The sequence below is a fragment of the Flavobacterium tiangeerense genome (genome assembly GCF_007830355.1).
GTDB lineage: Bacteria > Bacteroidota > Bacteroidia > Flavobacteriales > Flavobacteriaceae > Flavobacterium > Flavobacterium tiangeerense.
This window is the reverse complement of the sequence record NZ_VLKO01000016.1, coordinates 1-40,605: the sequence shown is the minus strand read 5'-3', so window position 1 is coordinate 40,605 and position 40,605 is coordinate 1. Positions and strand designations below refer to the sequence as shown.

The following is a 40,605-nucleotide window of genomic DNA, read 5'->3' as shown; positions in this document are numbered from 1 at the left end:
TCTGCTTCCGAAGAAGCATACCCCTCGACTTGCATGTGTTAAGCCTGCCGCTAGCGTTCATCCTGAGCCAGGATCAAACTCTTCATCGTATATTGTTTGCTTGATAAATCAAGCTATTGTTATTCGACTAAATTCTAGTGGTTTTTTCAAATCTTCCGATTCTATTACTCTTATTCTTTATGTTCTGTTCTTGCGAACAAAACGGCTGTCAATTCAATATGTCTAGGAACGTGTCTTACTGTTTTTTTGCCTTTCGTTTGTTTCTCAAAGCGGGTGCAAAAGTAGTTATTCTTTTTTTAACCGGCAAGAAAAATTTGAAGTTTTTTTGAAATAAATTTTATCTCGTTTGCTTCTCTTTCTCTTATCAATCTCTCAAGGAACTTCCGTTGTTTTGCGGGGTGCAAAGATAACAATCGTTTTTAAATCTCACAAGCTTTTTTTAAAGTTTTTTCTAAAGAGTAAATCTCTACTAACTTTGTTTTTCTTGTCAGTATTTTAAAGAACGTCTGCGTCATTGCGGGTGCAAAAATACAACCTTTATTCGCTTTTACAAGCTTTTTATTCGCCTTTTTTTAATCTTTTCTTGATACAGGTCATAAGTCATTGAATATGTTTTATTTAAAAACACACCCTCTTTTCCTTTATTTTAAAAAATAGGAATTACCGATATCAAAAACATACATCTTGTCATGTTTTAACGTTCTTAATAACATTCTTACCCTAGAAAACCGCTATATAGTGCTTCGGACATTCTACTCTTAGTAAACTAAACGATACATCTATTGCATTCAATAGGCTATACCTTATATATCAGTATCAAATATCTGATAGCCCTATCAACGCTTACTCCCCTAGCCCTGATAGTAGTGAAAATCCTATCCCACCGTACCGCAACAAGCGGGACCGTGGGGTAGATTGAAACGGATAGCAGGAAAAAGCTCCTAGGAAATAAACTATAGGATCAAGCTGGATGGATAAACTTTAATATATAGGTATAACCTTTTCTCTGTACTAACTTAATCTGCATCCGGACACTCTACCTAAACTATTCCTGCAGCTCAAACCAACGCGAAGCCACAACAGACATCTTTGCAGTTTGCAGTTTGCAGCTATTCTTGCACTGCCCAACCAACAAAATAATAAACCACCCAATAAGCAACGACAACCTAAATAAAGCACCTCCCGTTTATTGCACCAAGCCTTTATATCCAATACGTCCCTGCTATAGCAACTCCTATTGTAAAATTTAACTTTAGTTTATAAATTCATTCTCTTTTGACATGCTCCTTTTAAAAACTCTTTTATTTATATTTGCAGCATGTTTACATTTTTTAAATCGAAGCCTCTATTACGAGAGCTCATTCCGCAAAACCACATCGACATCCATTCGCATTTGCTTCCAGGTATTGACGATGGTGCCCAAACGTTCAAAGACACGCTTGCTCTAACCACTGCATTACAAAACATGGGGGTTACCGAGTTTATCACAACCCCTCACATTATTCAACATGTTTGGGAAAACACACACGAACAAATCGTCAAAAAACAAAAGGAAACGGTATCCTTATTACATGAGAACGGCATCACGCAACCCTTTAAGGCTGCAGCGGAGTACCTGATGGACGACCAGTTTGTCACACTCTTTAAAGAAAAGTCTTTACTAACCTTGAAAGACAATTACGTGCTGGTGGAGATGTCTTACATCAATGCCCCTATTCAACTGTATAGTATTTTATTTGATTTGCAGGTTGCTGGATACATTCCCGTTTTGGCACATCCTGAACGATATCTTTTCTATCACAATAACATGAAGGAATACGACAAACTTATTAAAGCGGGCTGTTTGTTTCAGCTTAATTTATTATCCGTTGTAGGCTATTACGGCACAGGTATTGCTCAAATTGCCGAACAATTACTTCAAAAAGGAATGTATACATATGTGGGTACCGATGCGCATCACGCCAAACACATTGCCTCTTTTGATCAAAAAATCTTAATTAAAGACAGCGCACCTTTAAAAGAAGCAATTGCCAACAATCAATTTTTTAAACAATAAAATTAATCCCTAAAGGTTATTCTTTGTTACTTACTTAGCCTAAATAAAAAAAGCTTACTGAGCATGATACTCAGTAAGCTTTTTTTATTTAAGATATATATTTTGACTACTTCATATTTAACAGCCTTTTATACCATGCTTTTTGTTCCACTTGCATACCGTAGCCATAGCCGTAACCATAACCTTTAGAAGAATCGGTATCATTTAACAACAAACACATGTTAGGTAATTTATGTTCTTTATATAAAGTATTTGGAATGTTCAACATTCTTTTTTCTAAGACATTCGCACGTGCTACATAAATAAAACAATCTGCATTATTAGCAATTAACAACGTATCAGTAACCAAAGCTACAGGAGCCGTATCTACAATGATATAATCATATTTCTTTTTAAGATTCTCAAACATCGTTTCTACCTTTTGACTCATCAATAGTTCAGCTGGATTAGGTGGAACAATACCTGCAGGAAGAATATCAAAATGTTGAAATCCATCATACTTTACAATAAAATCTTCTACTTTTAAATCTTTAGACGATAAATAGTTTGTTACTCCGTCATCTGGAATCGTTAAATAATCGTCCAAACGCGGGCTTCTGATATCCATTCCTATCAACAGCACTTTTTTACCAGAAAGTGCAAAAGTAGCTGCCAAATTTACGGATACAAACGTTTTTCCTTCTGATGGAAAAGTCGAGGTTAAAAATATGGTTTTGGCTTGCCCATCAGGAACACGACTCAGCATAAATTCTAAGTTAGTTCTAATAATTCGTAAGGCTTCTGCACTGCTCGTTCTACTTTCGGAACGAATCAACTCGTTTGGAGAATCAGAGGAAGGAACGTCACCAATAAAAGGGATAAGTGTTTTGCCTTCCAAATCCAAACGGCTTTTAATTTTAGTATCTAACAAATCGTTAACATATATCACTCCAAAAGGAACTAAGAGTCCTAGCAACAAAGCCGCCAAATAAATGATGCTCTTTTTAGGCGATACAGGAACTTCAGATCCTTTGGCCTCATCCACCACTCGTGCAATAGCCTCTGTGGCCGCCATTGCAATAGCAGTTTCTTCTCGCTTTTGCAACAAGTACAAATACAGTTCTTCCTTCACTTTTTGCTGTCTTGCTATTACGCGAAACTGACGTTCTTGAACCGGAATTTTACCAATTTTACTATTCAACAATCCTTCTTGTCCGTTCAAATCTCTTTTCTGGATTTGTAAATTGGACTTCATTCGAGTCAAACTAGCCGATACATTAGACTTTAAAGACTCAATTTGCGCATCAAGTTTAACCACAGAAGGATTTGACTCTGTAGCCGATTTCAAAATTCTATTGCGATCTAACACTAATTTGTTGTATTCGCCAATCAACTCCGTAGCTTCACCACTGATAATATTGTTGGGCAACAAATCTGCCTTTTTGCTTTTTTTCATGAAATCAATCATAGAACCGATCATATTCAACTGTATATCGGCTTCTACTCCTTTTTTATCGTACTCGCTAGATCCCTCTATAAAAAGCTTGGCTTCAGTTTCAATATCCGTCAACCTATTGGAATTTTTGAAGTCTTGAACATTTTGCTCTACTCCATCTAATTCTTCCGTAATCAAAGCCAAACGATTGGCAATAAAACGAGAGGTGTTCTCTGAGATGAAATTTTTATCTGCTGCAGCGTCTTGGTTGTAATTTTTAACCAAATTATTTAAGAAATCTTCTGCTTTTTCCACCACTGGATCTACAATAGAAAGTTCTACCACACTACTTGTCTTGCTTAACGGATTTACAGTCAACCTAGACCTGTAGCTGTTTACCACTTTTTCTAGAGGCGTAATGACAATCTGGATCGTAGCAGCCGATTCTCCATGAGATAAAGGATTTACTAATGATTTATTAATCACAAAAGTCCCTAATTTGGAGGGAATCGATTCTCCATAACGGTACGTCTTTTTGGATGTAAGCAACATTTTATTCTCTGCTTCCTCTTGTAATTCAAACGAATTGGGTGCAGTCGCCTTAAATTCAAAGGCTGCGGTCCTATCTTCAAAATCTTGCTTTTTATTTAAAAAAGTAACGATGATAGGGGCATTTTTATACAAATCACTACTTATGATTTTTCCTTGCGACACTAAGGTAACCGAAAGATTCATCTTCCTTAGGGTGCTTTCTACGAGTGTGCGTGATTTTAGAATCTCAATTTCATTATCTAAATTGTTTTTTACCCCACCAATACCCATATCTGCAAAAGCTGACAATTCTGAGGATAGTCCGCCTTTTTTTTCATCTTTAACTAATATGGTAGTGGCAGCTTTATATTGGGGTGTCGTATACCTTAAATACACATATGCAATTGATAAACTGATCATAATACCCAACAAAAACCACCTCCAATGTGCCGCATATTGGTCTACAATGGCTCTAATATTAAAATCTTGTTCTGTATGATCAGTTTGAATACTATTTTCCATTCGGGTTTAATTTGAACTTGAAACGATAAGCGTTATTAAAGTGATTAGTAAAGAAGAAATGGAGATGATTACTCCTGTATTAGGTCCTACTGCAGCTGCATTTATGCGGCTTTTATTAGGCTCTACATAGACCACATCATTTTGTGCTAAATAATAAAAAGAAGAATTCAAAAAGGCAGCATTGGTAATATCCACACGATTGAATGACTTCACTCCATTCGTCTCTCTAATGATTAGAATGTTGTTTCTCTTTCCATAAATGGTTAAATCTCCAGCCAAAGCAAGTGCCTCGATCAGCGTGATACGCTCGGAGTTTACGGGAAAAGAGCCAGGATTCATTACTTCACCTTGTATGGATACTTTAAAATTAGCAATACGTAAGTTGATGATTGGATTCTTTATGTAAGTAGCAATTTTAGCATGCAATACTTGCATCACTTCGGTCCGTGTCAGCCCACTTACTTTTAACTTTCCAATAATAGGAAAATCAATGTTACCATTAATATCGACTAAATACAATTGCATGGTCATTTGTCCTCCGGCGATTTTAAGGTCTGAAGTCTGTTGTGTTACAACCGAACTCAAGTTAAAGGGCGCTGCAATTTCAGGATCCTCTGCTGACACAATAATGGACAACAAATCATCTTGTTGAATCTTGATCTCATAAGAGCTGCTGTTGGATTGGGGGGTCATGGCATCAATATCTTGATAGTAGACCACGTCTTTTCTTTGAGCACAAGAAAACAACAAGCCCATAATTAGGAAAGGTATGGCCCGTTGGAGTACATAATAATATTTCATTTTCAATGATTTGGGTTTTAACGGTGCAAATATAAGAAAACACTACTTAAATCGCCCTTTTAATGCTACTAATTTAAAATCTTCTACAAACCATTGCCATGGCGTCACAAACACTTATACGCTGAAGCTTTACCTTAGATTACCATCAAAAACGCAAAAAAGGGTATAAAATTGCCTTCCTGTTTTCGCAATTCAAATAATACTGGAGTTTATCTAACATAGTTGTTAACACCTTTTATTATTTCGCTGTAATAATATCTTTACCTCTTCCCTTTAGCAATTTAATGCTGTAAAGAATCCATTAAAGAAGCATCACAGAACGTATTCCATAAAAAAACACTCGAATTGACTATTTCTTTTATCGAAATGGACTGCTCGAGTGTTTGTTATGCTTTATAAACCGCATCTCTATTAAGAATGCAATTCCACAGCATCTAGCGTTTCAAAAGTAGAGTTCATACTTTTAAACTCAGGTACAATTTTTTTCATCTGCGCCACCATGGCATCATTGGTATACCCTTCTGCAATATGAATCAAATCACTCACATCTTGATGTAAGGTCTCGTATTCCTCTTGCAATTCTTGTGCTATCATAATTTTAGAATGATAGGTAGGCAAGGACTTCGAGGTGTCATTTAACAATTCTTCGTAAAGTTTTTCACCTGGCCTCAATCCCACAACCTGTATTTTAATATCGCGTTCTGGTATAAAACCAGCCAACTTGATCATTTTTCGAGCCAAATCTATAATTTTCACAGGCTTACCCATATCAAATATATAAATTTCGCCGCCCTTGCCCATAGCTCCCGCTTCTAATACGAGTTGGCATGCCTCAGGGATCGTCATGAAATACCGAATAATATCCTTGTGGGTTATGGTCACAGGGCCACCCGCAGCAATTTGTTTTGTAAAAAGTGGCACTACAGAACCATTGGAACCCAATACATTTCCAAAACGAGTGGTAATAAATTTGGTAGCCTGCTCCCCTTTTTCTTGTTGGTTTTTCAAATGCAAGGACTGTACGTATTTCTCTGCAATGCGTTTGCTAGCCCCCATTACATTACTTGGGTTTACCGCTTTGTCTGTGGAGACCATTACAAATTTTTTGACGTTATAAGCGCACGCTAAATCCGCTAAATTTTTTGTTCCTTTGACATTGGTAAAAATAGCTTGACACGGATTATCCTCCATCAACGGAACGTGTTTGTAGGCAGCAGCATGAAAAACAACATGCGGCTTATAGGTTTTAAAAACCACATCCATCGCTTCCCGGTTTCTAATATCTGCAATTACGGTTCTAATTTTAGCGTCGGTACTAATTGCATCCGTTTCCAATTGCAAATGGTGCAAAGGAGTTTCGGCTTGATCCAGGATAATGACTTTTTTAGGATGAAAAGTAAGCACTTGCCTCACAATTTCACTACCAATAGAGCCAGCAGCACCACTAATCAAAACCACCTTGTCTTTCAATTGTTTGGAAATAGATTTGTTGTCCAAAACTATTGGTTTCCGTTCTAGCAAATCTTCAATTTGAATGGTTTTAACCTTTTGAGAAATCTCACGTTGGTTCTCCCAATCCGAAATCAAAGGCACGGTAAACACTTTTAAATTGTACTCCAAACACTGATCTACTATAACAATTTGCTCCTCTCTCGTCAATGCTTTGTCCGCCAAAATCACACTGGTTGCTCCCACAGAACGCATCATAGCAGGTAATTTCTTTTTCTGAACCAAAATGGGTAAATCCAACATCCTTTTGGAAGCGTTTTGATTGTTTTTGTCAATGAAACCTACAATTTTAAAACGCGTTGGCGTTTCAAATTTTAACGCATTCGCTACCGATATTGCATTGGCATCTGTACCGTAAATGACGGTTCGAATCAGGTTGGTGTTTTTCTTTTCAGAAAAATAGAGTTCAAAAGTTTGTTTTACAATCACACGATATAAAAACAATCCACAAAAAGACAGTACTATATTGATGAATAAGGCCGTATTCAAAAAAACTTTTTCACCTTGAGCAAATTCAAAAAAGAAATTAACAATCAAGAAGATGACTAAAACGGATATTTGGGAAAACAATAATTTTACTGCATCAATATTGGAGGAATGCCGAATGATACCAGAATACGTTCGGAAAAGCCAAAAGAAAAAGATATTGCACAACAATAGTGAAGCAAAGTACCATCCGGAATGACTGGTTATCACATAATCCAAACCGGTACCTTTAAAAATCAGGTAGGTAAAAAAGAACGATAAAACAAGAACTACCAAATCAATGGATACAATAATCCATCGCGGTAAGTATCCCAAGTTGTGAATATTCAAACGCAAATTCAAATTGGAATAATATTCCGTAAACAATGCGGCAATTTTTTTTGTTAATGGACGACTCAAATTCGTAGGTTTTAAAATGGCATTATTATAATTCGTATTCTGAAATCAAAGATAAGGAAAATATTGTTCTTACAAGTTTCCTTCAAAAATGTGTTTTCGGTTTTTAGTTTACAGTAGTCAGTTTACAGTGATCAGTTTACAGTATACATTTAACATTTTACATTTTACATTTTTCAGGCTTAAATCGAAGATTCATGAATACCAAAATAAACAATATTAATCCGTGAATAATTTTTGTTTCTTTTGAAATGACAATTCACGAACACCCATAATTAATAACTCGTGAGTAATCAAGACAAAAGAAAAGAATATTCATAAAAAAACTTAAGCGCCTGCAAAAATGAAAACTATGTAGAGATGCTTCGTACCTCAGCATGACAAAATAAAAAGTCGAGGGTACTAAGGAACTGAGGTTCTGAGTCAAATTTCTATATAGTTCGCCATTAGTAATTAGCTTTCAGTTTTAAAAAACACTCCTCCGAAAATCAATTCGGAAAAACCGCCCTTAAATTAAAAACGTAAAAAAACAACGAAAAAACGCAGTGGCAGCAGTCCTCGAGTTGAGGGAGGAAAGTGTGCTGTATTCAGTACTCAGTCATCAGTAATTAGTCCTTAGTGAAGAAAGCTTAGTTTCAAGTTTCAGGTTAAAGAATAAAGTCTACTGAAAGCAATTCGGAAAAACCGCCCTTAAATTAAAAACGTAAAAAAACAACGAAAAAACGCAGTGGCAGCAGTCCGCAAGTTGAGGCTGAAAGCCGAACGGCTCGGGCTGCGGAACGCAGTTTTGAGATAGTTTTTAAGTTTTGAATTTTCAGGCTTGATCTTTTGTTTCTTTTGCATCAAGGCAAAAGAAAAGAATTAAATTGACAACAAAATCGTTTGTTAAAATGATTCATATACAGAGATGCTTCATTCCTCAGCATGACAAATTACAAAGACAAAAGTCTAAGATCGAACGTTATTAATCTTCAGTAAAAAAGCTACTCAAAAAAACCAATGCGATAAAACACTCCTACATATAGTCGCCTAATACTATTTATAAACAACTCCTACTACTAACCCGCTATCGCTTATAAAAAGGTTCTAAAATTGCAGTCAATACCTTAGCAATACGTTCTCGATCTCCATCGGATAAATTAGATCCTGACGGCATACACAACCCAGTATCAAACAAGCTTTCAGAAACAGTACCTCCATAATACGGATACTTTTCAAAAATAGGTTGCAAATGCATCGGTTTCCATAATGGTCTAGATTCTATATTTTCAGCTTCTAATGCCAAACGCAAGGTCTCACGTGTTAACCCATTTGCTAAAACAGGATCTACGATAATTGCACTCAACCAATAATTTGCAAAATAATCATCATTAGGTACTGTAAAAACCGAAATCCCTTTATAATTCTGAAAGATATCATCATAAAAATCATGCATCGCTCTGCGTTTGGCCACGTGTGCATCCAGCACTTCCATTTGCCCTCTTCCAATTCCGGCACAAATATTACTCATGCGGTAGTTGTACCCAATGGCACTGTGCTGGTAATGAGGTGCATCATCTCTAGATTGAGTCGCATAGAAAACAGCTTTTTTCTTTAGGGCTGCGGTAGGAGTTACAATAGCACCACCGCCAGAAGTAGTGATGATTTTATTACCGTTAAAAGACAACACTCCAATATCTCCAAAAGTACCGCATTTTTGTCCTTTGTAAGCACTGCCTAGTGCCTCCGCACTGTCCTCCAAAATTGGGATTTGGTAGGCATCAGCAACTGCGCGCACCGCTTCAATTTGATACGGAACCCCATACAAGTGTACTGCAATGATGGCTTTTGGTTTTTTGCCTTTGGCAATTTCACTTACAATGGCTTGTTCTAGAGCAATGGGACAAAGGTTCCATGTTTGTGATTCACTATCAATAAAAACAGGAATAGCCCCTTGATACAAAATAGGATTTGCTGATGCTGAAAACGTCATACTTTGACACAAAACCACATCTCCTGCTTGAACCCCTAATAAAATTAAACCCAAATGGATGGCAGCTGTACCCGAACTAAGTGCTCCAACAGCAGCATCTTTCCCCAAATAGGATTCCAAATCCTGTTCTAAACCATTTACATTAGGACCCAAGGGTGCAACCCAGTTGGTATCAAAAGCCTCGTTTACATAGTTTTGCTCATTTCCTCCCATGTGTGGTGAAGAAAGCCATATTTTTTGATTGTTCATTGTATGTATCTCAATAATGTTTTGTAAATAATTTTTATGTCTCCTAGTATTGAATGGTTGTAATAATAGTGTAAATTTAGTTTTACTTTATCTGGAAAAATAACAGTGTCATTGTATTCCTTTGGGTTTTCCTGTTGTTGTAAAAGAACTTCCTCATCAAAATATTTTAGCGATGCCTCACTCGTCAAGCCTGGCTTTAGTTGTAAAATCAGTCGCTCTTCCCCTTGCAAGCTGTTGTAGTATCCTACTATATCTGGCCGTGGCCCCACAAAACTCATGTGACCAACAAGTATATTGACTAATTGAGGTAGTTCATCCAGCTTGCTTTTTCTTAAAAGTAAACCTACTCTGGGTATCGAAATAGTACCATCAGTATAAGTGCAAAGAGTACGAAGCTTTATGATTGTGAAAGTAACGCCATAACGACCTATACGTTTTTGAAAAAATAAGCCATTACTATTAGTAGCAACTGCTGCGACAACTAAAGAAAAGACTACAATCCAGCCAAAAAGCAATATAGCTGATATAGAAAATAAAATATCAAAAAGTCGTTTGAGCATTGATTATAAGACTTACTATTATTTAATACCTTTTTAATTTTATTAAAATCAGTCAAGTTTATTATATAAAGGAAAAAAAGTATTATCCTCAATTTCTAAAGTAGGCAAACCATTAGAAAATCTAACTTTATTTAATTTATTAACTAGTTCTTCATAAACTTTATTGTTTATAATTTTTCTACCTGTGTAATATGGCACTACATCATCAGGAAAAAAAGATTTTTTATATTTAAAAATTCCGTCTTCAAAACCATATCCACCCCCAAGTACGTAGTATTTTTTATCTATTGATCGAGCCCAATTTAGTACTTCAACTTTAAGGAAATCATTGGGTCTTTTATCAAAATAAAGCTCATTTGTTCCACCAAGGAAAGAAAAAATTGTATCTTTTGAAACTAATAGAAGTTCGGAAGAAACAGGTATATTCTCAAAATAAACAGTACAGATTGCTGCATGTTGCTTATTGTTATTTAGAAATATCTGAAATTGTTCTATAGTATATAAAAAGTTTTCATTTGCATTAGTTCTATTCATCGTTTGAATGTAAATTTCATAAAACTCTTTAACTTTTTCTTTAGGAATATTTATGTAGAAAACTTTACTAGAAAGATTTTCTCTTTCAGCCCTTTTTACATTCTTACGAACTTTAGCATCAAATTCTTTCCATTGATTTTCTTTATCTATAATTTTTCCTTTGACGTTTAACATTGTAGGAAAAATTTTTCCTGAATAATTTGTTTGATTTCCAGAAAGATTAAATCTTATAAATTCTGAAACAACATCGTTTTCTGCATACCATTTATCGACTTGATCCCAAAAAAAATTAATATCAGAATCTCTAGTATTTTCTGAAAAAAAAGGACCCGAATAACCATAAGGTGTTATAAAATCGAAGTAATGTGTTGTTTCATTTCCAATTACAATCGGTTTTAAATATCCTGGCATTAAAATAACCGAATTACTTTCTTCAGAAACTAATGAAAAACACATCAAATTTTTTAGACTGTTACTGAAAATATTTATATAGTCAATTAGATAATAAGGATTGTTTTCACAAAAGGAAGACAACATAAATTTATATTTATCAATTCCCTCTTCTGTACTTAAATTATAAATAGTATGCATTCATATCATTTTAAATTATTAATAACATCTTTTAACTTACCTTTCATTCGAGCCGAAATTTCTAAAACTGCAAAGTTATAATCGTTTGTGGTAACAATCGTAAAATCTTGATTGGTAACTATACAATATTCTGTGTTTAGAATTTTTTCAAGAATTATTAAATCGTGCACCAAAATAGTTTTTTTGTTTACAAATGTACCCACTTTATTTTTTTTGTAAAAAATACTTTTGAAACCATTGTTATCATTTAAAAAATCGATTCCTGGTGACTTTTTATCTACATTTTTTTGACTTTCCTGCAATATCTCAACCCAAGTTGATTTTTTTTGAATTTCTAATCCAAGATTTAAATACCAATTTAATGCTTTACTATTAGAAAGGAATACATCCAATTCAAAATTCTCTCGAGTCTCATCAATAACTAAATTTAAACTTTCTTTTAAAAAATATTTCCCCATTCCATTGCCTTGAGCAGAAATATTCAAACATATATTATTTAAAAAAATGGTGTTTTCAAATAATTTAAAATGAATAAAACCGCTTAAAACTTTGTTTATCTTCAATACTGTAATAAAATCAAAAGTTTTATTATATATCACTTTTTTAAAAAAAAGAGGGAAGTTATCATCAAAATAAATTAAATGCTCCTCTAAATTTGTTCCTTTTGAAATTAATTTATGTAAATCAATAATTGAATCAAAATCCTTATCAACTTTTTCGTATCTACTAATCTCTATTTCTTCTCTCATCATTAAGATCTTTCATTAAAATACTTGGATCCACACTCAGTCCTTTTGAAAACAAAACAACATTGATAGAATTAATGATTATTAAAACATCATTTCTAAATGAAATATTTTTCACATATTCTACATCATAACGAAGTCGATCATCCCATTTTACCGTGTTTCTTCCGTTGACTTGAGCTAAGCCAGTAATCCCTGGTAGGACGGTATGACGTAGTCTTTCTTCATTGGTATAATAAGGAAGATATGATACCAATAATGGTCGTGGTCCAATCAAACTCATGTCACCGAGAATTACATTTATCAACTGTGGAATCTCGTCTAATGACGCTTTACGAACAAAACTACCAATTGTAGTTAAACGCTTAGTATCGGAAAGTAAATTTCCCTTATCATCCATTTTGTCATTCATTGTTTTAAACTTAATAATCTTAAATATTTTTTCCTCTTTTCCTGGACGCAATTGAAAGAAAAAAGGTTTTCCATTATTGGCAAAAAACAATCCAATTGTAACGAATAGAAATATTGGACTTAATACTAAAAGTCCCAAAAAAGCTACAATAAAATCAATAAAGCGCTTAATGAAGTTTTTATACATGCTTAAGTCTTTTTTTTATAAGTTCATAAGAAAAATCTACATGAAATTCCGTTAACAATAGTTTCCATGCGTTCTCTTTCATTTGAAGATAATTTTCTTCGTTATCACAAAATTTATTAATGGAATCTTGCATTGCTTTTTGGTCTCCAGACAATATCCAATAGCCACATTCTGCGTTTTCAATTACTAAACCTACGTCTGTGTTAGGATCTGTAGCTGCAAGAACCGGAAGCTTAATATCTAAATAAGACAATAATCTTGAAGGAAAATTGGGTATTGTAAAATCCTTATGTAAAAAAAGCATTCCTACATCACAAGCTCTCAAGAGAAATTCATAATCGTCTTTAGGCAAACCTTTCATCATCATAGCGTTTTTGGGTTGCTCTATGTCAAACCATTTTTTTACACGATTGTATTCCGTACCAGAACCAATTACAAGAAAAAAAACATCTTCTCTTTTAGTTGCTGCAATGGTTTCCATTACGAAGTCAACGCCTTGAGGTTTTCCTAAATTTCCACCATAAACAAATACTTTTTTATCTATTGGAAGTCCATATTTCTTCTTGATTGTATTTTTTTCCTCTTCAGTTTGAAATAATTCTAAAGGCGAAATGGAATTGGGATTAACCTCAACTTTTTCTGAATTAAGTGAAGGATTATGAATTAAAACAAATTTTTTATTTGCTTCAGACATACAGCCAATACTGTCGGATACTTTGTAAAGCTTTTGTTCTTTTTTTAAAAAAAACTTATGCAATAAACTTCCTTCTTTTAGCATTTTCATATCGATTGCATTTTGAGGAAAGATATCTTTTAGTAATAAATAAGAATAGGCATTATCTCTTTTTTTGACGAAGCTTATTACTTTAGAAAAAGTTATTGGTGGTGTTGAGTATATGATTAAATCAAAGCTTACATCCGAAAAATATTTTTTTATACCTCTAAGAAATTGGTATTCAATAGCAAGTGTTCCAATTCCTTTTTCTATAATATTTGTTTTTTGAATATTTAAGGTTTGAATATTTAAAATTACTCCGCCTTTTTCTTTTACAAGTGTAGTTTTTTTATTTTCTCTTCGTTCCATTGGAGTAACAACAAAAACGTTATGACCTTCATCATGAAACTTTCTCAAAAGATCGGTGTAAACTCCTCTATCTTCAAGAGAGCCAATTCTAGCCATTGTTAAAAAAAGAACATTCATAGTTTTTAATTTATTTCACTCCAAACGGTTCTTTTAATATAATCGGTATAACTCAAAATGATGCGCACCATTTTATCAGAAACATTTGGCATCGAATAATCAGAAACCGGTCTGAAATTTCGCTCCTTACCTATTTTCTGATATTGCAATTGCAATAATCCTTGCATAATTCGTTCTGGATTTAAGCCCACCATCATTACCGATGCTTCTTCCATTGCTTCTGGACGCTCATGCGCATCACGTATATTTAAGGCTCTAAAATTTAAGGTTGATGACTCTTCTGAAATGGTACCCGAATCCGACAATACTGCATACGAGCGCATTTGCAACGCATTGTAATCGTTAAAACCTAATGGTTTTAAAAATTGTACATTTTTATGCATTTCAATATTCTTTTTATCAAGCATATTACGCGTCCTTGGGTGCGTACTCACGATAATAGGATAATTATATTTCTCAGCAATTAAATTCAAACTATCCATTAAACCCTGAAAGTTTTTTTCGCTATTGATATTTTCTTCTCTGTGAGATGAGACCACAAAAAACTTGCCTTCTTCTAAGCCCAGTCGCTTTAGCACATCAGAAGATTCAATTGATGGTAAGTAATGATTCAAAACTTCAAACATCGGCGAACCTGTTTTGATTATGCGATCCGCTGGCAAACCTTCACGTAATAAATATTCTCTAGCAATATCACTATACGTTAAATTAATGTCAGAAACATGATCTACAATTTTACGGTTGGTTTCCTCCGGCACACGCTGGTCAAAACATCGATTTCCTGCTTCCATGTGAAAAATAGGAATATGACGTTTTTTGGCTGGTATGGCACAAAGGCAACTGTTAGTATCTCCAAGAACTAAAAACGCATCTGGTTTTTCAGTTTCGAGTAAAGGATCAATTTTTATCAATATTTGGCCAACAGTTTCTGTAGCAGTAGCTCCAGCAGCATTCAAGAAAAAATCAGGTTTGCGAATTCCTAAATCATCAAAAAAGATTTGATTTAGTTCATAGTCATAATTTTGACCTGTATGTACGATAATGTGCTCTATTGCTTCGGAATGGTCTAAAGCAGCCATAACTCGCGATAATCGTATTATTTCCGGACGGGTTCCTACTACCGTCATTACTTTTAATTGTGCTTTCATTTAAACATTGTATTTGAACGCGGAGCACACTGATTATACAGATTTCCGCTGATTTTTTTAATTTGTAAATATTTTTCTCCTGAATTGTGGTTTCTTACCAAAATTCAACAACAAGCCAATCTCTAATTCTGTAGCTTTTAAATAATTAATAAGCTGAAATTCATGTGCTTCACATAAACTTTCAGCAGCTTTAAGTTCAACGATTACCTTTCCATCTACGATTATATCAGCAAAGTATTCTCCAACCAATTGCTTCTCATAAAATACTTTAATCGGTACCTGTCGCTGAACATTCATACCCAACTTTCGCAATTCTATCATCATTGCATTCTCATATACCTTTTCCAAAAAACCATATCCCAAAGAATTATAAACATTATAAAATGCTTTCAATATCTTCTCGGATATTTCATTGTGGAGTATCATACTATTTTTTCAAAAAAAATTTAACAAATCCGTGATTATTACTTAAATCGGTTTAATCTGTGTTCTATAATAATGGTAGTCTTTACACATTTTCAAAATACGTATCAGGATCATTAGCATCATAAAACTCATTGATCCAGAAAATAGTATACAACTCCTCTTCACCCACATTTTTTATGTTGTGCGTATACCAAACTGGCATGTCTACGTACGCCGGTTCGTCCCCATTCAAATAAAAATCATGAGTGTCTTGAGTCCCTATTTGTCTTAGCTGGATTAATGCTTTTCCTTTAATCACTGCAAAACGTTCAATTTTTCTAGTATGAAAATGGTTCCCTCGCGTAATTCCTGGAACAGTTGTAGAGAAAGAAACTTGTCCGCCTACATTCAATCGAATCACTTCCACAAACGCACCTCTTGGATCGGTATGCTGTGTAAATTTTACTGGAAAATGATGGGCAATATCCATATAGCAACGAAACGTATTGAATAGATTTACCTCAAACTTACTATTCAATGTGGGAATAATTCCACTATCTTGATATTCAGTTTTGTATTTTTCTAAAAAAGCAAGAATTTGTGAAACCTTAGCTTCAGAAGTATGAGGTACCACTACTTCATCTTTACTCTTTACTGAACGAATTTCTTTCAAAATTTCGTTTACTAATTCCCCAACGTAAATTAATTTTAAATCACCGTCAACATCAATTGTAGGTTTTTCGTTTCTGGCAATTTTATGGCTAAAAGTAGCTATAACCGAATTGTAATTGGGATGCCCAAAAGGTCCAAAAACATTTGGTATGATCAACCCTGTGAAATTACCTTGCGATTTATTTGCCCAATTAGCCAATACTAATCTGGCTTCTTTTTTAGACTTGCCGTACAAATTATCACGCTCCTCTTGAGTTGATGATGAAAAAAGTACATGGGCTTTACTGTCAGTAGCTTCAAGTGCGTTCACTAATTTAGTTGCTAAACCTACATTAGTATCATAAATCACTTGTGGGTCATTATGACGGTTCATGGCTGCCAAATGGACAACCACATCACATTGTGCGACAAAATCATTTAATTTTGCTGCATCCTCAAAATATTCTTTTTGAAAATCAACTCTTTCAAACTCCTCGGGAAACAGCGCCAAGGTATTGTACAAATGTTTGCCTACAAATCCGGCTTGTCCTGTAATTCCTATTTTTAGCATACTCTAATTCTTGTAAAAGGAAAATCCTTTTTATGTTGTAAAATAATTGATATCAAAACGGTATTCATCCTCAATTTCCCCCAATGCATAATCTGACATCAGTAACAATTTTGAAGAGGGTTCTAAAGCTTGAATGCTCGACACATATCCTGCAGGAACATGCAATACATCCATATTTTGGGAATTCAGTATAAAATGATACTGTTCTAAATTTAGCGAAGGCCTTACCCAATCGTCAATAGCAATAAGTTTAATTTGAAATGAACCTAGTACTACCGAAAACCAACGTTGTTCTATTTTATGTCCTTGCCAACCGCGAACAAATTCAGTATCTCTATTTTGAATGGTATAGTGGCGCTTGATCCCAAGAGCATTAAAGTCATTATTGAACAGTAAAGTCCCTCGCTCATCAGTATAACTATTTCCTTTAATTACCTGCGGAAGCATTGTCACCATATTGCATTAAAAAACAATTTGTAAATAAACTATTCGCTGAATACCGTAAACTATTCACCATTCACTTTTCACTATTCACTATTCACTAAATCAACCCGGCATTTGTGCTACATCTTCACCAAAAATTTCTTTTTTGATAAGAGGTAATTGAACTAACAATTTTTTCATTCCTTCCACACCCAATTGCTCGGTATTGTGCGAATGGTAATCTTCGATCTTTGAAATATCTTGTTCCCCTTCTGAAAAGTACTGTGCATAATTTAAGTCTCGATTATCCGCAGGAACTCGGTAGAATTCCCCCATATCTTCGGCTTTAATCATCTCTTCACGTGTACACAAGGTTTCGTATAACTTTTCGCCATGTCGGGTACCAATTACTTTAATTTCGTTAGTAGCATTGCTTAATTCTTTCAAAGCTTGTGCCAAATCCCCAATGGTACCCGCAGGTGCTTTATTGACGAACAAATCGCCTTGATTGCCATGCTCAAATGCAAACAAAACCAATTCTACCGCTTCATCCAATGACATTAAGAAACGAGTCATATTAGGATCCGTTATAGTCAAGGTTTGTCCTGTTTTTATTTGATTTAAAAACAACGGAATCACGGAGCCTCTTGAAGCCATTACATTACCGTAACGCGTGAGGCAAACTGTTGTCGTATTATTCGCAATGGTTCTAGAAGCAGCCACAGCTACTTTTTCCATCATCGCTTTGGATATTCCCATAGCATTTATAGGATATGCCGCTTTATCCGTACTCAAACAAATAATTTTAGATACCTTATTCGCAACGGCTGCATCAATAGCGTTTTGTGTCCCCATGACATTGGTTTTTACCGCTTCCATAGGGAAAAATTCACAAGATGGTACTTGCTTTAATGCGGCTGCATGAAACACATAATCTACTCCACGCATAGCACGTTCGATACTCGCATAATCACGGACATCCCCAATATAAAATTTGATTTTATCGCTTTTTAATTGATTCCGCATGTCATCCTGCTTTTTCTCATCTCGTGAAAAAATTCGTATTTCACTAAAATGATCCGTTTGTAAAAAACGATTTAATACGGCATGACCGAATGACCCTGTACCTCCAGTGATTAAAAGTGTTTTGTTTTTAAAAATTTGCATTTTTTAATTAGTTAAATGAAATTAATTTTATTAGATTTTTATCCATTCATTGAAAAAGAAACACCTGTCAAAAAGTATTTTGTCATTTTGTAATTTTTGATATTGCTTTTTTTCAATTAAGGTATAGACGTTCGGGCAATTAATTTTCAGATAACGTTTTAATTCGGTAAAATCTTCTTCTCTAAAATTCGCAGTTCTCAACTCCTCTATCGGCGGTGTAAAACCTTTTTTAGTTGCAGTAAAATATTTTAAACCAAACAATTTAAAAAAGTCAAGTTTTAAAAATAATTTAGAACTAAAAGGTGTAAATAAAAATACAACAGGAATCTTCTTTACTTTTCTAATGAGATTTTCATCCATAAAAGGTGAACGAACCTCTACAGCTGAAAACATGGATGCTCTGTCAATTTTCACAAGATATTTTTCAGGCCAATTATAGAAATCTCGATCATATGCGATAATCCCTTTTAAGAATGATTTTGATCTTACAATTGAATCATTAAAATTCTTATTTATTATTGAAGCTGCAAAAGGCGTTATAATACCGTGATTTTTTAAATAATTTGATTCAAATTCTTTTTTGCTTCCACCAATTATTGTTTTGACACTCTCAGGTAAGAATCCGATATTACGAAAAAGTTTAAAAATGTTAAAAAACAAAAATAAAACGAATTTTTTATAATAATGAGGATATCCATAAAATAACTCATCACCGCCATCACCAGTCAAAACTACTTTATATTTCTTGGATACTTCCTTGAAAATAGCGATGGATGGAATCCCACTATAATCAGCAAATGGTTCTTCATAAACAGAATAATAATCCTTAAAGGCACTATTTAACTCTTCTACAGGCAAAACAAACCTATTAAGTTTAATACCATTTCTTTTAGCTAAATATTCTGCCCATTTTTTTTCACTAAGCTTTATATCATCAAAATCTACAAAATAAGCTTCAGTATTAGGCTTTAACACATTAATTATAGACGTTACAATTGTACTGTCTATACCTCCACTCATTAGTGTCGTAACTGGAACATCACTCAGTAATCTTTTTTCTACAGCGAAATAAATCAATTCTTTTACTGACAATTTATTCATACTGCTTTTAGGTTTAAATATTGATTTATTAACATTTATCAAATTACAGATCTCATTTTTAATTTCAAAGTGATAGATAGATCCTGGTTCAACTTTTGAAATGTTTTCAATAATCGTATAGTGCTTAGGTATAAAACCTAATGCAAAATATAACTCAATTCCTTCTGAATTCAATTTAGCACGTTCAGAAAGAATGGAAACACTATTTAAACTAGAACCAAAAAAAACAGGCTCACCCGGTAAATGACTAATATATAATGGCTTCTTACCTAGTCGATCTCTACTAATTATCAATTTAGATCCGTCATTGATGCCCACTGCCCACATGCCTTCAAATAAATCAAAACAATCTTCACCATACTCACAGTAGGCTGCACAAAGAACTTCTGTATCTGAATTTGTATGAAATACATACCCCTTTTCAAGTAATTCAATTTTAATGGATAAATAATTATAAATTTCTCCGTTAAATGTTACAAGAATATTTCTATTCTTATGAGTATAACTAAAAGGCTGGTTTGATCGCTGTTCTAAATCCAGTATTGATAAACGAGTGTGTCCAAAATATACAAAATTATTTTTTACTACATCCTGATTGTCAGGACCTCTTTTAAAAATTTCCTTTAAGGCAAGTACCATTTTTTCTCCCGAAATATTCAGGCTAGTTGTTCCCAGAATTCCACACATTATTTATTTAAATTATAAATTTCTAAAAGAAAATCGAAGGTTTTTTCGGAAGTATTAACCCAGCTATATTTTTTAACCTCTTCAAGATTATTAAATGCCATTGAATCATTGTTTGAAACATTCAATATTAATTTTTCTAAAGCTGATTGAATTGAATTTATGTCATATGAATCAAAATAATATCCATTGTTTTTTAAAAACTCAGGCATTGGTTCTTTATTACTGCAGGCTATTGGAGTTCCCGAAGCCATTGATTCAATCAATGTATTAGGCATGTTTTCGCAAGTAGATGCGAAGATAATACCATTTGATTGTCTATAATATTTATCAATTTCATCATATTTTACATGTCCATGATTTTTAATAAATATGTTATTAACATCAACTTCTCTAGTTGCTTTGGCTAATTTCTCTCCAGCTGGTGTAAAAGAAACATTACCGATAAGATGCAATTCCACTGGATAACCCAAACTTCTAATGTTTGCAATTGCTCTCACCACATTCCATTGATGTTTATACATATGAACAGGTGAGACATAAATAAATTTAAATGGATTATCAAATGTAAATTCTGAAATTAATTTATGCATTTTTAATGGTTGAGAAAACCGTTGAGAAACACCGTGATTAATTACTTCAGTTGTTTTTCCTTCAAGATTTAATGTATTATTAATATACTCTTTTGCATACTGAGAAATGAAAATTATTCCATCCGAATTCTTAAAGGATTTTTTTTGTTTTTGATAATTCAACCAAAATCTTATCACTTCTTTAGGCTGTTTTATTTCTAACCAAATTGCTCTTTCATAAAGGAGCATGTTGCGAGAGATTCCAACCAATGGTTTAAATGTACCAACGTAGTCTCCCGTTATAGACAACAACAAATCGCATCTTGAATTAATTTCTTTATCGTACTTTGTAAGTTGAAAAAAAACGCGAGACAGTAGTCCTTTATTGAATTCGGGAAATGTTACTTTCTCCAGTTTATCAAAATTTTTAATTTCATTTAGTACCTTCTGGGATGCAAAAACAATAATTGATGTTATGCAATCTTTATATTTTTCTTCATTAAAATTAAATAAAATTTCTTTAAGATGAGTTATTCCTCCTCCTCCTCCAACATTAGATGCGTCTATACCTATATTCATTTCAATAACTATTACTTTGTCACACAAAAATTCAAATACTCTTGTGCTATTTTTTTTGTACTCAAACTGTTAGAAACTTTACGTGCTTCTAAGCCAATTTTATTCCTTAAAAAATCATCACCCATTAATTTTTGAACAACATCCTTAAATGCTGTTATATCATGAAGTGGTATTAAATAACCATTTATATTATCTTGTAAAACATCTCTTGGTCCTGCATCACAATCAAAACTAACACATGCTAAGCCAGCAACCATTGCTTCAATCAATGCATTAGGAAAACCCTCTGATATTGAAGTAAAAGCAAAAATAGAAGATCTATTTAACCATTCTTCAACATTTTTAACTGAACCCATTAAAAATACATTTTCATTAAGATTTAAATCATCAATTTGTTGCTGCAACACTTCTCTTAACGGTCCATCTCCCAATATTATAAGTTTCCATTGCTCATGCTTTAAATGAGACATTACTTCTATTAAATAATGCTGTCCTTTTTCAGGAACTAATCTTCCAACATTCAATATGATTTTTTCCTTTTTAAAATTTGAAATAGAGCTGAAATTTTTTATCGGATTAGGAATAACTTTTATGTTGCTATTCTTAGTTTTAGAAAACAAAATTTCTTTCGCTAAACTTGTTTGAGCAATTATACCTTTTGCATTTCTGTAAAGGAGTTTCCTTAATATTTCAATTTCTTTTGGGATTATTTCTTTGGGATTATTCCTGTCGGAAACAAATATATTGACATTTAAAAAAAATGATGCAATCAAGGTAAGAACATTGTACTTGTCCATAAAACTTAGGACAAAATCAGGATTATTACATTTAATAAGATTTCTAAGGCGAAGTAAAAGGTTTAAAGAATCAACAAATTTAACAAACTTCTTACCTTCATTGTCAAATGCTAAATCAATTAACTCAACATTGGAATCAAGTTTGTAAAATCGGGTACTTTTCACTAATAGAACTAGTAGTACGTGATGCCCAGTATTAGCCCATTCATTTGCTAATTCAGACATGACACGCTCTGCACCACCTTGAGATAAGGTAGGTAATACTAAAATTATTTTCTTCATTTAATCAATTAATTCCATGAAATTTATGTATTCTTTATCTAAAATTGTTATAAGAAAAAGTGAGTCCGCATTAACAATACTTTTAACAATGTTGTCCTTTGTGTAAATAATATTGATAAATAAATTAATGCTAAATAAAAAACAAAAGAAGTACAATGTTTTCTTTTTATTTTCAACGCTTAGTTCATAGATAAATAAGAATATAAAAAATAAAACGAGGACCAAACCATACCTAAAAAAAATTGTAGGTACTGAATAAAAAACATTCATTGATGCCGCTAAAAGTAAAATTATAGATCTAAAGACGCTATCACTTTTATAAATAACTAAATATGCATAAATAGTAAAAATAACTATTAACGTAAAATAAAAAACAAATAAAGTAAATGTAGACCCTATAGAAAGTGTATTTGATAAAAAATCATCGCCTTCTAGATATGCACTTCCCTTTGTTTGTAAACCATTTTGAAACCCAATACTATCAAAAAATGAAAATATAAAAGATTTAGGAATAATAAAAAACAAAAACGAAACGAAGAAAAATATTTTATATAATTTAGTTTTATTTGGGAAATATTTTAATAAGAAAAATATTGGAATGTAAATTAATGTGCTAAAGTGAATAAAAATAGCTAAAATAAGAAATATATACGAAGCCTTTTTGTTTAATATTATACCTTGATAAAATGCCAGTAAAACAAATGCTACCGCAAACATAAAACGTATTCCAGAAAGCATATCAGTATAGGGTAAAGAAAACAAAAATAACACTAACACTACAAGGCTAAACTTTTTAGGTATATTTTCATATAATTTACTAAAAATAAAAACAAGTATACCCATTGTTATAATTCCAACTATCGCAAAAACGAATTGGGCATTAATACCCATTTTAGATGCAAAAAAAATCATTGATTGAAATATAAAATCCTGATTCTGTGCATAATAGAAATAAAAAAGCTCTAAAAAAGAACTATACTTATACATCTCGTAGATTTCAAAATAACGAGTTTTATCATTCGAATAATTAGGAATGTACAAATAGCTTACTATACCAAATAAGAAAGCCAACAAAGCTAAACTGATTTTTGAACGTTTGACTATTCCATATATAATGCTAGGTATAGACAAGAATGGAGAAACAATAAATAATACTAAATTAAACAAATCAATCCGCTGCTTCATGAAAAAAATTTTAATTTCATTTTCTATTTTTTTATAAATTTATATATCGTAAAAAATTAATTAGTTCTTTTAACCAAAAATTTAAAACCTTAATTCAAAGATAATGATCGTGAATTTTAATTTAAATCTTCTAAATTACTAATATTCTTAACTTGTTTACCTCGAACAATAATTACATCAGTAATACTTTAAGCTGAAACGACTCTTTCAATGATATTATTTCCATGTTACACCTGTCATATTCATTACTCAATTACGCGTGGATAAACTGTCAGTCCTAAAAATTCACAAAAACAATCAAAATCACGGTATCTATTTATTCATTTTAAGCCCTACTATATGCGGCAAAACAAACTTTATTTGTAATCTGAACATAACACCTAATTGCAATTAAATAGGGTAGTGAGCATCAAAATTTCTTGTTGCTATTGAAGAATACATTCTAACTGTGATAATAACATGGATTTAATCTTAATCATCAACCCAAAATATTTTTTAAACTAAAAGATATTTTAACTCAATTTAAATTCTTCATACCACTTAGCAAGAACAAATAATTTCCAAATATTAAATGAATAATCATATTGGCAAGTCATGTGCAGATGCATTTGTTTTTTAAATTTCAAGATATCTAAATTTGGAACTGACTTTAAAAAATCATCATTCAAAGCGTCCTCAATTTGTTCTTTTAGTTCCTTTCTTATCCATTCTCCTAAGGGTATTGAGAATCCTTTTTTGGGCAAATTAAAAACTTCTTCTGGTATGTATTTTGACAATATATCTTTTGTGATTCTCTTTTTCAATCCTTTTTTATATCGATATTCAATAGGAAGTGAACGTGCAAATTCTATAACTCTAAAATCCAAAAAAGGACTTCTAATTTCCATAGCATATGCCATACTGGATCTATCTACTTTAACATTACTATCATTTTCTAACCAAAGCTTTATGTTCAAGTCTGCCATTCTTTGAATGGAATCAGAAGACCAAATTTTATAGCCGTTATAATTTTTAAACCAACTTGTTTCTTTTATTACTTGAAGTGTTTCGAAACCATTAAACGTATTCCAAGCAAAGTCATCATCGTTTTTTGTTTGTAAAACCCCTTTTAGGGTTTCAGGACGTCCACCCAAAATTTTATATAAATCAAAGTTTGCTGCAAAATTTCTTATTCTTTGCGGAATAAAACGAATGTTATTGAATGTTTTTAACTTATCAAAATGCTCATATCCTAAAAAACTTTCATCACCACCATCACCAGACAAAGCTACAGTAACATATTGCTTTGTTACAGAATTTAATAACAAGGAAGGTAGTGCTGAACTATCCGCAAACGGCTCATCGAACACCTCAACCATTTTTTCTAGCATATTTATAGCATCATTTGGTCCACAAATGGTTTCGGTGTGGTTTGATCCTATAATTTGTGAGAACTGTTTTGCTACCTTACTTTCATCATATTTTGGATCTTCAAAACCAATGGTAAAAGTATTAATGGGAGCATCCGAAATTTCCGAAGCTATTGCCGAAACTAATGCTGAATCTACACCACCTGAAAGAAATGATCCTAATGGAACATCGGCCTGCATTCGGATTTTTACAGCGTCAATTAATAATTCATGCAATTCTTTTTTAGCTTCATCATAAGAAATATCTCTTATAATTACTTGTTTTAAATTCCAAAAAGAAGTGATTAATTTTGTTCCTTTGTTTAAATCTATCTCCATAAAATTTCCTGGAGATAATTTGAAGATATTTTCAATAATGGAATAAGGGCTAGGAACATATCCACAATCTAAATAGATGGAAACTGCCTCTCTAGAAACTTTACTTTCTGAATTAATCAATGGACGAAGTTGACTGGAAATCTCAAATTTGCCATCTTTCCAATAGTAGAAAAATGGTTTTACGCCTAATCTATCTCTTGCACAAAAAACAATATCTTTATCAGTATCATATATTGCAAAGGCAAACATACCGTTAAGTTTTGCTAGCAAATCCTTGCCCCATTCTAAATATCCTTTAACAAGAACTTCGGTATCACTGGTGGTTTCAAAATTGTAGTTAAGAGCTAAAAGTTCCTTCTTAATGTCTTCAAAATTGTATATTTCCCCATTAAAAGTAATCCTCAAATGATTGTAACTATAAGGCTGATTGGATCTTGAATCTAAATCTAATATAGAAAGTCGTAGATGCCCCATTGAAACTGTTCCAATTCTTTCATATCCAAGATTATCAGGGCCTCTAAAAGAAATGGATTCCAGTTTATCAATTACTTCCTCCTCTTTAAAAGGAATATTTGTTATATAAATACCACACATAATTTTATCTATTTAAAATTAGTGATTTTAAATTCCTTAATATTCGAAGATTAAAAAAATCAATTTTCATAGCCTTTGAAGTTTGGTTTAAACCTAATTTAGTATTACCTATAATTAAGTTGTAATTTGCTAAAGCAAATAAAATAGATGCATATACTTTAATATTGTATTTTTTTAAATCATCCCCATATTCATCTAGCATTATATTTGATCCTTCTATAGCATTCTCATAAAATTTTAAAGATTTTTCTTTCTGTCTAGTTATACCATCAACATCTAAATTATAAATTCTTACAATTGATTTGCCATAAAACAACTTTTCCTTTTTTGATAACGCTATCCAACTTAAAGATTCGTGTGCCTTAACCCTTTCGTCATAAAAAAATCCCTTTAAAACGATTTCTCTGTTTATTGTTACAACCCATTCTCCACAGTCAGATATTTGCGATAAATACATTTTATAATCAGCAATTGTACTAGCTAATTTCATGTTACTTACGATACTCCCATCAATATATTTAACTGGAAATCTAAAATAATTAATCATCGGATTTGCTTCAACTGTAAGAATCATATTTTGCAGTGCATCAAAAGTGAACTCGTCATCACTATCTAAAAATGTTATCCAATCAGAATCATTGGCAACGTTTTTCAATCCGATATTTCTTGCGACATTAACTCCTGCATTACTAATTGATTTGATCACTCTAATACGTGAATCGTTAGAATATTTTTTTAAAATATCGAGAGTTGAATCTGTGGATCCATCATCAATAATGATCATCTCAAAATTTTGATAACTTTGATTCAATATTGATTCAACAGCTCTTTCTATGGTTAGTGCTCTATTGTATGTTGGAGTAATTATACTAAATTTCATTTTTTACATTTTTGTGATAATTTTCATCATCACAATTACTAATATTTTTGAAAAAATTTTAACAAATAAGTTTTTGCTATTAGTGTAATAATAAACCCTATTTATCATTTTTCTAAAAGTAATTATACTATTAAAACGATATTCTGTATGGGCATTAATATTATTTAAAAAGCACTCCCCTTTATTTCTTAAATTTACATAATCTGGGTTAAAACTAATACTATTCACATTCAATCTGTAAATTGAGAACAAATCTTTATGATATTTTATTTTACCTTCTTTCCCAGTTTTTATTATGACTAAGGATTGATCACCAGCATGAACTTTATGGAGCCACTCTGGAAAATCTTCACTAGAATTCCTAAATACAAAAGATGAAGTTTGTGAAAAAGGATTTTTCAAATAATCTCTTAAAGTGTAGGTTTCACTTTTATTGGGATCTACATGTTCTTTTACTCTTCTAATTTCACCAGTTTTCTCAATAAGCATATCAACCCTACCCATTGAGAACGTATAATCTGGATTTGATTCTAGAAAGTCTACTTGCTTTTGTAACTTTAATGGATCTATCCAATAATCATCTCCTTCGCATATAGCAATATATTTTCCCTTTGCTTGATTTAGGGCAAAATTATTATTAGCAATCATCCCAATATTTTTTTTATGTGCTATATATTTTATCCATGAAGCTTTTTTATGAGTTTTTAACATCTCTACTACAATATTATCAGTATCATCAGGCGAGCAATCATTCGCTATAATTAATTCTATTTCATAGTCACATTCTTGCATCATAACACTATTTATTGCTTCTTCAATAAAATTTTCATGACCGTAGGTTATCATGATTACACTAACATTGGGCTTAATCATTAATTAAAATTTACTTTGCTTCAACATTTAAATTACTTAAATTTTAAACTATTGATAAAATTTGAATAAATACATTTATCCTACTATTTTTCTTTTCTCCAAAATCACTAATTTTAGATATAGTTAATTCAAGACGAGACATTTTTATTCAAAAATTATAATATTAAATTTGATTTTGTACGAATTATTATTTTAATGTTGCTAAAAATTCTTGTTCAAGATCTAATAATTTTCTACTACGTCTCATTAATTTTTTTGCAGGATTTCCTTTGTAAATATAAAATTCATCGCAGTTTTCATAAACTAAACTTAGAGCACCTATAACAGCACCAATATTTATTGTTATACCTGGCAGTAAAACTGCTCCACTTCCAATTAAAACATGTTTTGAAATTAAAACATCTGCATGTGTTACACCAGTAAATTTTGATGGTATTGTCGGATTTGACATATATTCACCAAAATAATCATCATTACTAGAATAAACTGCTACCCTTGACGATATTCCAACAAAATCCTGAAGTGTAATTTTACCATCTCCTTGCAATGATGAAAAAATTGCTAAATGGACGAAATTTCCAATTTCTATACCACCTAAACCAGCTGACAATACGCAAAAGTCGTCAATTCTTACATTGTTACCAATTGAAATTCTAGATATACCATAAAAGCTTGTTTTTCTGCTAATTAATACATTATCCCCAATAAACTTAAATCCCAAATTAGCTAGTTCTTCAATACTGTAAAATGACTCCATAATTAATGTATTTGATTTTTATATTGTTCCATTATCTACATGAATATTTTGCCCCGTAATAGACTTAGCTTTGTTAGAAACCAAAAACAATATAGTTTCAGCAACTGAATTTAAATCGACTGGTTTTTTCAAAGACGTTCTTTGATATATACGGTTTTTCTGGTTATCAGAAAGTGCAGAACTCATTTCTGTTTCCATAAAGCCCGCTACTAAGCAATTAGAACGCACTCCTATTTCACCCCATTCTCTGGCTGTATTTTTTGAAAATGCTTCCAATGCACCTTTTGTAGATGCATACATAGACAATCCTTTGTAACCAGTATGAACACTTATTGATGATAAATGCACGATACTACAACTTTCCTTGTGAATCAACATTTGTCTAATAACAAATTTTGTTAACATCATTGGAGCAAAAACATTTACTCTATACATTTTTTCTAACAAATCTAGATTAAGATTTGTTATGATATCATCATACGCAATTGCAGCATTATTAACTAGTCCATGAATAGGAGTATTCAAACCAATCCAATCTTTAAAAATTATTTGTCTTATTCTTTCAATATCTCCTAAATCATACTGTAACCATTTAAGTTCATTTGGATATTTAAGCATTAATTCGTTTAATTCTTCTGTTTTAGTTCTGCTTATACCATACACTGTACACCCATTTTTCAATAATAATTCAGATGTTTCAAGGCCTAATCCTTTTGATATTCCAGTTATTAATATATTCATAATTAATCTCTTTTTATTTTTCCTGTTCTTGTTGTTGAAAGTTCATTGACAAAACGAATCATTCTAGGAATTTTATACTCTTGTATTTTTAATTGCAATAGGGTTCGGATTGAAGATTCACTTATTTGATTATTATCGCGAACAACATCACAACAAATTATATTCCCCAAAACAGAATTACTTTTGGAATAAACACGTACATCTTTAATTCCGTGCACTGATAAAATAGCTTCTTCTACTTCAAGAGGATTAACCTTGTAACCACCCACATTAATTATGTCACTTTTACGAGTAACAAAACGAAATTTAAGTGGATTTTCTGTAATAATCTCTAACACATCACCTGTATTATACCAATCTTGAGTAATTAGGTCTGAACTTCCCATCAAACTATTATGAATCAATAGCTCTTCATTTACAACTTGAATTAAATGCATCAATTCTGGTTTAATACTGAAAACATCGTTTTCCGATGCAAAAAGAGTACCAGCCTCAGTTGAGGCGTAAACATTAGTGATTCTAGCATTTGGGAAAATTTCTGAAAGCTGGCTTATCGTTTTTTCATTAAATTTTTCCCCACCTGAAGTAATTCTAATAATTGATGGAAATTTATCCTCACTTGGTAACATCATTCTGTAAAATGTTGGAGTAGCCGAAATATGTGTTATCCGATTTTCATCTATATCTTTAAAAATTGAGATAGGCATTAAGCCAAAAAGCCTAACTATTCCGTTTCCATTTAGTAATGCTTGGAAAAAAACCTGAATGCCTGCCATATGGGTAGGGTTGTATGCAAAACCCCAAATATTATCTTTGTTTATTTCGTCCAATTTCACAAATCTAGTAATTGATTTGTAATTATGGCAAACTTTCTTAGGCATACCTGTTGTTCCAGAGGTAAACAATGTTATTTTCCACTCATCACAAGTGTTTTTTATTTTTTGAATAAGATCTGATTTATCTGCCAACAATAAAGCATTTTTTTTCTCAATTAATTGAGTAAACCCATCAAATTCAGCAAAACCAGTAAGATTAATTAATTCATTGTCTGAAAAATCCGAGTCAAGTAGAATGACTTCCTTACCTATTAACAATGATATTATTATACATTTAAATACTTGGTAATAGTTATCAGATTTGCAATATGGATTGTATACTAAAGTGCTATTGATATCATTTACTAAAAAATCCCAGTTGATATTAAGATCTAACTCACTATCTTTTAAAAAAAAATCCATTACTTACGATTTAATTTTTCGAAGATTTCACCTATTGTGTTAACTATTCCTTCTTCAAAAATATCAATATCATATTCAGCTTCAATCCTAACAGTTAATTCTGCTAAATCAAGCGAGTCAAATCCAATATCATATCGAAGATTCATGTCAGGACGAAGAGAAGTCAGTTTCTCATTTGTCCTATTTTCAAGCACTGTGTTAATAATTTCTAAAAGCTTCGTTTCCATTTATTATTTTTTTTATTACTTTTTATATTTATTATTGATAGTGAAATATTGTAAGAATTTAAAATATCTCTTTATTTTAGTTCTAAATTATTATAATTTTTTCGAATTGTTTTGTATAATTTAAAATTTGACATTATGTGTATATAACTTTAAGTTAAATTACTATTTAATCTTAATTATTTTGTATTCTCATTAACAACCTACAAATTAAATCAACTTCTTCCATAGATAAATCTGGATATAGTGGTAAGCACATTACACATTTAGCAATGGCATCTGTAATTTCAAAATTTTTAGGTTCCAAATAAGGAAGTGTATTGGCTAAAGAAGGATAAAAATAACGACGTGTAAAAATTTCATGTGCCTTTAAAAAATCCATTGCTTTTAACATCGCTTCTTCAGATTGAAAAATAATCGGATAATATGCGTAATTATTTTCCGATTGTTTGTGCCAAATTTGTTTTCTACTACGATGATTTAAAAGCTTTTCACTAAACCTTTCGGTAATAGTTTTTCGTTTATTGCGAATTATATCAATATGATTCAAATTTACCAATCCCATAGCCGCATGAAACTCAGAATTTTTACCATTAATTCCTAATTCAATAAAAGCATCAGGACCATTAAATCCAAAATTTCTAATAAATGCAAGCTTCTTTAATAAGTTAGGGTCTTGTGTAAAAACCAAGCCTCCTTCAATACTATGATATAATTTAGTGGCATGAAGACTACAAGTAGCAATATCTCCATACTCAAAAATAGATTTTCCGTTGACTTCAACTCCAAAAGCGTGTGCTCCGTCATAAATTACTTTTAAATTATGCTTTTTAGCAATTGCATCAATTGTAACAACATCGCACGGATTACCATATACATGGGTAGCTATTATGGCAGTAGTATGTGGAGTAATCGCTGCTTCAATTTTACAAGGATCAATATTTAAACTTTCCTTGTCAATATCAACAAAAATAGGATTACAACCTTCCCAAACAATGGAGCTTGTAGTGGCAACAAAGGAAAAAGGTGTAGTAATAACATCGCCTTTTAAGTCTAATGCTTTTATGGCCATTTGCAAAGCAACAGTACCATTTGTAACAAACAACAGATGATTTACATTTAAAAATTCTTTCAATCGCATTTCTAACTCACTAGACAAAGGCCCCATGTTAGTAAGCCAATTGCGTTGCCAAATGCCTGTTAAATATTTTTGATAATCTTCTTGTGGTGGCAAAAATGGTTTTGTTACTGGTATCATTTATATTTTTTTATACTTTAGAAAAAAGATTTTTTATATTGTGTATGCTTTCATATTTAAACAACCATGCTAAAAAAAAGTAAATGGCTGTCCCAAAAAAACTTCCTGTAAATAATCTGGTAAAATTGTTATAATCCTCAATTAAACTATCTGTAAAATAAATAAAAATCCCCATACAAAGCGAAAAAAAGAAAATCGGTAAAATATCTTTCAGTTGACTCCACATTTTATAATTCAGCATTGCACCTGCATAGTGGGTATTAATTAACAATGCAATAATCGAAAAGAGCAACTGTCCCCATAGCAAGGCATAAAACCCAAAGAAAAAAGATATTATTAGTATTATTGACAATAATACTTTCTTAAAAACCTCAAGCTTAAAAAACAAATCACTTCTGCCTTTTACCTGCAGTACTAACAAATTATATAAATGTAAAGGATACAAAATTCCTGTAAAACAAATAATTTGAAAAATAGGAACAATAGGCAACCATTTTTCTGTAAATAAAAAAACTACCAACGGTTTAGCAAGTAATGCCATAATTACAATTACTGGAGTAATTATAAACAATACAATTTGCATAATTTGTCTATAAGCATTTCTAAATCTTGGAATATCATCTTGGACTTTCGCAAATAATGGAAATACAACTTTATTTAAGGCACTAGAAACATTACCAACAGGAAGCATCATCAAAGTGTTTGCCCTTGAATAATAACCAACTTGAGCTGCACTGTAAAACCTACCTATTATGATTTGATAAATATTTGTAAAAACTGTATCTAATATAGAAGATAAAGTCATTTTATATCCATAACGAAAATGAAACTTAAATAAAGTCTTATCAAATAATAATTTAGGAAACCAACTGGATGATACCCATAGAAATAATGATGTAAAAAAAGCATTTACCAATGCAGAATACACTAAAGCCCATACACCATAATTGTAATGTGCTAAGGTTAAACCAACGAAACTCCCTAAAAGTAAAGCGGGTAAAGTTACAAGGGCCTGCTTTTTAAATTGTAGTTCTCTGGTCAGAATTGTGTTTTGCACAGTCCCGAAGGCAGAGAAAATAAATGTTAAACTATAAATCCTAGTAATTGAAGTTAATTCAGGTTGATGATAAAAATCAGCAATAAAAGGAGCAGCAAGATATAGCAAAAAGTAAATTAAAATGCTTCCAATTAAATTAAATATAAATACCGTTGAATAATCAACTGCTGTAACTTCTTTTGTTCTAATCAATGAACTTGTCAAACCTCCTTCAAATAGAGCATTTCCAATACCAATAAAAATAGCTAGCATTCCAATCAAACCAAATACTTCAGGAAGTAAAAGGCGAGCAAGAAAGATAGAAACCCCAAAGGATAACAATTGGCTTCCAAATTGCTGCGAATAAGACCAAATCATACCAGAAATTGCTTGTTTTCTTAAGGACATTTCTTTTTATTTTAAGCTATAAATCTGTTTAAATTTATTACTGTTCTAGCGATTACTTATGTTTATTGTATTTATAAATTGCTATTTTTAAAGAGCAATTTAAAATTTCAGCTTTCACTTTTATCAAGTATTGTTACTTGTTGCGGTACTAATAGTTTGTAGTTTTATTACACAAAATCAATGAATCATATCTTAAACATTTTATAAAAAGCCATAAAACGAATGGTTTAAGATATTTTTTATTGAATGAGCTTACCATCTTTTTATAACTTACCGTCAACAGTAATGTTCAAAATACCTTTAACATCATACAAAATGCTATTATCATTTTGCAATGAAGACAAATCTAAATCTAAAAATTCTTTATGTGCTACCCCTAATACAAGTGTATCAAATTTTTGATTGGGCAAAGTTGAAGTGGTTTCTAATCCATACTCATGTTTCACCTCTTTTGGATTGGCCCAAGGATCGTAAATAGTAACCCTAATTCCATAATCAGCTAAAGACCCAATTACATCTACAATTTTAGTATTGCGTACATCAGGACAGTTTTCTTTAAAAGTAATTCCTAACATTAACAGATTAGCTCCATTAATGGTAATTCCTTTTTTGATCATCAACTTAACCACTTGCGAGGCTACATACTCTCCCATACTGTCATTTAAACGGCGTCCAGCCAAAATTATCTCTGGATGATACCCCATTTCTTGTGCTTTTTGTGCCAAATAATAGGGATCTACACCAATGCAATGTCCACCAACTAATCCTGGTTTGAACGGTAGAAAATTCCATTTAGTTCCTGCTGCTTCCAAAACAGCATGCGTATCAATATCCATTAAGTTGAATATTTTTGCCAGTTCATTTACAAAAGCAATATTGATATCACGTTGGGAGTTTTCGATTACTTTGGCGGCTTCTGCTACTTTTATGGTGGGTGCCAAATGCGTGCCCGCCGTAATCACACTTTTATATAAATCGTTTACTTTCTTCCCTATTTCACGAGTCGATCCTGCCGTGACTTTCAATATTTTTTCTACAGTATGTTCTTTATCTCCAGGATTGATTCGTTCAGGCGAATAACCTGCAAAAAAGTCTACATTGAATTTCAATCCTGATATTTTTTCTAAGACCGGCACACATTCATCTTCGGTTACTCCCGGATAAACCGTAGATTCATAAATAACGATATCTCCTTTTTTCAAAACTTTTGCAACCGTTTCGCTTGATTTGTATAATGGTGTCAAATCCGGACGATTGTTTTTATCTACCGGAGTAGGAACAGTAATAATATAATAATTACAATCAGAAATATCACTTAACGTAGAGGTGCACAATAATCCTTTTTCATTATCGATGAAATCGTTTATTAATACTTGTTGCAATACTTCATCAGAAACTTCCAAAGTGCTGTCCGTACCCGAGCGCAAGCCGTTAATTCTGCTTTGATTGATATCAAATCCTACAACAGGATATTTTGTAGCAAACAATCTTGCTAAAGGGAGTCCAACATAGCCTAAACCTATAACTGCAATTTTCATACTCATTTTATGTGTTGATTTGGTTATTCGATGATTCGAATTTATAATTTTATTAATTTAAATTGATTGATGTAACTAGTTTGTAATTAAGGTTCTCTTGAGTCCAACTTGTTTGTCCCAAAGTATCTGTAAAAAAATTGAGACAAGTAAATAATTTGAATTAAAACGGATCTCGATTAATTCTATGATTCGTTTAACTCCACTAGAAAAACTGGAACACACTTTTTTTAATGATTACATCAAACGTTATTTCAAATTTTCCCAATACCAATTAACGGCCTGTTCCAATCCTTGTTGCATTGAAAAATCTGGATTATAACCCAATAATTGTTTCGCTTTATCGATACTGGCCAAAGAGTGCGGTATATCTCCGGCTCTATTTGGTCCGTATATTGTCTTAATATCTGCAATCGCAGGATCAAAAACGGATAGGTATTTTTTTAACGAAGTCATTAGGTCGTTCAATGTTGTTCGGTCCCCAAATGCTGTATTGTACACCGTGTTCAGAGCTGCCGGATTTTCAGTTACCATCGCTAATACATTCATTTGAATCACATTATCGATATAAGTGAAATCTCTTGAATAATTACCCTCACCATTAATTACAGGATTCTCATGCGCCATCAATTGCATTACAAACTTTGGGATTACCGCAGCATAAGCACCGTTAGGATCTTGTTTCCTGCCAAATACATTGAAATAACGCAATCCAATTGTATCTAAACCATAGGTTCTCTGAAAAATATCTGCATATAATTCATTAACGTATTTTGTGATAGCATAAGGTGACAATGGTTTACCAATCGTATGTTCAACTTTTGGTAAGGCTTCAGAATCTCCATAGGTGGAAGAACTTGCAGCATAGATAAAGCGTTTCACTTTGGCATCCCTTGCCGCAACTAGCATGTTCAAAAATCCTGAAACATTAACATCGTTACTAGTAATGGGATCATTAATCGATCGAGGAACAGAACCCAAAGCTGCTTCGTGTAGAATATAATCAACTCCTTGGGCTGCTTTGTGACAATCAGCAAGATTGCGGATATCTCCAACTATTAATGTAAAATTAGGATTTGTCAATAAATGCTGTATGTTCTGGGTTCTGCCTGTAGCAAAATTATCAAGACACACCACTTTATTATTAAATTCTAACAAATGTTCACATAAGTTCGAACCGATAAAACCGGCACCACCTGTCACTAAAATTGTTTTATTTTCTATTTGTAGCATAAGTTTATTTTATAGCATTCTTTTCGCCAAACGCAACAAATACTGACCGTACTCATTTTTACTCAATGGCGTTGCTTGCTGAATTAATTTTTCTTTAGAAATATATCCCTTTTCAAAAGCTATTTCTTCTAAACAGGCTACTTTAAGCCCTTGTCTTTTTTCAATAGTTTGTATAAAATTGCTAGCTTCAAGTAAGGATTCATGAGTACCCGTATCTAACCAGGCATACCCACGCCCCATCAACTCTACTTTTAAATCTTGTGAAGCCAAATAAACTTGATTGACTGTAGTAATCTCCAGCTCACCACGGTCACTAGGTTTGATTTTCTTGGCTATACCTACCACAGAATTAGGATAAAAATACAATCCTACTACAGCATAATTACTTTTGGGTACTTTTGGTTTTTCTTCAATACTGACTACGTTACCGGTACCATCAAACTCGGCCACACCATACCGATCCGGATCTTGTACATAATATCCAAAAACAGTGGCTTTGTTGTCAACAGAGACATTTGCAACCGCTGTTTGTAATAAAGAAGTTAACCCTTGGCCATAAAAAATATTGTCTCCTAAAATCAAACAAACTGGATCGGTACCGATAAAATCAGCTCCTATAATAAAAGCTTGTGCCAATCCATCTGGACTAGGTTGTTCCGCATACTGAATGGAAATCCCAAAATCACTTCCATCTCCCAAGAGGTTTTGAAAATGAGGTAGATCCTGAGGGGTGGAAATCAACAAAACTTCGGTAATCCCCGCCAACATCAATACCGACAACGGATAATACACCATTGGTTTGTCATAGATGGGCATTAACTGCTTGGATATCGACTTCGTTAACGGATACAACCGGGTTCCAGACCCGCCTGCCAATATGATTCCTTTCATATTTTTTTAGTATTAGATAACATTTACTTGATTAATTGCTCTATGCATTTTTCAAGACTATCTCTATAATGAGGTATGGTGATACCAAAGGTATTTTTTATTTTTGCAGTATTTAATAAAGAGTAGGCTGGCCTTTTGGCTGGTGTGGGATAGGATGCTGATGAAATTCCAAAAAGTTCACATTTTCTTCCGGCTATTTCTTTGATGTCTATAGCAAACTCAAACCAACTGATGATTCCTTCATTAGAATAATGATAGGTTCCCGGTTGCCATTCTTCAGTATTGATAATATGCAGTATCCCTTCGGCAAGATCTTTAGCGTAGGTAGGACTTCCTATTTGGTCTTGAACCACATTCAAACGATCCCGCTCTTGCATCAAGCGCAACATAGTTTTGACAAAATTAGCTCCAAATTGAGAGTATACCCAAGAAGTTCTTATAATAATCGTCTCTGGATTGGCATCTATTGCCGCTATTTCCCCTTTGAGTTTTGATTTCCCGTACTCGTTTTGCGGATTGGTCGCATCTTCTTCTTTCAATGGAAATACTGCTGTACCCTCGAATACATAATCTGTGGAAACATGCAAAAATTGCGCCTTATGCTCAAAACTCCATTCGGCCAAAATACACACGGCTAGGTGGTTGATGGCATCTGCTATTTCGGGCTCTTGCTCTGCTTGGTCTACAGCGGTATAAGCAGCACAATTGATGATACAATCGGGTTTAATGTCTTCAAGAAATCCAACAATACTTTCTGTCTGCTCTAAGTTTAATTGCGAGCGGTCAGGAAATACAAATTCATACTGAGACAACCCCATCGCCAAAACCTTCAATTCACTACCTAATTGTCCAGTGCCTCCTGTGATGAGTATCTTTTTCATCCTTTATTTCAAATCCTTAAAAGTACCTAAAACACGGTCTTTATCCGACACTATTGCCTCAGCTGCATTTACCTGCCAGTTGATGGCTAAATTGGGATCATTATATTGGATTCCGCTTTCACTTTCTTTATGGTAGACTTCATCTACTTTGTAAGAGACTATGGCATTCGCACTTAATACAGAAAAACCATGTGCAAAACCCTTAGGAATCAGCACTTGCTTTTTATTTTCGGCTGACAATTGAATGCTAAAATGCTGCCCATAGGTTGCCGAATCTTTCCTAAGGTCTACCGCCACATCTAAAATTTCGCCTTGCATCACCCGTACCAACTTTGCTTGCGCATAGGGTGCTTTTTGAAAGTGCAGTCCGCGGATCACGCCTTTTTTTGAAAACGATTGATTATCTTGTATGAATGCGTAAGATAATCCATTCTTTACAAATGACGCCTCACTGTACGATTCAAAAAAATAACCTCTTTCATCCTCAAAAATAGTGGGAGTCAATACTAAAAGATCTTTGATGAATGTGGTTTCGACTGTCATTATTTAATTACTATATACTTGATCTTGCTCTCGCAATATTATATTTTTTTATCTTCTTTTACATGAATTTGCTTGTGATGGTTTTGCTACTTTTTAAAGCTTAACGATGCACTACGATTCGTATTGTTTTTGATAATAGGTAGCATAATTGCCAGAAGTCACATTTTTCAGCCATTCTTCATTGCACAAATACCAATCTATGGTGCGCTCTAATCCTTGTTCGAAAGTTACGGAAGGTTTCCACCCCAACTCCGTATTTATTTTAGAGGCATCTATAGCGTAACGTAAATCATGACCTGGACGGTCTTTCACGTATGTAATCAGCTTTTCAGAAGTACCATTTGGTCGCCCTAATTTAAGATCCATCTGCTGACACAGCAATTTGACTAAATCAATGTTCTTCCATTCGTTAAAACCTCCTATGTTGTAGGTTTCGTGATTTTTACCTTCGTGAAAAACCAAATCGATTGCTACCGCATGATCTTCTACAAAAAGCCAATCACGGGTGTAATTACCGTCTCCATATACGGGCAAGGCTTTGTTGTTGATGATATTGTTAATAAACAACGGAATCAACTTTTCTGGAAAATGAAACGGCCCGTAGTTGTTCGAACAATTGGTTAATACATACGGTAATCCGTAAGTTTCACCATAGGCACGCACAAAATGATCGGAACTGGCTTTTGATGCTGAATAGGGTGAATTAGGATCATAGGCTGTAGTCTCAGTAAACAAGCCCGTTGCCCCTAAAGAACCGTAAACCTCATCGGTACTAATGTGGTAAAAACGCTTGCCTTCGCTGTTGTTTTTCCACAATTCCTTACACGCATTTAAGAGATTCATAGTTCCAATTACATTGGTTTTCACAAACGCTAAAGGATCTTTAATGGAGCGGTCCACATGAGACTCCGCTGCCAAATGGACTACCGCATCAAATTGATACTGTTGAAACAAATTATCCACAAAAGCAGCATCTACAATATCCCCTTTTACAAAAGTATAATTGACGTGATTCTCAATATCTTTGATGTTTTCTAGATTCCCAGCATACGTCAAAGCATCTAGATTTACGATTGTGTATTTAGGGTATTTAGTCACAAAACGCCGTACCACATGCGATCCTATAAATCCTGCTCCTCCAGTAATTAGTAATTTCATAACGCTATAAATATAATCTTTTTATGTCTCATAAAATTTGAATGTATGAGGATTGGTCTAGTCTATTTTTCATAAGATCTATTGGCATTTGTTTATAAAATGCTGGCTACTTCCCCATAAAAAAAACACTAAACAATCTAAAACGCGACTAGTAAACATGGCTTCGCCATTGCAAGTCCCAATTGAGATTGCTTTTGTACTAGTTTCGGCAAATTTATAGTAAATTATCCAACAAAGTGACGTTTAAAACGTAAAATTAAATTTAGCAACACAAATTTAACGTTATAAATTTCAATGTTTTTTCTTGCATATTTTAAATAAATTGTTAATATAAGCACGATTTCATTTCAGTATTACTTCTAAACAAACTGCGGACCTTCTTTTAAAAAAAAATCAAATAATACCACAGTCAAAAGTTAAACGTAAAAGGTCAAAGGGCCTAAGGCACTAAATATCTAAGGAACTGAGATTCTTAGTTAAATTTCTAAATAGTTTACCATTAGCAAATAGCTTTCAGTTTTAAAAAACACTCCTCCAAAAACGAATTCGGAAAAACCGCCCTTAAATTAAAAACGTCAAAAAACAACGAATAAGAGGAGTAGCAGCAGTCCGCGAGTTGAGGCTGAAGAAGAAAAGTCAAAAGTCAAAGGTCGAAAGTCAAAAGAGACAGTACTTGGTAATTAGTTCAAAGTTTAAACAATAACTTCTATGCAAATCAATTCAGAAAAACTGCCCTTAAATTAAAATCGTAAAAAAACAACGAAAAAACGGAGTGGCAACAGTCCGCGAGATGAGGATGAACAAGGAAAGTCTAAAGTCAAAGGACGAAAGTCAAAAGGGACACTACTTGGTAATTAGTTCAAAGTTTAAACAATAACTCCTATGAAAATCAATTCA

At 32.6% G+C, this 40,605-nt stretch carries 34 protein-coding genes and 1 rRNA gene; 1 reads left to right on the top strand and 34 read right to left on the bottom strand.

Annotated elements, in window-relative coordinates; genetic code table 11:
• Positions 1-89, bottom strand: a 16S ribosomal RNA gene (locus IQ05_RS15025); the annotation flags it as partial.
• A 1,229-nt stretch (positions 90-1,318) separates the two neighbouring features.
• Between IQ05_RS15025 and IQ05_RS15020 the strand changes: the two genes are divergently transcribed.
• The gene (locus IQ05_RS15020; protein WP_144894282.1) at positions 1,319-2,056 is read left to right on the top strand and encodes a tyrosine-protein phosphatase; all 738 of its coding nucleotides are present in this window, start codon (positions 1,319-1,321) and stop codon (positions 2,054-2,056) included.
• Positions 2,057-2,162: 106 nt separating this feature from the next.
• Here the strand turns inward: IQ05_RS15020 and IQ05_RS15015 are convergent, their stop codons facing one another.
• The 33 genes from IQ05_RS15015 to rfbB form a co-directional block, all read right to left on the bottom strand.
• Positions 2,163-4,523: a GumC family protein gene (locus tag IQ05_RS15015; RefSeq protein ID WP_144894281.1), complete on the bottom strand. Its 2,361-nt coding sequence runs from the start codon at positions 4,521-4,523 to the stop codon at positions 2,163-2,165.
• Positions 4,524-4,529: 6 nt separating this feature from the next.
• Positions 4,530-5,324 carry a polysaccharide biosynthesis/export family protein gene (locus IQ05_RS15010; RefSeq protein WP_144894280.1) on the bottom strand — a complete coding sequence of 265 codons (795 nt, stop codon included), beginning with the start codon at positions 5,322-5,324 and terminating at the stop codon, positions 4,530-4,532.
• 411 nt (positions 5,325-5,735) lie between these two features.
• Positions 5,736-7,718, bottom strand: a complete 1,983-nt coding sequence (locus tag IQ05_RS15005; RefSeq protein ID WP_144894279.1) for a nucleoside-diphosphate sugar epimerase/dehydratase — start codon at positions 7,716-7,718, stop codon at positions 5,736-5,738.
• Positions 7,719-8,781: 1,063 nt separating this feature from the next.
• Positions 8,782-9,936: a DegT/DnrJ/EryC1/StrS family aminotransferase gene (locus IQ05_RS15000; protein WP_144894278.1), complete on the bottom strand. Its 1,155-nt coding sequence runs from the start codon at positions 9,934-9,936 to the stop codon at positions 8,782-8,784.
• On the bottom strand, positions 9,933-10,496 hold the full coding sequence (locus tag IQ05_RS14995; RefSeq protein ID WP_144894277.1) for a sugar transferase: 564 nt from the start codon (positions 10,494-10,496) through the stop codon (positions 9,933-9,935). Before IQ05_RS14995 ends, IQ05_RS15000 begins: the two co-directional genes overlap by 4 nt.
• Before the next feature lie 48 nt (positions 10,497-10,544).
• Positions 10,545-11,621 carry a GNAT family N-acetyltransferase gene (locus tag IQ05_RS14990; protein ID WP_144894276.1) on the bottom strand — a complete coding sequence of 359 codons (1,077 nt, stop codon included), beginning with the start codon at positions 11,619-11,621 and terminating at the stop codon, positions 10,545-10,547.
• Positions 11,622-11,626: 5 nt separating this feature from the next.
• Positions 11,627-12,370, bottom strand: a complete 744-nt coding sequence (locus IQ05_RS14985; RefSeq protein ID WP_208653377.1) for a GNAT family N-acetyltransferase — start codon at positions 12,368-12,370, stop codon at positions 11,627-11,629.
• Positions 12,348-12,965 carry a sugar transferase gene (locus IQ05_RS14980; RefSeq protein WP_144894274.1) on the bottom strand — a complete coding sequence of 206 codons (618 nt, stop codon included), beginning with the start codon at positions 12,963-12,965 and terminating at the stop codon, positions 12,348-12,350. Before IQ05_RS14980 ends, IQ05_RS14985 begins: the two co-directional genes overlap by 23 nt.
• Positions 12,958-14,166, bottom strand: coding sequence for a glycosyltransferase family 4 protein (locus IQ05_RS14975; RefSeq protein ID WP_144894273.1), 1,209 nt, complete (start codon positions 14,164-14,166; stop codon positions 12,958-12,960). Before IQ05_RS14975 ends, IQ05_RS14980 begins: the two co-directional genes overlap by 8 nt.
• A 5-nt stretch (positions 14,167-14,171) precedes the next feature.
• Complete coding sequence (gene wecB / locus IQ05_RS14970; protein WP_144894272.1) at positions 14,172-15,314, bottom strand: non-hydrolyzing UDP-N-acetylglucosamine 2-epimerase; 1,143 nt, start codon at positions 15,312-15,314, stop codon at positions 14,172-14,174.
• 57 nt (positions 15,315-15,371) lie between these two features.
• The gene (locus tag IQ05_RS14965) at positions 15,372-15,740 is read right to left on the bottom strand and encodes a GxxExxY protein (protein WP_144894271.1); all 369 of its coding nucleotides are present in this window, start codon (positions 15,738-15,740) and stop codon (positions 15,372-15,374) included.
• Between the two features lie 82 nt (positions 15,741-15,822).
• Positions 15,823-16,941: a polysaccharide biosynthesis C-terminal domain-containing protein gene (locus tag IQ05_RS14960; RefSeq protein ID WP_144894270.1), complete on the bottom strand. Its 1,119-nt coding sequence runs from the start codon at positions 16,939-16,941 to the stop codon at positions 15,823-15,825.
• 30 nt (positions 16,942-16,971) lie between these two features.
• Positions 16,972-17,388: a WxcM-like domain-containing protein gene (locus IQ05_RS14955; protein WP_144894269.1), complete on the bottom strand. Its 417-nt coding sequence runs from the start codon at positions 17,386-17,388 to the stop codon at positions 16,972-16,974.
• Between the two features lie 99 nt (positions 17,389-17,487).
• Positions 17,488-18,531, bottom strand: coding sequence for a polysaccharide biosynthesis protein (locus tag IQ05_RS14950; RefSeq protein ID WP_144894268.1), 1,044 nt, complete (start codon positions 18,529-18,531; stop codon positions 17,488-17,490).
• A 30-nt stretch (positions 18,532-18,561) separates the two neighbouring features.
• The gene (gene asnB / locus IQ05_RS14945) at positions 18,562-20,319 is read right to left on the bottom strand and encodes an asparagine synthase (glutamine-hydrolyzing) (RefSeq protein ID WP_144894267.1); all 1,758 of its coding nucleotides are present in this window, start codon (positions 20,317-20,319) and stop codon (positions 18,562-18,564) included.
• Positions 20,319-21,467 (bottom strand): glycosyltransferase, encoded by a 1,149-nt coding sequence (locus tag IQ05_RS14940; protein ID WP_144894266.1) that lies wholly within the window; start codon positions 21,465-21,467, stop codon positions 20,319-20,321. Before IQ05_RS14940 ends, asnB (IQ05_RS14945) begins: the two co-directional genes overlap by 1 nt.
• 11 nt (positions 21,468-21,478) lie before the next feature.
• Positions 21,479-22,546 carry a glycosyltransferase family 4 protein gene (locus IQ05_RS14935; RefSeq protein WP_144894265.1) on the bottom strand — a complete coding sequence of 356 codons (1,068 nt, stop codon included), beginning with the start codon at positions 22,544-22,546 and terminating at the stop codon, positions 21,479-21,481.
• The gene (locus tag IQ05_RS14930) at positions 22,547-23,731 is read right to left on the bottom strand and encodes an EpsG family protein (protein ID WP_144894264.1); all 1,185 of its coding nucleotides are present in this window, start codon (positions 23,729-23,731) and stop codon (positions 22,547-22,549) included.
• A gap of 512 nt (positions 23,732-24,243) precedes the next feature.
• A complete protein-coding gene (asnB, locus tag IQ05_RS14925) occupies positions 24,244-26,052 on the bottom strand; it encodes an asparagine synthase (glutamine-hydrolyzing) (RefSeq protein ID WP_144894263.1) in 1,809 nt (602 codons plus the stop codon).
• A 4-nt stretch (positions 26,053-26,056) separates the two neighbouring features.
• Positions 26,057-26,932 (bottom strand): glycosyltransferase family 2 protein, encoded by an 876-nt coding sequence (locus IQ05_RS14920; protein ID WP_144894262.1) that lies wholly within the window; start codon positions 26,930-26,932, stop codon positions 26,057-26,059.
• A 3-nt stretch (positions 26,933-26,935) separates the two neighbouring features.
• Positions 26,936-27,805, bottom strand: coding sequence for a glycosyltransferase family 2 protein (locus IQ05_RS14915; protein ID WP_144894261.1), 870 nt, complete (start codon positions 27,803-27,805; stop codon positions 26,936-26,938).
• A gap of 187 nt (positions 27,806-27,992) precedes the next feature.
• Positions 27,993-28,562 carry an acyltransferase gene (locus IQ05_RS14910; RefSeq protein ID WP_144894260.1) on the bottom strand — a complete coding sequence of 190 codons (570 nt, stop codon included), beginning with the start codon at positions 28,560-28,562 and terminating at the stop codon, positions 27,993-27,995.
• A gap of 18 nt (positions 28,563-28,580) precedes the next feature.
• Positions 28,581-29,303 carry an SDR family oxidoreductase gene (locus IQ05_RS14905; RefSeq protein WP_144894259.1) on the bottom strand — a complete coding sequence of 241 codons (723 nt, stop codon included), beginning with the start codon at positions 29,301-29,303 and terminating at the stop codon, positions 28,581-28,583.
• Between the two features lie 2 nt (positions 29,304-29,305).
• Entirely contained in the window at positions 29,306-30,541 is a 1,236-nt protein-coding gene (locus IQ05_RS14900; RefSeq protein ID WP_144894258.1) for an ANL family adenylate-forming protein, read from the bottom strand.
• Entirely contained in the window at positions 30,541-30,768 is a 228-nt protein-coding gene (locus tag IQ05_RS14895) for an acyl carrier protein (protein WP_144894257.1), read from the bottom strand. The genes IQ05_RS14900 and IQ05_RS14895 overlap by 1 nt, the downstream gene beginning before the upstream one ends.
• A 172-nt stretch (positions 30,769-30,940) precedes the next feature.
• Complete coding sequence (locus IQ05_RS14890; protein WP_144894256.1) at positions 30,941-32,023, bottom strand: DegT/DnrJ/EryC1/StrS family aminotransferase; 1,083 nt, start codon at positions 32,021-32,023, stop codon at positions 30,941-30,943.
• A gap of 10 nt (positions 32,024-32,033) precedes the next feature.
• Positions 32,034-33,467 carry a lipopolysaccharide biosynthesis protein gene (locus IQ05_RS14885; protein ID WP_144894255.1) on the bottom strand — a complete coding sequence of 478 codons (1,434 nt, stop codon included), beginning with the start codon at positions 33,465-33,467 and terminating at the stop codon, positions 32,034-32,036.
• 263 nt (positions 33,468-33,730) lie between these two features.
• Positions 33,731-35,011 (bottom strand): nucleotide sugar dehydrogenase, encoded by a 1,281-nt coding sequence (locus tag IQ05_RS14880; protein WP_167496951.1) that lies wholly within the window; start codon positions 35,009-35,011, stop codon positions 33,731-33,733.
• Positions 35,012-35,251: 240 nt separating this feature from the next.
• Positions 35,252-36,235 (bottom strand): SDR family oxidoreductase, encoded by a 984-nt coding sequence (locus IQ05_RS14875; protein WP_144894253.1) that lies wholly within the window; start codon positions 36,233-36,235, stop codon positions 35,252-35,254.
• A 9-nt stretch (positions 36,236-36,244) separates the two neighbouring features.
• Positions 36,245-37,126 (bottom strand): glucose-1-phosphate thymidylyltransferase RfbA, encoded by an 882-nt coding sequence (rfbA, locus tag IQ05_RS14870; protein WP_144894252.1) that lies wholly within the window; start codon positions 37,124-37,126, stop codon positions 36,245-36,247.
• A gap of 23 nt (positions 37,127-37,149) precedes the next feature.
• Entirely contained in the window at positions 37,150-38,007 is an 858-nt protein-coding gene (gene rfbD / locus IQ05_RS14865) for a dTDP-4-dehydrorhamnose reductase (RefSeq protein ID WP_144894251.1), read from the bottom strand.
• Between the two features lie 3 nt (positions 38,008-38,010).
• Positions 38,011-38,550, bottom strand: coding sequence for a dTDP-4-dehydrorhamnose 3,5-epimerase (gene rfbC / locus IQ05_RS14860; RefSeq protein ID WP_144894250.1), 540 nt, complete (start codon positions 38,548-38,550; stop codon positions 38,011-38,013).
• A 111-nt stretch (positions 38,551-38,661) separates the two neighbouring features.
• Positions 38,662-39,708 carry a dTDP-glucose 4,6-dehydratase gene (rfbB, locus tag IQ05_RS14855; RefSeq protein ID WP_144894249.1) on the bottom strand — a complete coding sequence of 349 codons (1,047 nt, stop codon included), beginning with the start codon at positions 39,706-39,708 and terminating at the stop codon, positions 38,662-38,664.
• Positions 39,709-40,605 lie beyond the last annotated feature (897 nt).

Bases quoted from the DNA above. Each gene is read 5' to 3' on its own strand.
- IQ05_RS15020 (WP_144894282.1), top strand. From the start codon at position 1,319: ATGTTTACATTTTTTAAATCGAAGCCTCTATTACGAGAGCTCATTCCG.
- IQ05_RS15015 (WP_144894281.1), bottom strand. From the start codon at position 4,523: ATGGAAAATAGTATTCAAACTGATCATACAGAACAAGATTTTAATATT.
- IQ05_RS15010 (WP_144894280.1), bottom strand. From the start codon at position 5,324: ATGAAATATTATTATGTACTCCAACGGGCCATACCTTTCCTAATTATG.
- IQ05_RS15000 (WP_144894278.1), bottom strand. From the start codon at position 9,936: ATGAACAATCAAAAAATATGGCTTTCTTCACCACACATGGGAGGAAAT.
- IQ05_RS14995 (WP_144894277.1), bottom strand. From the start codon at position 10,496: ATGCTCAAACGACTTTTTGATATTTTATTTTCTATATCAGCTATATTG.
- IQ05_RS14990 (WP_144894276.1), bottom strand. From the start codon at position 11,621: ATGCATACTATTTATAATTTAAGTACAGAAGAGGGAATTGATAAATAT.
- IQ05_RS14985 (WP_208653377.1), bottom strand. From the start codon at position 12,370: ATGAGAGAAGAAATAGAGATTAGTAGATACGAAAAAGTTGATAAGGAT.
- IQ05_RS14980 (WP_144894274.1), bottom strand. From the start codon at position 12,965: ATGTATAAAAACTTCATTAAGCGCTTTATTGATTTTATTGTAGCTTTT.
- IQ05_RS14975 (WP_144894273.1), bottom strand. From the start codon at position 14,166: ATGAATGTTCTTTTTTTAACAATGGCTAGAATTGGCTCTCTTGAAGAT.
- wecB (WP_144894272.1), bottom strand. From the start codon at position 15,314: ATGAAAGCACAATTAAAAGTAATGACGGTAGTAGGAACCCGTCCGGAA.
- IQ05_RS14965 (WP_144894271.1), bottom strand. From the start codon at position 15,740: ATGATACTCCACAATGAAATATCCGAGAAGATATTGAAAGCATTTTAT.
- IQ05_RS14960 (WP_144894270.1), bottom strand. From the start codon at position 16,941: ATGCTAAAAATAGGAATTACAGGACAAGCCGGATTTGTAGGCAAACAT.
- IQ05_RS14955 (WP_144894269.1), bottom strand. From the start codon at position 17,388: ATGCTTCCGCAGGTAATTAAAGGAAATAGTTATACTGATGAGCGAGGG.
- IQ05_RS14950 (WP_144894268.1), bottom strand. From the start codon at position 18,531: ATGCAAATTTTTAAAAACAAAACACTTTTAATCACTGGAGGTACAGGG.
- asnB (WP_144894267.1), bottom strand. From the start codon at position 20,319: ATGTGTGGAATTCTGGGAACAACTAGCCTGAATATTTCGGGAGAAAAA.
- IQ05_RS14940 (WP_144894266.1), bottom strand. From the start codon at position 21,467: ATGAATATAGGTATAGACGCATCTAATGTTGGAGGAGGAGGAGGAATA.
- IQ05_RS14935 (WP_144894265.1), bottom strand. From the start codon at position 22,546: ATGAAGAAAATAATTTTAGTATTACCTACCTTATCTCAAGGTGGTGCA.
- IQ05_RS14930 (WP_144894264.1), bottom strand. From the start codon at position 23,731: ATGAAGCAGCGGATTGATTTGTTTAATTTAGTATTATTTATTGTTTCT.
- asnB (WP_144894263.1), bottom strand. From the start codon at position 26,052: ATGTGTGGTATTTATATAACAAATATTCCTTTTAAAGAGGAGGAAGTA.
- IQ05_RS14920 (WP_144894262.1), bottom strand. From the start codon at position 26,932: ATGAAATTTAGTATAATTACTCCAACATACAATAGAGCACTAACCATA.
- IQ05_RS14915 (WP_144894261.1), bottom strand. From the start codon at position 27,805: ATGATTAAGCCCAATGTTAGTGTAATCATGATAACCTACGGTCATGAA.
- IQ05_RS14910 (WP_144894260.1), bottom strand. From the start codon at position 28,562: ATGGAGTCATTTTACAGTATTGAAGAACTAGCTAATTTGGGATTTAAG.
- IQ05_RS14905 (WP_144894259.1), bottom strand. From the start codon at position 29,303: ATGAATATATTAATAACTGGAATATCAAAAGGATTAGGCCTTGAAACA.
- IQ05_RS14900 (WP_144894258.1), bottom strand. From the start codon at position 30,541: ATGGATTTTTTTTTAAAAGATAGTGAGTTAGATCTTAATATCAACTGG.
- IQ05_RS14895 (WP_144894257.1), bottom strand. From the start codon at position 30,768: ATGGAAACGAAGCTTTTAGAAATTATTAACACAGTGCTTGAAAATAGG.
- IQ05_RS14890 (WP_144894256.1), bottom strand. From the start codon at position 32,023: ATGATACCAGTAACAAAACCATTTTTGCCACCACAAGAAGATTATCAA.
- IQ05_RS14885 (WP_144894255.1), bottom strand. From the start codon at position 33,467: ATGTCCTTAAGAAAACAAGCAATTTCTGGTATGATTTGGTCTTATTCG.
- IQ05_RS14880 (WP_167496951.1), bottom strand. From the start codon at position 35,011: ATGAGTATGAAAATTGCAGTTATAGGTTTAGGCTATGTTGGACTCCCT.
- IQ05_RS14875 (WP_144894253.1), bottom strand. From the start codon at position 36,235: ATGCTACAAATAGAAAATAAAACAATTTTAGTGACAGGTGGTGCCGGT.
- rfbA (WP_144894252.1), bottom strand. From the start codon at position 37,126: ATGAAAGGAATCATATTGGCAGGCGGGTCTGGAACCCGGTTGTATCCG.
- rfbD (WP_144894251.1), bottom strand. From the start codon at position 38,007: ATGAAAAAGATACTCATCACAGGAGGCACTGGACAATTAGGTAGTGAA.
- rfbC (WP_144894250.1), bottom strand. From the start codon at position 38,550: ATGACAGTCGAAACCACATTCATCAAAGATCTTTTAGTATTGACTCCC.
- rfbB (WP_144894249.1), bottom strand. From the start codon at position 39,708: ATGAAATTACTAATTACTGGAGGAGCAGGATTTATAGGATCGCATGTG.